This is a genomic window from Streptomyces sp. BF23-19 (assembly GCF_041106355.1).
Classification (GTDB): Bacteria; Actinomycetota; Actinomycetes; order Streptomycetales; family Streptomycetaceae; genus Streptomyces; species Streptomyces virginiae_A.
The window spans coordinates 1-55,557 of sequence record NZ_JBGBPT010000062.1; the positions used below are offsets into that span (position 1 = coordinate 1).

The window sequence follows — 55,557 nt, forward strand, 5'->3', positions numbered from 1 at the left end:
GTGCCGCGCGGCCGCCCGCAGGGCCCGGTCGGGCGCGCGGGCGGCCGACGCCTCGCCGGGGGGATCGGGCACGGTCATCGGGTGCGGCCTCCAGGGGTGTGGTGCGGGCCCAGGCGGCGAACCGCCCGGGCCCGGGAGGACCTGATCCCTGATCAGTTACAGGTCGTGATGCTCAAGCTGCTGTCGCCGCAGAGCAGCAGGCTGGCGCGGCTGCCGCCACCGTGCGCGGCCTCGGTGGTCTCTTCCTTGGGGGTTTCCATCGACTGCAGGTCGAGAAGCGTCATGTCCGTTTCCTCTTCACTGTGGTGTTCCGATGGGACACGGCCCCCGCGAGGGGGACCGGCTCTGGGACCGCCGCGGCCGACCGCGGCGGAGGGAGGAACGGCAGGTGCGCGCGCCCACCGGGCGCGGCGCTGCCGAGGGCGAGGAGCGCACCGGCCGTGCCCGTGGACAGGTCCATGGACAGGCGCATCATCTGCTCGCCGGGGAAGGCCAGGAAGCCGCGGTACGGGACCGCGTGCCGGGCCAGGGCCTCCACCTGCCGGGCGATGTCCGCGGGGCCGGAGCCCGGACCCGGCGTGGTGGTCCGCGCCAGGTGGAGGATCATGCCGGCCGCGCCGCGGAACAGCCCGGGTTGGGCGTAGAAGGTCGCCTGGGCGGCGCGGACGATCTCCGGCCGGGCGCGTTCGAAGCGGTCGTCCCGCGCGTGCTCCAGCCAGTCGTCCAGCACCATGCCGATCCCTACGCTGCCAGCGCCGAGGTAGGGCATCGTGCGCCAGCCCTCGTCGACCTGCAGGGTGCCGAAGGCGCTGGTCACACAGCGGTCGAGATCTCGATGCAGGGACCGGCCGGCCCGGATCAGCCACTCCTGGTCGCGGGTGCGTTCGTAGAGCCGCAGATGGAGCAGCGCGGGACCGCTGTGCCCGTGGAGCAGCCCGGCCCGTTTCGGCCCGGACGTGGTCGCGGGATCGGCGAGGAGCTCGCCGCAGTGCAGGGCCGCGGCGTGCAGTGCGCCCTCGCCGGTGGCCGAGCCCAAGGAGTCCAGGGCCAGGCCGATGCCGGCGAGTCCGCCGTGCAGGTCGGGTCCGGCCGACTGCCAGGGCTGGCCGAGCAGTTGTTCGGCCAGGGCCAGTGCCCGGTCGCGGTGTCCGAGCCGTTCGAGGGTCCACGCGAGACCGGCGAGGCCGTCGTAGAAACCCAGCGGCATGCCGGAGGCCGGTTCCTTGGTCCGGGCCAGCAGCCATTCCTCGGCCTCGGGCCAGGGGTCGGCGCCGGTCTCGGCGAGCGCGTACAGCACACCGGCCGCGCCGTGGCCGAAGCCGGTTCCGCCGCCGGCGGTCGCGAACTGGGCCGGGTCCCCGGGGAAGAGGCGGTCCTCGCGGTCGAAGGTGGCGCTCGCCCGGATCGCCGCCGTCATCGAGGCACGGGCGGCCTCCCGGTCGTTCGGCTCGACGGGCAGGTAGCGGCGGGAGCGGGGTACGACCGGGCGACCGCCGGAACCCGCGCGGGAGGCGAGGCCGGAGCCGGCGTCGGGACCGGGGTCCGCGAGGATCTCCCGTACCGCCTCGTCGAGGAACGCACGGGGTACCGGGAACTGCTCGGCGGCGATGTCGGCCAGGTGCGCGGCCTTGGCCCGGTCCAGCACCAGCAGGCTGGTCAGCGGCAGGAACAGGGCGAGCCGCAGGCAGGCCAGGGCGTAGCGGTCGACGGCGAAACCGCGTCGGCCGGCCGGGGCGACGAACGCCGGGTTGGCGACGGTCTGGCGGAGCCCCTCGTCCACGTGCGCGGCGGCCTCGAAGTCGAGCAGCGCGACCGACATCCCACCGGTCGCCTCGTCCTCCGCGACCATGATGTTGAACAGGTGCAGGTCGTTGAAGACGATGCCGCGGGCGTGCACCGCCGCCACGGCCGCCGTCACCCGCCGATGGACCTCCAGCGCCCACCGGGTGTACTCCGCGAGCTCCGCTGGATCGGGGTCCGCCTCGATCAACGGGTGCCGGCGGGCGAAGTAGGTGTTGAGGGGCTTGCCCTCGAGGTACCGCATCACCAGGAAGTGGTGGTCGCCCACGGTGAAGGTGCCGTGGACCGCGGGCACACAGTCCAACCCGGCCAGTTGCTCCAGGGCCCTGCGTTCACGGTGCAGTCGGGTGACGGCGTCCGCCCCGTCGGCCGCGAGCCCCGCGAAGGGGCGCGCCTCCTTGAGGACGACCGGCTCGCCGGTGCGCACGTCACGGCCTGCGTAGACACCGCCGCCGTTGGAGAAGTGCAGGGCCCGTTCGACCGTGTACGGAAGGCCTTCGAGGGTGACGGCTGCGCGTCGGGCCAGGTGGGGCGCGAGGAACGCGGGCGGCTCGACCCACTCGGGCGGCTGGAACACCGGACCCCGCGGGTCCGGCACGAGCCGGCCGTCCGGGGTCTCGATCGCCGGGACGAGTTCACCGCGGTCGTCGTAGCAGTGCCGCAGGGTGAAACTCCCGTAACGCAGGTGCACGGGACCGTCGTTCCAGCGCAGATCGCTCAGGATGTACGGGCCGGGCTCCCCGGCCAGCAGCGCGTCGAGCTCCTCGGCGATCCGCCGGCACTGCTCCTCGTCCGCCGGGTACACGGTGAGGAACTTGCCGCTCGCCGCGCGGTCGGCGTACTTCGCGTTGCGCAGGTGCAGCAGGTACCGGCTCGGCACGAACTTGAACGCGATCCGGCGCTCCACGCAGTACGCGCGGACCCGTTCGAGGACGGACTCGGCGTTGTCCAGGCACGCCGAGACGTGGATCTTCCAGCCCTGGGAGGGAAGCCGGGCATCGACCGGCCGCAGCGCCAGCCAGTCCCCGCTGCGGTGCGTCTGCCACCCCGCCGGTACGGGGGCGAGCGCGGCCGGGTAGCTCTCCTCGGCCCGCCGGTACGGCGCGTCGTAGAACCAGCGGTCGGCGTCGCAGAAGGCGGCGTACCCCTTGTTCACTCCTGCTCCCTCGGTCGGTGACGTGCTCACGCTGTCACGCGGTCCGAGGGCCGCGACAGTCGCGGCTGTCACCGATGGGGTGTGCAGTACGCACGAGTCAACAAGGGGCCGAAGGGGGTCGGCGGGTCAGGTCGTCAGTCCTTGCTCGCCGACTGCCAGCTCATGTTCCAGCCGTACTCGATGTCCGCCGCCTGCTGCTTGAAGATGCCGGGCGCCGGCAGGAGGTACTTCGCCTCGCGCCGGACGATCAGCTCCCCGCCCACGTTCTCGATCAGGGCGATCGCGGCCACCGGCGAGGGGACGGTGCACTCGTCCAGGCGCACCTCGATCGGCGGACCGACGGGCGGATGAAGGGTGGCGACCCCTTGCAGGCCCGCGAAGCTGGTGGCCCCGGCGTAGATGACGACGAAGACCAGGACGCGCTTGATCTCGGCCGCGTGATCGAGGTTGATCATGAGGTTCTCGCCGGCCTCGCTCGCACCGGTCCGGTCGTCGTGGTCCAGCTGGATGTACGGCGGCTGGTGGAAGGAGCCGAACTGGTTGTCGATGGGGTGGACGATCCCCTTCGTTCCGTTCCGCAGCTCCCACAGGCAGGAGAGGTCGAGGTCGACGTCCTCCAGTCGGACCGCGTCGTTCCCCTTGCGCATCCACCCGCGCGGCGGCGCGGCGACGCTCCAGGTCAGATTGACGCGCATGCCCCCGGAGGTGGCCCCCTGCTTGGTCAGCGACACCGCGGGGGCCGCCTTCGTCAAGGTGATCTTCGACAGCCGTACCGGGCGCGCAGGCACGGGTGCGGTCACCTCCGGCCGCACGGGCGCCGGAACGGGCGCAGGCGGGGTCGGGGATGGGGCTGGATCGTCCACCGTGATCCCGAAGTCCGTGGCGAGCCCGGCCAGCCCGGAGGCGTACCCCTGGCCCACCGCCCGGAACTTCCACGCGCCGGCCCGCCGGTACAGCTCCCCGAGCACGAACGCGGTCTCCGACGTGGCATCCGTGGCGTCGAACCGTGCCGTCTCCTCACCGCTCCGCGCGTCCAGCACGCGTACGAAGAGGCCGGACACCTGACCGAACGTGCCGTCGGTGGAAGCCGCGACCACCACGGTCCCGATCTCCTCCTCCACCCCGGACAGCGTCACCCCGATCGTTTCGAGCACGCCCGCGCCGTCCTGGCGCCGCCCCTCGTGACGCACGGCACCACTGGGGTGCACGGGCTGGTTGTAGAACACGAAGTCGTCGTCCGACCGCACCTTGCCCGCTGCCGTCAGCAGCAGGGCCGACACGTCCACATCGGGCGTTCCGGGACCCCCTCGCCAACCCAGCTCCACCCGGACCGCGGCACTCGGCACCGGTACGTTGGCACCCTTCCGCATGGACATGCGGTTCCCCCTTCCGCTGCTTCACTCCGACTCCCGCAGCGTACGAGGATCCGGCCCGATCCCCGCCCCGAAGGCGGCGATTGCCTCCGCACCGCCTCGGGACCGCCTCCGGACCGGGGGAAGTCATGGGGTCCCGGCATGATGGGGCGGTGATCACCATTCATCTGAAGTACGAGATCGACGTCGACAAGCTCGCGGACTTCGAGGAGTACGGGCGCCGTTGGGTCCGGCTCGTCAACCGGTTCGGAGGTACCCACCACGGCTACTTCCTGCCCAGCGAGGGCGACAGCGACATCGCCTACGCCCTCTTCTCCTTCCCAGGCTTCGCCGCCTACGAGCAGTACCGCACGGACAGCATGTCCGATCCGGAGTGCCAGGCCGCCTTCGACCTGGCCCGCGAGACCCGCTGCATCAAGCGGTACGAGCGCCGCTTCCTGCGGCCGCTCGACGCCCCCGCCCTCTGACCCGTCCGGACCGGCGCCCGCCCATGACGGCAGGCGGGCACCGGTCCGGACCGAGCCGCGAGCTCACCTCACCCTTCGCGGTCCAGGACACGACGGGCCGCCTCGGCCTCCGCCGCGGGCGGTGACAACTCGTCGAGCGTGTCGAGCTCGTCGTCCGAGGCCAGCTCCCGCTCCCAGGCGGCCGCGAGCCGCTCCTGCTCCTCCTGCGGTCTGCTGGTGACGGCCTCCTGCTGCTGCGGTCCGAGAGCCGCGAGGAATCGCCCGACCACGTCCGTCGGCATGCCGTACTCCTTCTCGCCGTGGGGGAGGGCACCGGCCATCGCGATGCCGTGCCCGGCCCAGGATGGCGAACCGGGCCGGAGCGGGTGGTCCGACACGGCGGTCCGCCACCCGAATGCCCGCGCCCGGTACCGCCGGGCCGCGACCGGACCGGCGAGCGGTTCCGCGTCACGAGGGCGTGGAACCCCGCGCGCCGCACGCCACCGATCGCAGGACGCACCAGCTGCACCTCACGGAGCTCGGACGCGCGCGCTACGAGGACGCGCTCCCGGCCGTCCAGCGGCGCGAGGCCGAACTGGAGGTGGGTCTGACGCCCGAGCAGTGCGACGCGGCCTTCACCTGGATGTCGGCCCTGTCGACCGCCTGCCAGGAGACGGGGAGGAGCTGACCCGTCCCCGGTGGGACCCGGCGGGGGTCGTCGGGCGGCTCAGAGGGTGGATCCGGGCGCGGGCGTGGACGTCCAGCCCTGCCCGTGGAGTCGTTCGAACCCGTCCAGGAGGAGGTCCAGCGCGAACTCGAACTCGAACTGGTCGTCGCACCCCTGGCCGACGACCGTCCGCCGGTCGTGCGCCACCGCCCGGGCCAGCTCGGTGACGTGGGGGTACCGCCGGGCCATCGCCTCGTACGCGGCCGCCTGCGCCCCCTCGTCCTGCGGTGCGGTACCCGCCGGGTCCTCGAACAGCTCCTCGGTGAAGCCCAGTGCCCGGCTGCCGAGGGCGTGCATCACGTGGTGGGTGAGGTCGGTCGAGAAGCCGCCGGCCAGGAACGTGCCGATCACCGAGTCCAGGTACGCGAGCACGGCCGGCGTCGGGCTGGTGCGCGACCGGATCACCTGAGCCGCCCAGCTGTGCGCGAGGAGGGCGCTCCGCGCCCCGAGGATCCGCGTGCGTACCGCGCTCTTCCAGTCGGATCCGGGGGCCTGGCCCGCGATGCCCGCGACGACCACCTCCACCATGCCGTCCAGGAGTTCTTCCTTGTTGGCCACGTGCTTGTAGAGCGCCATCGGTACGACGCCCAGCTCCTGGGCGAGTCTGCGCATGCTCAGCGCCTCGATCCCGGCGCCGTCGGCGAAGGCCACGGCGGCGCGCAGCACCCGGTCCCGGCTCAGGGGGGTCCGGCGCGGTTCCTGCGGTTCCTGCGGCTGCTGGGGCATGGGGGCTTCTCCCTCGATCCGTTCCCGGAGTGGGTGGTGCGGGTGGCGTCCGTCGCGCCTTGACGAGTGTACGGCGTACACCTAGGGTGAGCGTCAACTGTCAGGTGTACGCCGTACACCCGTGAGGGAAGGGCTGTCCCGTATGAGCTCAACCAGGAGAACCGCGATCGTCGCGGGTGTGCTGTTCCTCGTCACCGAGATCGCCGCGATCGGCGGGCTCGCGCTCTACCGCCCCCTTCTGTCCGACGCCGGCTACGTCCTCGGGCCGGGCGCCGACACCCAGGTGTTCCTGGGGGCGTTGTGCGAGCTCGTCCTCGCGCTGGCGGTCACGGGCACGGGGGCCGTGCTGTACCCGGTCCTGCGCGGGCGCGGCGAGGGGGCGGCAGTCGGCTACGTCTGCGGGCGGCTGCTGGAGGCCGCCGTCATCCTCGTCGGGATCGTCAGCGTGCTGTCGGTGGTGACGCTGAGGACGCGGGCGCAGAGCGCGACGGGCGCCGACGGGGCCTCCCTGGTCACGGCCGGCCAGGCCCTGGTGGCCTTCCACGACTGGACGTTCCTGTTCGGGCCGAACTTCGTCCTCGGGGCCAACACGCTGGTACTGGCCGGCCTGATGTACACCTCACGGCTCGTACCGCGACCGCTCGCCGTCCTGGGGCTGGTCGGCGGGACGCTGATCTGTGCCTCGGCGACCGCCGTGCTGTTCGGGATCTACGAACAGGTCTCGGTGGCGGGGTCCCTCGCGGCGCTGCCCGTGTTCGCCTGGGAGGTGTCGTTGGCCGTGCGGCTGCTGGCCAGGGGCTTCGACGAGGGCGCGGGTGTGGGCGCCGGTGCGGGCTCCGGCTCGGCCGTGGGTGACAGGACCGCCGGGGCCGCGGCGGCCGTCGTGTGACGGTTCTCGTCGCCCCTCGCCGACTCTCAGGACATCCGGTCCACGTTCCACATCGGCAGGCCCCGGAAGAACTCCACGGCCTCCGCGCGCCAGTACGGTTCCCAGGACGCGGCCTCGGCGGCGGCCGCCTCCGCGTGCCGCCGGATCTCCGCCTTGAGCAGCCGGTCCACGTCGGCGGCGCGGGCGATTTCCCGGATCCGGCCCAGCGTTTCGTCCGGGCAGCCGGGATCACCGAGCGCGGCTTCGACGAGGGCGGCGTCGGCCCCGGTCGCGGCGGCCAGCACCGCGCGCACGGCGTAGGTGCGACGGCCCGAGCGGATGTCCGCCCCAGTGGACTTCATCTCGGCCGCCGGGTCGGCGCCGGACGGGCCGAAGAGGTCGAGGAAGTCGTCGCGCATCTGCTCGGAGATGCCCACCGACCGGGAGTAGCGGTGCAGGCGCTCGCGGTGCGGCGCCGGATCCTGACCCGCGGCCAGCAGCCCCATCGTCAGCGGCGCGAGGATCGAGTACCGCGCGCTCTTGAAGTCGGTGACGGTGTGCAGGAATTCCTCGTCGGGCAGGGTGTGGGAGTCCCGCTCCAGGTCGGCGATCTGCCCGGCCACGGTCTCCGCCGCGGTGCGCGTGTGCACGCCGAGCAGCGCCTGACGGAGCTCGGCGGGAACCTCGGCCTCCAGCAGCACCTGGGTGGACAGGAACGCGGCGAGGTCCCCGGCGAGTATCGCGAGCCCGAGGGCGGTGGCGTCCTGGCCGGGGAACTCCCCGCGGTAGGCGTAGTACGTCGAGGGACCGCCGCGGCGCAGGGGCGCGTCGTCGATGATGTCGTCGTGGACGAGCCCGTGTGTCTGGAGCAGTTCGATGCTCAGCGCGGCCTCGGCCAGCCCCGGTGTCTCGTCGGTGGTGACCAGCCGGGCCGCCTCGTACAGCAGCACGACCCGCAGTCGCTTGCCGCCGCGCATGGAGAACTCCCGCAGGAGTTCCAGGCAGCGGGGGACGTACCGGCTGGGCACCGGGACGTCGAAACGTTCACCGAGGCTGTCGAAGTACCGCTCGAACCGGGCGTCGAAGCGGATCCGGTGACCGGCGACGCGTTCCAGGGTGGCGGCGGTGACGTTGGCATGCATGAAGATCAGTATCGACGACCGGCCACCCCCGTGGGTCGGCCGCCGACGCCGGACGGCGCTCGACAACGCCACGGACCGTTCAGCTGACCGGGGCCGCCGCGGAGAGACAGGCCCGCAGGTCGGTTTCGCCGGCGTTCCCACCCGTGCACATGATCGCCACCCGTTGCCCCGCGAGGTCCTCGCGCGCCGCGAGGAGCGCGGCCAGCGATGCGGCGGCTGCCCCCTCGGCCACCGTACGGGCGTCACGCATGAGCAACCACTGAGCCCGCCGGATCTCCTCGTCGTCGACCAGCAGGAAGTCCGCGAGGTGCGCGCGGAGCAGACGCTGCGTCAGTTCGAAGCCCGACCCGGTGGCCAGTCCTTCCGCCGTCGTGGTGTTCGGACGCTCTACGCAGCGGCCCGAGCGCCACGAGTCGTGCGCGGCCGGCGAGTGGCGGGACTGCACCGCGATGACCCGGCAGCGCGGGCTGATCGCCGCCGCCACCAGGCAAGCGGGGGCGGCGCCGCTGCCACCGCCGACCGGCACGATGATCGCGTCGAGGTCCGGTTCCTGCTCGAAGACCTCCAGGTACGCGGTGGCCACGCCCGCGATCAGACCCGGTTCGTTCGCCGCGCCGACCAGGCGCATCCCGCGCCGGGGCGCGAGCTGCTCGGCGTGGCGGCGGGCCTCGTCGAAGTCCGCGCCGTACGCGACCAGTTCGGCGCCGAGACGGCGCACGGCCTCGGCCTTCAGGGGATGGGGGTTCTCCGGCATGACGATGGTGCACGGGACGCCGAAGAGCGCCGCGGCATGGGCGAGGGACTGCGCGTGGTTGCCCGTGGAGTACGAGAGGACACCGCGGGCGCGCTCGTCCGGGTCCATGGCGGCCAGCAGGGCGATGCCTCCGCGGACCTTGAAGGCGCCGGTCGGCTGCAGGTTCTCGTGCTTGACCAGCACCCGGACATCGGCGCCGACGCAGGCGTCGAGGGCCGGGTAGGAGAGCAAGGGGGTCGGGGACAGGTGCGCGCTCTGCAGACGACGCGCGCGAAGGACGTCGGAGATCGTCGGACTGTGCATGCCCTCATGCTGCGCAGGAGCCGATCCATAGGACAAATGCTAGTTTCCGATGAATCCATCGATATCATCGATGGATGTTCGACGAGAACCGACTCCGGGTGTTCGCCGCCATCGCCCGCGAGGGTTCGGTGACGGCTGCCGCCGCCGCCCTCCACTACGCGCAGCCGTCGGTCAGTCACCACCTCGCCAGGCTCGAAGCCGAAGCCGGGGTGCCGCTGGTGCAGCGGGCAGGCCGTGGCATCCGACTGACCGAGGCCGGCCGGCTGCTCGCCGACCGCGCGGAGGAGATCCTCGGCCGTATCGATTCGGCCCGGACCGAACTCGCCGCCCATGCCGGGCTGAGCGCCGGACGGGTGCGCCTCGCGGCGTTCCCCTCCGCGCTCGCCACGGTCGTACCGACCGTGGCCGCCGCCTTCGGCGTCGCCCACCCGGACATCGACCTGGCACTGACCGAGGCGGAACCCCCCGAAGCCCTGGCGGCGCTGCGACGCGGCGAGGCCGATGTCGCCTTCACCTTCCACCACGGCGACGGCCCACTCGGCGACCGCGAGGGCCACACCGTGACGTCGATCCTGCACGAGCCGCTCTACATCGTCAGCAGGGCCGGCGCATCCTGGCCCGGCCCGCCCGCCGACCTCGACACCTACCGCGGCCAACGCTGGATCGCCGGCTGCGAGCGGTGCCGCGCGCACCTCTTGTCGGCGTGCGGGAAACACGGCTTCACTCCTGAGATCGCCTTCGAGACCGACGACTACGTCGCGGCCCAGGCACTCGTCGCCGCCGGCCTCGGCGTCACCACGCTGCCCGGCCTCGCCCTGCGCGCACACCGCCACCCCGATGTGCGGATCGACCGCCTACCGGACGACCACCGCTTCGTGGACGCCGTCGTCTACGGAGCCCCACCGCTCGCGGCCCCGGTCGACGCCTTCCTGCGGGTCCTCGCGGAAACCGCCGTCGACACCGTCCCGTGGCCCTGAAGCCTGACCCGCCCCTTGAAAGATGGTCTCGTGGCACACCTTCCGACGGACGTACGGGCCGCTCTTCGATTCTTCCGTCGATGCCGCCGCACCGAGCCGCGGCACCGGGAAGCTCGCGCTCACCGCATACGGCCGCCGCCCGGGGCGCTGGGGTGGTGATCGAGGGAGCCCGCAGCCTCAGGATTCGCACAGACGTACGGCGAGGGCGGCGATGTCGTCGTCGAGGCGGCCCCTGCTGTAGTCGAGCAGGTCGCGGTGCAGAGCCGTGAGCAGCTCGTCGGGCGGCGTCGGGGGTTGTCGACCCATCCAGTCCGCCAACGGAAAGAACTCTCCGTCGCGTGCGCGGGCCTCGGCGATCCCGTCGGTGTAGAGAAGCAGCAGGTCGTCGGGGGCGAAATCGAAGGTGTCGACGCTGTAGTGGTCGCCGATCAGCTCCGCGAGGCTGAGCAGGGGTGAGGGGGTGGTGGGTTCGAGGGCGCGGACCTTCCCGGCGTTCAGGAGCAGAGGTGGGGGGTGTCCGCAGTTGAGGATGTCGATACGTCTGCCCCCGTGCGGGATCTCGACGAGCAGCGCGGTGGCGAAGCGCTCCAACGGCCCCTCGGGCGGGAAGGCGCCGTTGTACCGCATGCTGCTGGCATCCATGCGGCGTGCGATGGCGACCATGTCGGTCTCGTCGTAGGCGGCCTCCCGGAAGGCGTTGACGATCGCCGCGGCGGCCCCCACCGCGGGCAGGCCCTTGCCCCGGACGTCACCGATGAGCAGCCTGATTCCGAACGGGGTGTCGACCACCTCGTAGAAGTCCCCGCCGATCCGGGCCTCCGCCGCGGCCGCGAGATAGAGCGACTCGATCTCGACCCGGCCGAAGCGGCGCGGCATGGGGCTGAGCACCACCTGCTGTGCGGCGTCGGCGACGAGCCGTACCTGGAAGAGGGTGCGCTCGCGCTGGAGCCGGACATGGCTTCCGTACGCCGCGGCCACGGTGACCGCGATGATCCCCGCGGCCGTCCACCACGTCCCCAGGTCGGGGAAGACCATGCCGAGGCCGATCATCAGAAGGAGGCAGACCGTCCCGAGCAGGACAGTGGGGAGCACCGGCCACATGGCGGCGGCGAGGGCCGGCGCTGCGGGCAGGAGGCGACTGAAGGCCATCTCCGGGGGAGTGGCGTAGGCCAGGCTTCCGATGACGACGGTCAGGATGACCGGCGACAGCCGCACAAGTCTTCCCGGGCCGGGGCGCCGGCGGAGCCGCGGCCGTCCAGACTCGATCACACTTCATAGGATATCTACGTAATGAGGGCATAGCGCTCTGGCGACCGGAGTCGGCCGCCGGCCCCGGACCTTGGGGCCCCGTCGACAGGCCCTTCGGGATCGGGTGGCCGACAGCCGTCACGGCGAGCCCCGCACACGGTCCGACCAGGGAGAACGCGGGACTTCCGACCGCACCGGAGGCATCACGGCCCGCACCGTCCCGGGCCGGACCTCCTTGCGGACCGGCACTGTCCGCAACGGGGTGACGCCCGGCCACCGGCACCCGCCGGTGGCCCTCCGCACGGTCGCTATCTCGCCACCCTCACCGGCCCGGACCGAACCGGCGCCCCCGGACGCCACCGATGCGGCCTTCCGGACCTGATGTGGCCGTCACCCCGACCCGATCGGCCTCGGCCCGGCCCGACGACCGGTGCCGCTCAGCCCGCCACCGGCGATATTCGGACGCCGTTCCGTGTTGCTCCAGTGGGCTGACGCAGGGCCTGCGAAGTGCCACGATGATCCGTGCTTCGACAGTGCGCCGGACGGGACGCGGTGAGCGCGGTGACAGCGTGTCCCGGAGGCAGCCCTACCCCACGAAAGGGCGGACACCCATGCGCGTCACCCCCCTCGTAGCGTCCTTAGCCGGCGACCAGTGTTCGACCTCGGACGATCCCATACAGCTGTATTACAGCCGCAAGACCCAGGAGATCCTGCACAAGTACGGCCCGGGCCCCCGTGTCCACTTCCACGTGGGGCTGTACCCGGACGGCCCGCCGGACAGCACCGTCCCCCAGAGCGTGGTGAAGCAGCGCCTGTTCGACGCGCAGGAGCGGATAGTCGAGCACTCGGCCCGAGCGTGGGGCGCGCACGAGGCGCCTCCGCGGCGGCTGTTGGACATCGGCTGCGGCCTGGGCGGCACCTCGCTCTACTGGGCGCAGGAGCACGGAGCTTCGGTCACCAGCCTCACCGTCGCATCCGAACACATCCCGATCGTCCGGCACTTCGCCCTGCAGGCCGGGGTCGGGGGGCGGGTGAACCCCGTACTGGCGGATGTGCACGACCTCGACGAGACCCGCGCGTACGACGCCGTCTACGCCAACGAGAGCAGCGGCTACACCGACCGGACCCGGCTCTTCGAGGTCGTCGCCAAGGCGCTGGAGCCCGGCGGATGGTTCGGGATCCAGGAACACTTCGTGGGCCGCTCCACATGGCGCGAGTTCATCGACGGCTATTACAGAACGCGACTGGGACTCAGAGGGGAATACCTGGCCGCGGCCGAGGCGGTCGGGTTCGAACTCGTGCACGAGGAGGACGTGACGGACTCGGTGGCGGAGTTCTGGGTGCAGTCCATGGCGTGGAACACCGCCGAACTCGACCGGCTCCGCGCGGGGGCCGACGCACAACCCGGCGCGTGGTCCGGCGAGCGGCTCGAACAGTCGACGCTCGCCCACAGCAGGTTCTTCCGGCTCTGGCGTGACCACGCGGTGCAGACGCGGTTGCTGCAGTTCCGGATCGGGGGCCGCCGATGACGGTGTCACCCGTACCCGTACCCGTACCCGCATCCGTACCCACCCCCGCGTCGCCACCGCCACCGGCGCCCGCGCCGCGTCCCTCGCGCCTCGGTGCGCGCCTGCCGTCCTTCTACTGCCCCCTGGAGCGCGACCTCGTCCATCCCCGGGCGAAGCAGGTGGAGACCCGGGCGGTCGAGTGGCTGGACGCCTTCGGCGTCTACCCCGATCCGGTCGAGCGCGCCTGGGGACTGGCCACCCACAGCGCCGACTTCTCCTGCCGCATCATCCCCGACGGGAGCGTCGACGCCCTCCAGCTCTTCACCGAGTGGAACTACTGGGCCAACGCCGTCGACGACTGGCAGGATTCGGGCTCCGACGAGGTCGGGACGGGCGCCGTCGTCGAACACGGCGTACGCCTGCTGCGCACCATCGAGGACCCGGGGGCGTCCGTGCTGCCCGACGGACCGATGACCCGCGCGCTGCTGGACCTGGTCCACCGTACCCATGCCCTGCTCACGCCCTACGAGCTGCGCAGGTTCGTCGAGGGGACGCGCGACTGGCTGCTCGGAGCGGCCTGGCGGGCCGCCCAGGCCGAGGCGGGGGTCATGCCCGGGCTGAACGACTTCGTCGCCATGGGGCCGTTGGCGAACGGTACGCGCTTCTCGCTGACCTGGTCCGACGTCGCGCGCGGGGACCGACTGCCGGCGGAGGTGCTCTGCTCCCGCGCCCTGACGGCACTGACGGACGCGGCGGGATTCGTCGTCAGCGCGGACAACGACCTGTTCTCCTACGACAAGGACGATCACCTGGAGCCGCGGGAGGTGAACCTCGTCAACGTCCTCGCCCACCAGGAGAACTGCTCGCCCGCCGCGGCCGTGCCGCTCGCGGTGGCCCTGCGTGACCGGGTGATGGTCCTCTTCGTGACGCTCCGGGCGCGGCTGGAGGCCGACGCGGACGCGGAACTGCGCCGACACCTGGCGGCGTTGGGCCACTACGTGGCCGGCTCCATCGCCTGGCAGAGCCGCGCGCCGCGGTACGCGAGCCCACGCAACCGGCACGAACTGCCCCTCGCCGAAGCCCGGTTCGCGATCCGGTACGCCGATGTTCCCAGCCGCACCGGAACCGAGCCGCCGGACGCGCCAGCCCTCGCCTCCTGGTGGCGGCACGTACGCGACTGAGCAAGGCCGAGGCCCCGGCCGGTGCGGCCGGGGCCTGGGTACGGAGGGCCGTCAGCCGATGCCGAGCAGCCGCCGCCACCAGCTCACCCCGCGGCGCCGGCGACCGGGGACCACGGGCGCCGCCGTCGGCTGCGGCGGGACGAACACGTGCTCGGGGTGCTCGGGGTGCCCGGCCGGCTGCTCGACCAGGGGCTGCGCGTTCGGCACGGAGCGCGGGGCGAACCGTACGGGCAGGGACAGCAGATGGCGCGACATGAGGGTGCCGCGCCACTGCAGTTCGCTCGCGTCGACCGCCAGCTGGAGGTCGGGCAGCCGGTCCAGCAGGACCTCGATGCCGGTGTCCGCGATGGCGCGACCGATGTCCTGGCCCGGGCACTCGTGCGGACCGCTGCTGAACGCCAGGTGGGAACGGTTGCCGTGGACGGACGCCTCGGGGTCCGGTCGGATCTGCGGGTCGGCGTTGCCCGCGGCCAACCCGAGCAGGATCATGTCGCCGGCCTTCACCTGCCGGCCGCCGAGCAGGGTGTCACCGGTGGCCCAGCGCCCGATGATCGTGTTGATCGGCGGGTCGTCCCACAGGACCTGTTCCAGGGCGTCGGGCAGCGTCATGTGGCCTCCGGAGAGGCTGGCCCGGAAGCGCGGGTCGGTCAGTACGGTCCGCAGCGTGTTGGCGATCAGGTTGGCGGTGGTCTCGTAGGCGGCGATCAGGACGACGCGCAGGTGCATCAGCACCTCGGTGTCGCTCAGGTTCGCGGGGTGCTCGATCAGCCAGGAGGCCAGGTCGCGCACGGGACTGGCCTTGCGCTCCACGACCAGCTGCTCCAGCGTGGCGGTGACGTAACGGTCGCTCTGGAGGGCCGTCTCGGTCCCCTGGAGCATGTCGCGCGCCGCGTTGACCAGCAGGGGGCCGTGCTCGTCGGGCGCCCCGATGAGCTGGGTCATGACCAGCATGGGCAGCTGGTCGGAGAAGGCCGACACCAGGTCGGCGTACCCCTCACCCGCGATCTGGTCGACGAGCTGGTTGGCGAAGCGGGTCACGTAGCGGCGGATGCCGCGCTTGTCGAAGCGTGCCAGGGATTCCACCACGGCCGCGCGCAGCCGCTCGTGCACGGGACCGTCGGTGAAGTTGCACACCGGCACCCAGGAGACCATCGGGCCGAGCGGGGTGTCCGCCGGCACCCGGCCCTCCCGCATGTCGCGCCAGCCGCGCGGGTCGCGGGCGAAGCGTGAGGACGTGCGCGCCACGTCCAGGTTCTCCCGGTGGCCGAGGACCAGCCAGGCCGGGAGGTCGCCGCTCACCAGTACGGGGGCCACCGGCCCGTGTTCGGCGCGCAGCTTCTCGTACAGCGCGAGGGGGTCGGCCTGGGCCTCCGCTCCGTGGAGCCGGTAGAGACCGCCCGAGGTCGCCGCCGCCGCGTGGGCGGGGCACTCGGGCGGTGGGGTGGGGGTGGTGCTCACATTGCCTCCTGGGTGGCTGCCTGGGAGTGCAGGTAGCGCATGAGGGTCAGCAGGACATCGCGGGACGAGTCCCGCCGTCTGGCGTCGCAGACGAGGATCGGGACGGTGGGCGGCAGATCGAGGGCCTGGCGCAGTTCCTCCAGCGGATGCTCGGGTGCGCCGGGGAAGGAGTTGACGGCCACGACGAAGGGGACGCCCCGCTCCTCCAGCCGTCCGATGACATCGAAGCTGATCTCCAGGCGCCGGGTGTCGAGGAGGACGACCGCTCCGAGCGCGCCCTCGAAGAGCCCGCGCCACAGGAACCAGAAACGCTCCTGGCCAGGTGTGCCGAACAGGTAGAGGACGAGCTCGTCGTTGATGCTGATGCGGCCGAAGTCCATGGCGACGGTGGTGGTGATCTTGCGGTCCACGCCCCAGGTGTCGTCGATGCCGACGCCGGCCCTGGTCATCGTCTCCTCGGTCGTCAGCGGCTTGATCTCGCTGACCGCACCGACCATCGTCGTCTTGCCCACGCCGAACCCGCCGACGATGACGATCTTCACGGCGGCCGCGGCCGTCTGCGGAAGTATGTCCGCCGGGCCTGGCCCGGCGGGCGGCTCAGAGCTTCTGAAGTCCATCGATCACTGCCTCGATCAGAGCAAGGTCGGGTAGCTGCGCGGCGGGAACGGGCGGGCGGACGTACACGCGCTGAGCGGCCATCAGGTCCCCGACCAGCACGGTGACGACGCTCACGGGCAGGCCCGCGTACGCGGCGATCTCGGCCACCGACAGCGGTGACTGGCACATCCGTAGGATGGCCGCCTGCTCGGGCTGCATCTCGGGCCGGCCGGACCCTTTGGCCACGACTAAGGTCACGAGGTCCAGATGGACGGCGGTGGAGGGTCCACTGCGTCCGCCGGTGATGACGTAGAGCCGTTCGGGGCTGCTGTCCTCCCAGCTTGTGGGTGGCTCATTCACGCGGGCTGCCCGTCATGTCGGGGCGGGCTGCTCAGGTGGTCCCCCATTCGGGTCACCAGGTTGCGCATCTGCGCGCCCATCAGGCCCGCGTCCACGCCCTCGTCGGCGAGGACCGCGAGGTAGGAGCCGTCGCCGGCGGCCATCAGGTAGAAGAACCCGCCGTCCATCTCGATCACGACCAGGCGCATCCGGCCCTCCGAGCGGGGCAGTTCCGCGGCCACCGCTCCGGCCAGGCTCTGCAGGCCCGCGCAGGCCGCCGCCAGGCGGTCGGCCGTGTCGGTCTCCGCCCCGTACTGCGCCACGCACAGCCCGTCCGCCGACAGTACGATCACGTGCCGCGTCTGCGGCACTCCGGCGGCCAGGTCCTTGAGCATCCAGTCCATGCTGCTGATTCGCTGGGTCATCACTGCTTACGCCCCCTTGGTCGCTGAACCCGACGTGCCTTCGGTACCCGGAGCATCGTGGCCGGGCGTGCCGGACAGTCCGCTGTGGAACGCCTCCAGCCACATTCCGGGGCCGCCGTCGTCGGCGGACCGGGGCTCCGGGGCCGGGCGGGCCTCGGAGGTGGCCACCCGGTCCTTCCGTCGTCGCTGCGGCAGGCCGGTTGCCGTGCGTGCGGCCACCTCCGGCTGCCCGGCACTGACGGGCGCCGGCCTGGGGGCCGGAGCCGGGGCCGGAGCCGGCCGGGGTACGCCCATGCCCGCCGACGTGTGGTCGAAGGGGTGCTCGCGCGGGGTGGCGGCCACCGCCCTGGGCCCCGAGGAGGAGCCGATGCCGTGGGCGAGACCGGTCGCGGAGGAGGCCGTGGTGATCAGGTGCTGCGGCACGATCACCACGGCGCGGACGCCGCCGTACGCGGACGAGCGCAGGGACACCTGGAACCCGTACGCCTGCGCCAGCCGGCCGACCACCGCCAGACCCAGGCGCGGTGTCTCGCCCAGGTCGTTGAGGTCGATCCCGGACTGTGCCTGCGCGAGCATCTTCTCCGCCCGGCTGCGGGCCTCCTCGCTCATGCTCAGGCCGCCGTCCTCGATCTCCACGGCGATGCCCGACTGCACCTCGACGGCGGTGAGGTGGACCCGGGTGTGCGGCGGCGAGTACCGGGTGGCGTTGTCCAGCAGCTCCGCCAGGGTGTGGATCAGCGGTTCCACGATCGGACCGACGACGGCGACCTCGGAGACGGAGTGGAGCTCGACGCGCTGGTAGTCGATGATCCTCGACATCGCGCCGCGCATCACGCTGTACAGGGTGACGGCCCTGCTCCACTGGCGGCCGGGGCGCGCGCCGCCGAGGACCGAGATGGAATCGGCGAGCCGGCCGATCAGGGCGGTGCCGTGGTCGAGCCGCAGAAGGTCGCCGAACACGTCCGGGTTGCTGCCGTGCCGGTCCTCCATCTCGCGCATCTCGTGGGCCTGTTGGTGGACGATCGCCTGCACGCGCCGGGCTACGTTCACGAAGGCGCGCTGTGCCGAGTCGCGAAGGCTCTCCTCGTTGTCGACCGCGTCGATGACGTGGGCCAGCACCGCCTGGAGAGCGGCCCTGAAGCGTGGGGTCAGGGCCTCGTCGTCGCCCCAGCGGTTGCCGCGGCCGCCGCGGCCGCCCAGGGCGGTCAGCACCTCCTCGGCCAGCTCGCCCTTGCGTAGGCGCTCGATGGCCTCGGGCAGTACGGACTCGGACAGCCGGGCCGCCTCGACCTCCTGCCGGGCCAGGGCGTGCTGGAGCGCCGCGACCTGGGCGCGCCCGGCGGTGAGCGCGCGGCCGCGCCGTCTCGCTTCGACGAAGACCGCTGCGGTGCACACGGCGCCGACGGCGATCAGGGCGGTGCCGAGCGGTGCCGAGGAGGAAGCGAGCGCCCCTACCAGGCAGGCGACGGCCACGACCGCGATCGCGGGCAGCATCCGGCTTGCTCTTCCCTCCAGGTGGGGACTTTCGGGGGGAGTACCTCTTTGCTCCATCGGCGTCCTCGAACTATCGAAAAGGGGGGCCTTCTGACCGGTGGGCGGGAGCATAACTACGCTCAACTTCCCTCATGCCGGCTTTCGTTGGAGTTCATCGGACCGGAGGAACTGTTATGCGCCATCGATGACGTCGGATTTCGGCGAGAAAAGGGGCCCGCGCACGTTCCGCGCCGGCAAAACAGGCGGTCAGCGGCCTGCCGACCCCGATTTCCGGGCGGAAATGCGCGGGCACGATCCGATCGGTTCCGGCCGCACCCCTTTGTTCACCGGTGGCGTCGCGGACGGATATGCGCTAAGGGGTGTCCTGTCGACCGGACCCCGCGAGCCCGGCGTGATAGGCGAGAGGCACCCTAGGGGGTCCGGCCGGCTGCTCCGAGGCCGGTGAGCAGCACGTCGAGGGCGAGTTCGGTCGCCTCCTCCAGCGGCGTGTCCTCCAGGAGGGAGCCGACGGCCAGGGCCGCGAGGCCGTGCACCACGGAGAAGGCGACCTGGGCGAGCCGGGCCGGGTCGCCCGCCCGTACGACGCCCTCCCGCTGGGCGAGGGCGATCAGTTCGGCGGCGATCTCCAGGCTCTGGTGGCCCAGTTCGCGCAGTTCGGCGCTGGACCGGTCGGCATGCTTGGCCGTGAACATCAGGCTCAGCAGCGGGGCGTGCGCGACGGCGAAATCGATGTACGCGCGGCCCATGCCGGCGAGCCGGGTGGTGACGGGTCCGGAGTCGCCCACGGCGGCCCGGAGGCGTGCGTTGAGGCGGGTGAAACCGCCCACGGCGAGCGCGTCCAGCAGCGCCTGGCGGTCGCGGAAGTGGCGGCCCGGCGCCGCGTGGCTGACACCGAGGTCCCGCGCGAGGGCGCGGAGGGAGAGGCTGTCCGCCCCCGAGGTCGCGAGCACGTCCTCCGCGCGTGCGAGCAGGGCCTCCCTGAGATTGCCGTGGTGATAGGGCGCATCGGCGTCGGCCAAGGCGATCTCCTCCTCTGATGTTGTCATTGACAACAATGTTTGCTCTGCCTACATTCAAGTATCGACCATCAACCGGAGTCCCGGAACGGAGCGCCGACCCATGTCTATGACATACCGCGGAACCACAGCCCTGATCACCGGGGCGAGTGCAGGCCTCGGTGTCGAGTTCGCCCGGCAGTGGGCGCAGGGCGGAGCGGACGTCGTCCTCGTCGCTCGGCGCGTCGACCGGCTGAAGGAGCTGGCGGCGGACCTGGAGCGCGACCACGGGGTCAAGGCCCGCCCGATCGCCGCGGACCTCGCCCGGCCCGGTGCCGCGGCAGCGCTGCGCGCGGAGCTCGACGCACTCGGCGTACCGGTGCACACCCTGGTCAACAACGCGGGCTTCGGCGCCCACGGCCCCTTCGCCGACGAGGACCCCACCCGGATCAGCGAGATGATCCAACTCAACGTGCTCGCGGTCACGGAGCTGACCCGGGAGTTCCTGCCCGCCCTGACGGCCGACGGCCGGGGCGCCCTCGTCACCGTGGCCAGCGCGGCCGCCTACCAGCCGACCCCGGCGATGGCGGTCTACGGCGCCACCAAGGCCTTCGTCCTGAACTTCACCGAGGCCGTCGCGTACGAGACGCGCGCCTCGTCCCTGCGGGTGCTCGCCGTCTCGCCGGGGCCGGTCCGCACCGAGTTCTTCGACGTCGTCGGCAGCCGGGACGCCGCCGTGGGCCGGATGGCCACGCCGGAGCAGGTCGTCACCGCGACGCGGCGGGCACTGGAACGCGGCAGGACCCCGGCCAGCATCGTGGTCGGCCTCACCAACCGGCTCAACGCCACGGCGTCCGCCCTGGTTCCCCGCCGCCTCGCCCTGGCCGTGGCAGGGCGCGCCCTCAAGGCGTGACCGGGCGCGGAACCGGATCGAGGCGGGCCCCGACGACGTCCGGACGCGCCTCCCGAAGCACCGAAGGGCGGGCCGTCACAGGGGTGACGACCCGCCCTTCGGGCCAGGGTGGACAGGCCTACCGGGCGGCGCGGCAGTGCGGCGGCTCGGTGGTGCGGCACGCGTCGGGTCGATCCGGCTCTCCACCCCGGGCGGGTGGCACGCCCGACCTGCAACGACGGCGGTGGCGCGGCTGCAAGCCGGGATGCGCCTGCTGCTCGTGAACATCTCGTTGCCGGATCACGCTCCCGCCACCCGCTCCGTCGATACTGACCGGGCGATCACGGAGCGGCGGGGGCAGCGGTGGAGTGGACGATCTGGGCCGGGTTCGCGGCAGGCCTGCTGATCTCGACGGTGACCGCTCCGGTCGGTGTGTCCGGGGCGGTCTTCCTCCTGCCGGTCCAGCTCAGCGTCCTCGGCGTGCCGAGTCCCGCGGTCACGCCGACGAACCTGCTGTTCAACGTGGTGGCCGGGCCAGGCGCACTGTGGCGCTACCGCCGCGGTGGCGCTCTGCGCGGCGGACTGGCCCGGCGCCTCGTCGCCTGGACGCTGCCCGGCGTCATCGCGGGCGCCGCCATCCGCGTCTTCGCCCTCCCCGGCCCCGGCATCTTCCGCATCCTGGTTGCCGCCTTCCTGCTGCCGCTCGGCGCGTGGCTGTGCCTGCGCACCCTGCGCCCCGCTCGGCGGCGGCCGGACGCGGTCGAGCCGTCGGCGCGCGTGCTCGCCGCCCTGGCCCTGACGGTCGGAGTGATCGGCGGGATCTACGGGATCGGCGGTGGTTCCCTGCTCGGGCCCATCCTCGCCGCGCGCGGCATGCCCATGGCGCGCATCGCACCGGCCACCCTCGCCGCGACCTTCACCACCTCCGTCGCCGGGGCCGCCGCGTACGCGCTGCTGGCCCTGGCGAGCCCGGGGCCCGTCGCGCCCGACTGGTGGCTGGGCCTGGCCTGCGGCGCCGGAGGGTTGATCGGCGGCTATCTCGGCGCACGTCTCCAGCCGCACCTGCCCGAGACCTCGCTCCGGCTCCTGCTCGGCGCTCTCGCGGCCGCTCTCGGTGCGTTGTACGCCGCCCAGGCGCTGTCCTGACCCCGGGGCGGTCGGCCCAGTGGCCGCGCGGGGCGACAGGCGGTCGCCGAACCGACCCTCCAGCCGCGCCGACAACAGGAGGAGAAGACACTCCAGGCGCTCACCGAGGAGCGGGTGCGCATCGCGCGGGAACGGCACGATGTGGTCGAGTCCCGCGCGCGGCGGCCTCCCCACCCCACAATGGAGACCGGCGAGCGGGAGGGGAACGGGCATGGCGGACGAGCAGGCCTCGGTACGTGTGGAGCGGGACGGCCCCGTGTACACGGTGATCCTGAGCAGGCCGGAGGTACGCAACGCCGTGGACGGGCCGACGGCGGCACGACTGGCCGATGCGTTCCGGGAGTTCGAGTCGGACGAGGACGCGGCCGTCGCCGTGCTCTGGGGCGAGGGCGGCACGTTCTGCGCGGGCGCCGACCTCAAGGCCATCGGCACCGAACGCGGCAACCAGGTGCTCGCCTCCGGCGACGGACCCATGGGGCCGACCCGGATGCGGCTGAGCAAGCCGGTGATCGCGGCCGTCGCGGGGCACGCGGTGGCGGGCGGTCTGGAGCTCGCGCTCTGGTGCGACCTGCGGGTGGCGGAGGAGGACGCGGTGTTCGGCGTGTTCTGCCGCCGCTGGGGCGTCCCCCTGGTCGACGGCGGTACCGTGCGACTGCCCCGCCTGATCGGCGAGAGCCGGGCCATGGACCTGATCCTGACGGGCCGTCCGGTGTCGGCGACCGAAGCGCACGGGATCGGGCTGGCCAACCGCGTGGTCCCCACGGGCCGATCGAGGGCGGCCGCCGAGGAGCTGGCCCGCGAGATCGCCGGATTCCCCCAGGTCTGCCTGCGCCACGACCGGTTGTCCGTCCTGGAACAGCACGGACGGACCGAGGAGGACGCGCTGGCGGGGGAGTACCGGCACGGCCTGGTGCCCCTGACCGCGGGCGAAACGCAGGCCGGAGCGGACCGGTTCGCCGCAGGGTCGGGCCGGCACGGCGCCTTCGGACAGTAGCGGTTCGGGGTCGAGGAGCGGCGTGCCCGGCCGCCGCGTCCCTGGTCATGGCCGTCAGCCGCGCCGCCGGCCCTCGGCGAAGGCGCGGGCGGCGGCCAGGTCGTCCCCGTTCGGACGCCGCTTGTTGATGCCACCGAGCAGCTTGAACGGTGCCCACGTGTCGAACCCTCGGCAGGCGAAGGTGCCTTCGACCTCGAAGCCCTTGCCTTCGAGGAGCCGTACCGACGGACGGGTGAACGGCGCGAGAGGGAACTCCGGCAGACCGCTCGTGGCGAAGACGACGTGCGTACCAGCAAGGTCTTCATGAGCGTCTCCTTCGTTCGTCGCCTTCCGCAGCGGGGACCGGACAGGCCCGCCGGATGTGACAACCCGCGCGGTGACGCCGATCCGCGCGACGGGGAGCGCTGACTGCTGTGGTGCCCGCCACAACACGGCGCGGGAACCCGACCGATGGCCGCCTCGACTCCTGTCGTAGAGCGACGGGCCGGTCCCGCCGAGGCCGGCCGCAGCGATCGGAAGGAACCATCGGATGAACCGCAGGAACGTGCTCCGGGCCCAGGTCGCCGTCGGGGCCGCGGCCGCGTTGGGGGGTGCCGCCGGGGTGGCCGCGGCGGCACAGCCGAGCCCGGCCGGGAAGCCGGCCGGGCCGTTACGCGTGCACGTGGTCCTGTACGACGGTGTGGAGGAGCTCGACTTCGCCGCGCCCTACGAGGTCTTCTGCGCGGCCCGGTTCTTCACGGACCGGGAGGTGGACGTTCGTTACGTCTCCACTTCCGGGCCGGGGGTCGTGCGGGCCGCCTACGGCACGCGCGTGACCGTCGAGCACGGTTGGGATCCGCGAGCGGCGGACATCCTCCTCGTGCCCGGCGGCGGATACGCACGCCGCGACAGCCCCGGCGTATGGGCCGAGATCCGCAGCGGCGTCCTCCCGAAGCAACTGGCCGCGGCGGCACGTTCCGGCCTCACCGTCAGCGCCGTCTGTACGGGCACCATGCTGCTGGCGGCCGCCGGGTTGACCACGAACCGCCCCTGCACCACCCACCACAAGGCGCGGCCCGACCTCGAGAAGCAGGGCGGCCTCCTGAAGAACGGCCGTGTGGTGGACGACGGCGACCTGGTCACCGCCGGTGGCATCACCTCCGGGCTGGACCTCGCCCTGTGGCTCGTCCGCCGCGAACTCGGCGCCGAGGCCGCGACGGGCGTGGAGGCCATGCTCGAGTACGAGGCCCGCGGCACCGTATGGACGCCGCCCTGCGCCGGACGGCGATAGCCGGCGGTAGGTGCAGGTCAGCGATGCAGTCGCCGGGTCCAGTCCTCGGGTACCCGGCCGGCCGGGCCCGGGACCGGCTGGTCCGCCGGGTGGTCGCGCGGAGCGGTCAGTTCGGGGCCGGAGTCGTACAGGGCGTCCGTGTCGTAGTTCCAGAACCACTCCTCGCCCGGCTCGAAGCTCTGCACCAAGGGGTGGCCGGTGGACTTCCAGTGGGCGGTGGCGTGCTGGGCCGGCGAGGAGTCGCAGCAGCCGATGTGGCCGCACTGGGCGCAGCGCCGCAGGTGGAACCACCAACCGCCCAGCTCGTCGCACTCGACGCAGCCGGTGCCGGTGGGCGCGGCGCCCGGGTCGATTCCCTCGATGTCGCTCATGCGGGCTCCTCAGCGGTCTCGGTCTCGGTTTCCGTCCCTGTTTCGGCTTCGGCGTCGGGGGCCGGCGCGGTCAGGGGCAGCAGCACCTGGAACCGGGTGTCACCGGGGGCGGACTCGACCTGCAGGCTGCCGTGGTGCTTGTTGACCACGATCCGCCAGGAGATGTCGAGGCCGAGTCCGGTGCCCTCGCCGACCGGTTTGGTGGTGAAGAAGGGGTCGAAGATGCGGCTGCGGATGTCCGCCGGGATACCGGGCCCGGTGTCGCGGAACTCCACCAGCAGGCGGTCGCCCTCGCGCGCCGTCCGGACCGTCAACGTGCCCTCGCCACCGGTGCTCCCGATGGCGAACACGGCGTTGTCGATGAGGTTGGTCCACACCTGGTTGAGCTCCGCCGGGTAGGCGGGCACGTCCGGAACGGAGCGGTCGTACTCCTTGACGACCCGCACGCGGGAGCCGATCTTGCCGGACAGCATCAGCAGCGTGCTGTCGAGGAGTTCGTGGACGTCGACGACCCGGTACGGGGCGCGGTCGAGCTGCGAGTACTGCTTGGCCGCGTCCACGAGGTGGGAGATGCGGGTGGTGGAGTCGTCGATCTCATCCATCAAGAGCTCGGTCTCGACCGTGTAGTTGAGCCAGCCGATCGCCGACGGCAGGATCTCCTCGGCCACGGTCGCCGCGACCTGCTCCAGCCAGTCCGTGTCCAGGCCGGCCTGGACGAAGGTCGGCGCGAGCCGCCAGCCCTCCGCGATGCCGTGGTCGTCCAGCCAGTCGGCGAGTTCGTCCTCCCGGTCGGAGGCCTCCAGCGGACTGAGCGCGGTCGCCTTCGCGACGCGCTCGACGGTCCGCTCCTGGATCTCGATGAGGTCGGCGATCGTCTCGCGCGAGTACTGGCCCTGGGAGATGTGGGCCAGCTTGTGCCGCATCTTGCCGACCCGCTCCCGCAGGGTCGCCGTGGCCCGGACGGCCGCCGCCGCCGGGTTGTTGAGCTCGTGGGTGAGGCCGGCGGACAACGACCCCAGAGCCAGCAGCCGTTCGCGCTGCCCGATGGCGCGCTGGGTGTTCTTGGAGCCGAAGAACAGTCCCTCCAGCAGGTGCGCCGCCATCGGGAACCACTCCCGCATGATGTCCGCGAACGACTGCGCGGGCAGTACGAAGAACCGTGTCGGCTCGGTCACCCGCATCGAGTTGGTGTACGTCTGCGGCACCTGGTCACCCAGGTACGCCTGCATCGCCCCCGCGTACACGCCGCGCTGCGAGGTGCGGCTCACCTCGACGTCGTCGCCGCCGACCCGGCGGGACAGGACGACGGTGCCCTCGATCATCACGTAGAAGCAGGTGGCCGGGCTGCCCTCGGTGTACACCGGACCGACTTCGAACCGCTCCACCCGCCCCTCGCCGCACAGCCGCCCGAGCTGCTCGGGGGTGAGCTTCTCGAACAGGAACAGCGAGGAGATCTCCTGCGGGCTGCAGGGCATGACCTGTCCGCTCATGACTGCTCCAGGTACCGGTGGACGAGCATCACGGCCATGGCTCCCTCTCCGACGGCGGACGCGACGCGCTTCGCGGACTGGGCGCGTGCGTCGCCCGCCACGAACACGCCGGGAATGTTGGTCTCCAGGTGGTAGGGCGGCCGGTCCAGTCCCCACTCGGCCGGCGGGCGCCCGTCCGCCGTCAGGTCCGGACCGGCCAGGATGAAACCGTGCTCGTCGCGCAGCACCGTACCGTCCAGCCAGTCGGTCAGCGGGGCCGCGCCGATGAACACGAACATCCACTGCGCGTCGACGAGTTCGCTCGCTCCGCCGTCCGCGTCCCGCAGCGTCAGCTGCTCCAGGTGTCCCTCGCCGTGCGCCGCCTCGACGACCGTCCTGGTGCGTACGGTGATGTTCGGCGTCTCCTCGATCTGCTGGATCAGGTAGTACGACATCGACGCCGTCAGGGACTCCCCGCGCACCAGCAGCGTCACCGACTTGGCGCCGCGCGCCAGGTACATGGCCGCCTGCCCGGCCGAGTTGGCGCCGCCCACGATGTACACGTCCTGCCCCTGGCAGGAGGCCGCCTCGGTGAGCGAGGAGCCGTAGTACACCCCGCAGCCGGTCAGTTGGTCGCAGCCCGGCGCGCGGAGCTGCCGGTACGACACACCGGTCGCCAGGATGACGCTGTGGGCGGCGATCGCCGAGCCGTCCGAGAAGCGGACGACGCGCGCCGCGCCGTTCACCTCCAGCCCCGTGACCTCGCGCGCCGTCAGGATCTCGGCGCCGAACCGACCGGCCTGGCGGCGGGCCCGCTCCGTGAGCTGGGCACCGGACACGCCGTCCGGGAAGCCGAGGTAGTTCTCGATGCGGGAGCTCTGGCCGGCCTGTCCGCCGGTCGCCGACCGCTCGATCAGTACGGTACGCAGCCCCTCGGAGGCCCCGTACACCGCCGCGCCGAGCCCGGCCGGGCCGCCACCGATGACGACGAGGTCGTAGAAGTCGGCGGCCGGCGTCGTCGCGAGGCCCACGTGGGCGGCCAGTTCGGGCGCTTCCGGTTCGATCAGCGCGGTGCCCTCGGGCGTGATCACCAGCGGTAGCCGGCGGCCGTCGGCCCCGGCCGCCTCCAGCAGCCGCCGCCCCTCCGGCTCGTCGGAGGAGTACCAGCGGTACGGCACCTGGTTGCGGGCCAGGAACTCCCGCACGTCCGAGGAACGCGCCGACCAGCGGTGCCCCACCACCTTGGTGGCGGGGACCGGACGGTAGTCGCTGGTGCGCCAGGCCGTGAGCAGATCGTCCACGACCGGGTAGAGCTTCTCCTCCGGCGGGTCCCACGGCTTGAGCAGGTAGTGGTCGAGGTCGACGACGTTGATCGCGTCGATCGCCGCGTTGGTGTCGGCGTACGCGGTCAGCAGCACCCGCCGGGCGCCCGGGTACACGGCCAGGGCCTGTTCGAGGAACTCGATGCCGTTCATCTGCGGCATCCGGTAGTCGGCGAGGATCACCGCCACCAGGTCGCCGCGCAGCTTCAGCTCGCGCAGCGCGTCCAGCGCGGAGTCGCCGGACTCGGCGCGCACGATCCGGTACTCCGCGCCGTAGCGCCGCCGCAGATCACGGGCGATGGCCCGGGAGACCCCCGGGTCGTCGTCCACGGTCAGGATGACGGTCCGCGCTGTGTCGGCGGCCTGTGCCATACGTCGTCTCCACCCCGAGTGCTCTGGGCGGGCGGCCCGGCGAGCCGCTCGCGCCGGTTCCCGCCCATCGTAGGGGCGATCCTCCGGGACCGCCCCGGGACCAGGTGGGTCGTGCGCTCCTGGTACTCACCCGGTCGCTCCTGGTCAAGTGCCTGCGGGCCGGTTCCGGCCCGGCCGGCGGTGGGGGCGCGGGGTCAGGAACCCGTGCCCGCCCGGACCCAGCCCTCGCCGCCGAGGGGGAACTCGTAGCCGGGCCGGCCGTCGCGTCCGCTGGTGCGGAAGGGCCGGCCGTTGTGGTCGATCGCGAGGGTGCCGTGGCGGGAGCCGCTGGACCAGGACAGCTCCAGGTACCAGCTCACGTCGTGGGCGGAGGCGGCGGCCAGGATGTGGAACACCTCGGGCTGCGACTCGGTCACCGAGAACGGGAAGCCCCGCTGACCCTCCGTGGGGACGACGGCCGGTCGCGCGGAGTCGAGGGAGACGCCGAACGAGCGGGTCGGGACGCCCGCGCCGCAGCCCACGCCCGGGTAGCCCATGGCGTAGTCGTTCCAGGGGAGCGGCGCACGCTTGGCCACCGTGCGGACGGTCAGGCCGTCCAGGACCACCGTGTCCGTGCCGGAGCCCTGCAGGGTGAGGGTGACGTACTGCTCGCCGGCGGGTACCGCCCCGGCCGCCGCGACCCAGGCGGGCGCGTCGCGTTCCACGGGGGGTGGTCCCACCTGGGCCGGGGGCTTGTCGATCAGGTAGTGCTGGCCGCAGGGGGCCTCCCAGGTGTGCGGGCGGACGGTGACCTTCACCGGCGCACCGGCAGCGTCGCCGGCGCCGCCGCCGGTTCCGCTCGCGCCCCCGGTTCCGCCTCCGGTTCCGCCTGCGCCGCCGCTTCCGGGCGCGGGGGCGGCGGGGGTGGGGCCGGAGGGCGCGGCCACGGACGGCGACGGTGACGGCGACGTCGGTGCCGAGGATCCGGCGGGGCCCTGTGGGGACTTCTCCGCACCGGGGGTGCGGCCGGCGGCGACAGGGCTGTCCCGGACGTCGGCGCCCCGTCCCGGCCGGCCCCCGTCGAGCGTGAGCACCCAGGTCAGGGCGGTGACGGCGGCCACGACCGGCACGGCCACCGCGGCGAGCACGGCCCTGCGCGGGCGGGGCCGCCGGGTCGGCGCGGGCGGCCCCGCGGTCCCGGCCACCGTCGGGACCTCCGCGACCTCCGCGGGTGCCGCGTCGGCCTCCGCGGGTGCCGCGGCCGCCACTTCGATCGCCGCCGGGCCGCTCGTGTCCGCGCCCCTGCGCGGGCGGTTCGTGTCGGCCTCCACCCAACCCCGGTGCAGAGCCAGGAGTTCCTCGGGGGTGGCCTTGCAGAGGCGCGCGAGCCGTTCGACCGGTGCGTAGTCCGCCGGGACGACCTCGCCGCTGCAGTAACGGTGCAGTGTCGACGTACTCATGTGGAGCCGTGCGGCGAGCGTTCCGTAGCTGAGCCCGGACCGCTCCTTCAACTGCCGCAGCAGCCCGGCGAACTCGGGTCCAGCCGTGTCCTCCGGCACCGTTCCTCCCACCCCCTGGCCTGTCCCGCATCCCAGGAACAGGTTGTTTCCGCAGCTCAGAGCCTGTTTCGGTATCCCAGCATGCCGGATTGCCCAGCGGATGTGGCGGCTGGGACGGATCACCGCTCAGGCTGGGGTCATCCAAGCACACCGCTTCCGGCGGCCGGTCCGGACGGACCTCGACCGGCCCTGCGGTCACGCCCCTTGAGAGGTCGTCAGTCATGCACGCGTTCCACGGCACCCCGCTCGTCCGCACCTCCCGTCCGCACCCGTTCCGGCGCTTCGCGGGAGTGGCCGCGGCTTCGCTCGTCCTCCTCTCCCTCACCGCGTGTCAGGACGGTACGGGCTTCAAGGACGGGGGAGAGGCGGCCGCTTCGGACTCCGCCGGAGTGGCCACCGAGGGACCCGTCACGACCACCGCCCCCTCGACCGCCCCCTCGACCGCCCCGGCCTCCGCGCCGGCCTCCGCGCCGGCCCCCAAGAGCTCCGCCGCCCCGTCGGCCCCGTCGGGCGCGGGGGAGCGCGTCCTGTGCAACGGCTCGACCACGCGTGTCACCGCGCAGCCCGTCTCCAGGCCGCTCAACCACATGCTGATCACGGTGAAGAACACCGGGTCGAAGACCTGCGATCTGACGTACCACCCCGTCCTCCGCTTCGACGAGATGCAGTGGGTGCCGGCCGCGCGGCCCGAGACCCGGCCGCAGGCCGTGGTGTCCCTCGCGCCGGGCGAGTCGGGCTACGCGGGGGTCCTGCTGTCGGCGGCCGACGGGAGCGGCGAGGGCGGGACGACGGGACACCGGCTCACGATCGCCTTCCAGGGCCGTACGCCCCTCAGCGACGGCGGCGCGTCCGCGACCCCGGACCTCCCGGCCGCCGGTGTCGCCTACGACAGCTCGCTGAGCGTCACCTACTGGCAGCGCAGCAGCGCGGACGCGCTCGGCTCATGAGTCGGTGTCGACGATGCGGCCGTCGCGCAGTTCCACGACCCGGTCGGCGAGTTCGATCAGGTTCGGGTCGTGCGTGGCGACCAGGATGGTGACCGACTCGCTGCGCACCACCGCGCGCAGCAGTTCCATCACCGAGCGGCCGGTCTCCGAGTCGAGCTGGCCCGTGGGCTCGTCCGCGATGATCAGCTCGGGGTCGTTGGCCAGGGCGCGGGCCACCGCCACGCGCTGCTGCTGGCCGCCGGAGAGCTCGCCCGGGCGCTGCTCGGCGTGGTCGGCGAGCCCGACCAGAGCCAGCAGGGTACGGGCGCGCTCCTCGCGCACCTTGGCGGGGACGCGCCGCAGCCGCATCGGAACGCCGACGTTCTCGGCGGCCGTCAGGACGGGTATCAGGCCGAAGGACTGGAAGACGAAGCCGATGCGGTCGCGGCGCAGGGCGAGCAGGCCCGACTCGTCGAGGGCCGCCAGGTCGGTGCCGTCGAGGGTGATGCGGCCGCCGGTCGGGGTGTCGAGACCGCCGACGAGGTTGAGCAGGGTGGTCTTGCCGGAGCCCGACCGGCCCCTGAGGGCGGTGAGTTCGCCGCGGCGGACCTCGAAGGACACGCCGCGCAGGGCGTGGACGGCCTGCGGACCGCTGCCGAAGCTGTGGTGCACGTCGTCGACGACCACGATCGGCGAGTCGTCGCCCTCCCGCGGTGCCTTCGTCGCGACCGTGGTCGGTTCCTGGTGATGCCTCATCGCGTCTGTTCCCCCGTCGCGTTGTCCGCACGGGGCGCCCGGCCCCGCGTCCCGCACACGCTGCCGCTGCAGCTTTCCGATCGCATTTGCGCATCTGTCGCACCAATCACGCAAGCCCCTTCCCTCTCTCGCGCACATCTGACAGCATCGTCCGCTATCCGGTACCGAGGGTCCGGACGGGGGAGGAATTCAACACGTGCTCGGCTTCGTCGTGCGCCGACTGCGCGGGCGATGGCCGCTCGCCGTCGCCGTGCTGCTCACCGTACTGATCACCGCGACCACACTGACCGCGCTGACGGCATTCACCCGTGGCGTGGGCGAAGAAGGGCTCCGGCGGGCCCTGACCGGGGCAGAACAGTCCCGGACGACCGTCCTGATCACCAGCGGCCGGCCCGCCGACTCCCGCGCCAAGGACGACGCGTCCGTACGGGCCTTCGCGGACGAGGTGTTCGGGCGGCTCCCGGTGGCCTCCGAGAGCGTCGCCCGCAGCCGGTCGTACGGTCTGCCCGGTGCCGCCGCCTCCGGCCGAGACGCCGACCTGACCGTGCTCGCCGCTCTCGGCAAGGACCACGTACAGCTGCTCGCCGGTGCGTGGCCCGGGCCGGTCGCCGCACCCCAGGGCGCCGGCGCCCAGGCCGCCGCGACCCAGGTCGCCGTGCCGCGCGCGGCGCTCGTCCGACTCGGCCTCGCCGAGTCCGCGCTGCCCGCACCGGTCCGGCTGGACGACCGGTTCGGCGGACCTCCGTTGACCGTGCTGGTCACCGGCGTGTACCGGGCCGCCGAACCGGACGCCGCGTACTGGCGGCTCGACCCGCTCGGCGGCCGCGAGGTCCAGGCCGACACCTTCGCCATCTACGGCCCGCTCCTGGTGGACGACAGCGCCTTCACCACCGGCGGCCTCCTGCAGGACCACCGCCTCACGCTGCTCACCCCGGACCTGCGCACGGTCCGAGCCGACGAGGCCGAGGCCGTACGGACCGCCACCGACCCCGCGAGCGCCACCCTCGAACGCGTCGGCTCGCTGCGGACCGCCACCGAACTGCCCAAACTGCTGGCCGAGCTGAGCGCCGGCACGGTCGTCGCCCGCTCCACCCTGCTCATGGGCGCCCTCCAGCTCACCGTCCTGTCGACCGCCGCCCTGCTCCTCGTCGCGCACATCCTGACCGTCCGCCAGGAACCGGAACGGGTCCTGCTCACCGCGCGCGGCGCCTCCCGACGCCGGCTCGGCGCGCTCACCGCGACCGAGTCGCTGCTGCTCGCCCTGCCCGCGGCCGTCCTGGCGCCCCTGCTCACACCGCCCCTGCTGCGGCTGTTCGGCCGCTTCGGCCCCCTCGGGCGGGTCCACCTGGAGATCCCGGACACCTGGCTGGTCTGGCCGGTCGCCGGCGGCTGCGCCCTGGCCTGCGTCCTGCTGACGACCCTGCCCTCCGTCCTGCGCGGGGCCTCGGCCGCCGTACTGCGCCGCGTGGGCAGCCGCCAGGCCCTGGTGACGGGCGCCGCCCGCTCCGGCGTCGACCTGGCCGTCCTGGTCCTCGCCGTCCTCGGCTACCAGCAACTCGCGCGGTACGGCGGTACGGACGCCCCCGCATCCGGGGCCTCCGCCGGCGGCGCGCTCGGGGTCGACCCCGTCCTGGTCGCCGCTCCCGCCCTGGCCCTGTGCGGGGGCACGCTGCTGGTCCTGCGCCTGCTGCCGTTCGCGGCGCGGGCCGGGGGACGGCTGGCGGCCCGCGGCCGGAGCCTGGGCCCCGCCCTCTTCGGCTGGCAGCTCGCCCGACGGCCCGGCCGGGCCACCGGGCCCGTGCTGCTGCTCGTACTCGCCGTCGCCAGCGGGATCCTGGCGCTCGGCCAGCACGTCGGCTGGTCCGCGTCCCAGCGCGACCAGGCCGACTTCGCGACCGCCGGCGGCCTGCGGATCTCCGGCAGCAGCATGTCCCCGATGGGGCAGGGCGGACGCTACGCGGCCCTGCCCGGCGGCGACCGCCTCGTTCCGGTGGTCCGCCGCGAGCAGAAGCTGCCGGACGGCAACCCCGCCGACATCGTCGCACTGGACGCCGTCAAGACCGGTGAACGCGTCCCGCTCCGCCCGGACCTGCGCGGCGGCCACGGCATGAGCGAGCTGTTCACCCCGCTCGCCGCCGGTGGCCCGGGCGCCCCGGCCGCCCCCGCGAGCCCCGGCGTCGCCCTGCCCGGCTCCCCGCGCCGGATCGACCTCGACGTATCGGTCCGGACCTCCGCCATGAGCTGGTCCGCCGTGAGCCTGCTGCTGCGCGACCGGTTCGGGGCGACGTACGGGACGGCCTCGGTCACCCTGCCCGCCGCCGGCGACGCCACCCTCACGTTCTCCCTCGACGCGCTGACCGGCGCCCCGGTCGGCTCGGCGGCCACCCCGCTCACCCTGGCGGGGATACGCCTCTCGTACGCCGGGGACGGCGACCAACCGGGCGACGGCAGCGAACTGGCCGTGCACCGGATCGCCACCTCCGACACCGCGGACGGCGCCGCCACCGCCGTCACCGCACCCGCGGACGCCACCGGCTGGCGGACCTCCCTCCCGCAAGGGAAGAGCTCCCCGAGGACCCCCGAGCCGATCCCGGTCCCGGCCGGCTCCACGGACCTGCTGCGGCTGCGCTACTGGGGCGGCTTCAGCACCCTGCAGGGCATCACCACCGTGGTGTTCCCGACCCCCGCCGAGCCGACCCCCGTCGCCGTCCCCGCGGTCGCCACCACCCGCTACCTGCGGTCCCTGGGCGCCTCCGTGGGCGATACCGTCCCCGTGACGCTGGACGGCGCCGCGGTCCAGATGCGGATCACCGCCTCCGTGGACTCCCTCCCCGTGGTCGGCCGCTCGGCCCTCGCCGTCGACCTGCACGTGCTCGGCCGGTTCCTGCTGGAGTCAGTGGGCCAGCAGCCGGCCTCGCCCACCGAGTGGTGGCTGCCCGCCGAGTCGGCCGCCGACCCGGTCCCGGCCCGCGCGGCGACGCAACTGCGCGACGGTGCCCGGATCGAGCGCGTCCAACTGCGCGAGGAGATCACCGAGCGGCTGCTCGACGACCCGCTGAGCGCAGGCCCGCAGAGCGCCCTGGCCGCCCTCGCCGCCGCGTGCGCGGTCCTGGCGGCCATCGGCTTCGCGACCTCCACCGCCGCCGAACGACGGGTCCGAGGACGGGAGTTCTCGGTGCTGCTCGCCCTCGGGACCCCGCGCCGCTCGCTGGCTCTGGCGTCCGCCGCCGAGGGCGGGGTGCTGATCGCCATCGGGTCCGCGGTCGGAGCCGGGCTGGGTGTCGCCCTCGTCCATCTGATGGCGCCGCTGGTCGTGCTGACGCCCGCCGCCGGGCGGCCCTTCCCACCCGTGCGAGTGGACATGCCGTTCTGGCAGACCGTGCTCACGGTCGCCGCCATCGCAGCCGTTCCCCTGCTGTCGGCCGCGCTCAGCGGCCCCCGCGGCCGCGACATCGCCGCCCGGCTGCGTCCCGTGGAGGAGATGTGACCACCCCGCCGTCCACCGCCCGGTCTTCCGCCACCCGGCCGTCGTCCACCCTGCCCTCGTCCACGGCCCCGCGGCCCGCGCCCTGGGTCAGGACCCGGCTGCGGGCGGCGCCGCTGGCCACCCTGCTCGGTGCCGCGCTGGCCTTCGTCGCCGTGCTGCTGGCCGCCGCGCTGCCGCGCGCCCAGGACCGGGGCGCCGACCAGGCCCTGCGGTCCTTCCTGGAACGCAGCGCGGCCGGCAACACCAGCCTGCAGGTGACCGCGCCCTCCCCGGGCACCGGGCAGAGCGCCCAGGCCCTGGACGCCACGCTGGAGAAACTGCTCGGGCCGACCGGATCCACCTTCCGCGTGGACCCGGACAAGACGATCCACGGCGCGCGCACCACCAAGCGGCAGGAGCTGCTGAATCCGGAACTCTCCCGCCCCTCCGGCCTTCCGCCCAGCATGAACCTCCTGCACGTCCGCCAGGCGGAGGCCCATGTGAAGCTGGCGGAGGGGAAGTGGCCCAGCAGCTCACCCACGGCCCCCGCGCAGGCCGCCCCCGGGGAGACGGCGCCCCTGCAGGTCGTCCTCTCGCAGAAGGCCGCCGCGACCCTCGGCGCCCGCGTCGGATCCGTCCTGAAGATCGCGGCCCGGGTCGACGGCACACCGTCCGTCGAGGTCGTCGGTCTCTACGCGGTCCTCGACGAGACCGACGACTTCTGGACGGACAACCTGGGGTGCCTCGCCCGCGCGTGCGAGCACTTCTACAACGAGAGCCTCGCCTGGGACGTCGACGCCCTCGTCGGCACCGGGGACCTCGACCGGATGGCCAACTGGAGCCGCACCGCCGAGGACTTCTGGCAGCTGCCGGTGGACGTCGGCCGGCTGCGGGCCGACCGGCTCGACGCCACGAGGAAGGACATCGCCTCCTACATCGCCGGGCCCACCGCCGCCACCCTCGCCCGGGAGACGGGCCGCGCCCGGCTGCACACCACCTCCTGGCTGCCCGAGCGGCTCGAAGAGGCCCGCGCCCGGACCCAGGCCGCCGCGCCGCTCGCCGCGATCGGCCCCGCCGGGGTCGGCGGCGTCGCCTTCGTCGTCCTGTGCCTGGCCGGCGCGCTCGCGGCCGACCGCCGCGACGCCGAACTGCGCCTGCTGCTCGCACGTGGTGGCTCGCGCGCCGCCATCGTCGGCCGGCTCCTCGGCGAGGGCGCCGTCACCGTGTTCCCGGCGGCCGCGGCCGCCACCGCGCTCGCCGTCCTGCTGCTGCCCACCCCCCGGCTCGCGCCCGCGTTGCTCTCGGCCACGGCCGTGGCCCTGCTCGCTTTGCTGGCCTTCCCCGTACGGGCGGCCGTACTGCTGACCCCGGCCCGCCCGGCCGGGCGGTGGCGCAGGCCCGTGGCCGAACTGCTCGTCCTCATCGCCACCGTCGCAGCCGTGGTGGAGGTCCGCCGCCGCGGGGTCGCCCCGCCCGGCAGCGACCTCGACCCGCTGCTGATCGCGGCCCCGCTGCTGCTCGCCCTGTGCGGGGGACTGCTGCTGGCCCGGCTCCAGCCGGTGATCACCGGCTGCCTCGCCCGGGCGGCCGGCCGCAGCTCCGGACTGGTCGGCTTCCTCGGACTCGCCCGGGCCGCCCGCGGCTCGGGGGCCACCGGCCGCACCGGACCCTCCGTTCTGCCGATGATCGCGTTGCTCCTCGCCATCACCACCGGCGGATTCGGCGCCGCCGTGCTGCAGTCGGTGGACTCGTCCCGGCTGGGAGTGGCCAGGCTGACCGTCGGAGGCGACGCGGCGATCTCCGCGTACGGGAAGTCCCCACTCCCGGCGGGGCTCGCGAAGTCCGCGGGCGAGCTGCCGGGCGTACGGACGTCCGTCCCGCTGTGGATCGACCACGACTCCTCCCTGCACGGCACCACCGTGAGATCCAGTCAGGTCACCGTGGTCGTCGCCGACCCGGCCGCGTACGCGGAGCTGTCCCGGGTCCTCGGCTGCGGATCCTTCGACCCCGCCCTGCTGGCCACCGCCGGTGCGTCGGCCGCCGATGCCCCGGTGCCCGCGCTGTTCAGCGCGAGCCTGGCCGGCCAGGCCGTGCAGGGCGGCACGTACACGGTGCAGCCCGGCGACGGCGGGGAGCTGAAGGTACGGGTCGCGGGAACGATCGACTGCACCCCGGCCCATCCGGCACGGGACGCCGCGACCGTCGTCCTGCCGACGGGAGCCGCCACGGACCTCATGGGCGGCGCCGACCACCCGAACCGGTGGCTCGGCATCGGTGACGTCGACGGTGACCGGCTGCGCGCGCTCGTCCGCTCCAAGCTCCCGGCGCCGTCCGGAACTCCCGCCCCGGCCCCGGCTCCGATCCCCGGTTCCGGTTCCGCCGCGGGCCCGGCCCCGCTCGACGAGCCGTACCCCGTGAGCACCAGCGCCGAGGCCGTCACCGCCCTGGGCTCCGATCCACTGCAGCGCTCGGCACAACGCCTCTTCTGGGCCTCCATGGCCGGAGCGGCGGGCTTCGCCCTGCTGGCCGTGCTGCTGACGCTGATGCGGGCCGTCCCCGAACGCGCCGCGCTGCTGGCCCGGCTGCGCACCATGGGCCTGCGTCGCAGGCAGGGCGTGGCGCTGATCCTCGCCGAGACCCTGCCGCAGACCCTGGCCGCGACGCTCGGCGGGGCACTGGTGGCCGCCGCCGCGGTGGCCCTGCTGGGCCCGGCGATCGACCTGTCCACGCTGGTCGGCGCCCATGTGCCGAACGGAGTGCGGCTCACGGCCGGGCCCGTACTGACCCAGGCCCTGGGCCTGGCCGCCCTGGTCGCCGCGGCCGTGTTCGTGGAGGCGGCGACAACCGGGCGACGGCAGATCACCAACGAGTTGAGAGCGGGAGACCAGCGTTGAACACCGACCAGCCGACGTACGAGGAGCTGCGCCGCCGGGCGACGGCCGTCGCGGAGCCGCGCACCCCGGCGGCGGACGCCGCGATCGCTTGCGACCGCCTGGTCCGGATCTTCAGCCAGGATGGCATCGAGGTACAGGCCCTCCAAGGGCTGGAGCTGACGGTCGACCAAGGCGACCTGATGGCCCTGGTCGGAGCCTCCGGCAGCGGCAAGTCCACCCTCTTGAACATCCTGGCGGGCCTGGACGTCCCCACGGCCGGCAGCGCGGCGGTCGCCGGCTACGACCTGCTGGAACTGTCGGCGCGGGACCGGCTGCGCTACCGGCGCGAAGCGGTCGGCTTCGTCTTCCAGCAGACGGCCCGCAACCTGCTGCCGTTCCTGACGGCCGCCCAGAACGTCGCCCTGCCGATGCAGTTGAAGGGCGACAGCCCCCGCCGCGGCGCGAGCGCACGCCGCGCGACCAAGGTCGCGGAGATCCTGGAGGCCCTCGGGATCGGCGAACTGGCGCACCGGCGCCCGGCGGAACTCTCCGGCGGCCAGCAGCAGCGCGTGGCGATCGCCGTGGCGATGGCGAACGACCCCAAGGTGCTGCTCGCCGACGAACCCACAGGCGAACTGGACTCGGAGACGGCCGCGGCGGTCTTCGAGACCTTCCGGACGGTGAACAAGGAACTCGGCGTGACGGTGGTCATCGTGACGCACGACCCGATGGTGGCGGGCGAGGTCCGCCGGACCGTGGCGATCCGCGACGGCCGCACCAGCAGCGAGGTCCTGCGCCGGCTGGTCACCGACGAGCACGGCGAGGAATCCATCAGCGAACGCGAGTACGTCGTCCTCGACCGCTCCGGGCGCGTCCAGCTCCCGCCGAAGTTCCTGGAGGCCCTCGGCATGGAACACCGCGTGGCGGTCGACCTCGCCCCGGACCACATAGAACTGCGCCCGGACGGCGCCCACTGAAGAGGAGCGACGACGCGTCGCGTGGCCATGAGGGTGGACCGGACCACTCCGAGCTGCGCGCGCCCACGGTGGACGACGACCGGGCGGCGGTAGGGACGGTTCGTCGGATCGAGTACATCGGTCGCTCCTCTTGCTCGTTCGTCTGACCTCCCCAAGGTCCCACGACGTGTGACGCACCGTCATCACTCCCCGGAGCGGTCCCCGAACTCATACCTGGGAGCCACCCGCACCGGATCCGGCCCGCCGCACGGAGCGCAGCCGGTCGGCATCCGCGTGGTCGAGCGCGATCCGACCACACCTCCCGGCCCCGGCACGAGTACCCGGTCGATCGCTGTCGCGGTGTCCGGATCCATGGTTCCGTCTCGCCCTGGCGTCAGGTGATGATCTACGCGGTCGATGTGAGCGACGGCAGAAGCTCGACCGACCTTCAGGTCCAGCGGATCCTGTGCGGAACGGGCGTCGGGCGTCGCGGGTCACACACCGTCGGCGCGCAGCGATTCCACGGCCCTGGCCAGACTGGACGCGGCGTGTCCCGCGCGGATCTGGTCCTCGAAGAGCCGCAGCAGCGGCGCCAGCAGGTCCGTCTGCAGTCCCTGGGCCTCGGTCGCCGAGAGGATGTTGCGCAGTCCCACCGCGTTGATCTCCAGGTTGGAGGTGGTGGTCGTGTAGTCCTTCGCGTCGATCTCCTCCGCGAAGGCCGGCAGCGCGTCCGCGGCCGCGGTCAGCCAACGCACCAGCGGGCGGGTCAGTTCCGCCGCCCCGATCCCCTCCGTGCCGGCGAACGCCACCGCCTGGAAGAACCCGGCGAACATCCCGTACATGCCGCTCAGCAGAGCGGTGTCGTACACGGAGGACAGCTCGGGGGCCGGACCTACGAGGCTGCCCTCGCCGATCGTGTCGAGGACCGCACGGTAGCTCCGGTACGCCGCCTCGTCGCCGCTGTAGAGAACGAAGGCGGCGGAGGTGCCGATGGTCTGGGGCACCGCGTACACCGCGCCGTCCAGGTACGCGGCCCGCTGGTCCGTCGCCCAGGCGCCGAGGGCCCGAGCGGCCGACGGGGTGCCGGTGGTCAGGTTGACGATCGTACGCCCGGCCAGCACCCCCGCCGCCGGCCGCAGGAGCTCACCGACCGTGTCGTAGTCCAGTACCGCGACGACGACGAGCTCTCCCGCCGCCACGGCATCGGTGGGCGTGGCAGCGAGGGACGCCCCACGCTCCACCAGGCGGTCGGCCTTGCCCGCCGAGCGGTTCCAGACCGTGACCGGATGACCTTGCGTCAGAAAGGCCTCGGCCAGGGCCTGGCCGAGGTTGCCCAGGCCGATGACACCGACCGGGATCCTGTGGGTGGCGGTGGCGGTGGCGGTGGCGGTGGCGGTGGCGGTTGCGCTCATGACTGTTCTCTCCTCGGGTCGTTGCTGCTGTCGAACGGGACCCACCCTGCGGGTCCGCGCTGCCGGTTGCCTGTCGGTCCGCTGTCGGTCCGCTGCCGGTCCGCCGCCGACCGGCCGGTTAGGGTGATCGACATGCGCGTGGGGGTTCTGGGGCCGCTGATGATGTGGACGGGCGACGGCAGCGACGGCAGCGGCGTCGGCGAGCCCGTGGCCGTGACCGGGGCGCGGGTGCGCAGGCTGCTCGCCCGACTGCTGGTCGAACCGGGCCGCCCCGTCTCCGCCGACCGGCTGGTGGACGCGCTGTGGGGCGGCCCTGAAGCCGAGTTGCCGCTCCACCCGTACGCGAGCCTCCAAGGGCAGGTCTCGCGGTTGCGCGCCGCCCTCGAACGCGCGGCACCGGCGGACGGGCGCGGGCGACTGCTCCGTGACGCGAGCGGGTACCGGCTGGAGCCCGCGCCCGGGGAGTTGGACGCGCAGCGGTTCGCCGAGCTGGCCGCCGGCGCCCGCGCCCAGGGCCTCGCCCCGCGACCGCGTGCCGCATTGCTGGGCGAGGCCCTCTCCTTGTGGCGCGGCGAGGCCTACGCGGGCCACACCGACGACCCGGCCGTGCGGGCCGCGGCCGCCCGGCTGGAGGAGGAACGGCTCTCCGCACTCGAGGAGTTGCTCGGCCTGCGCGTGTCACTGGGTGAGCAGCACGCCGTACTCGGCGAGCTCGACCAGCTCGTCGCCGCCCATCCGCTGCGCGAGCGCCTGCGCGCGGTCCAGCTGCGCGCGCTGTACCGCGCCGGCCGGCAGACGCAGGCGCTGGAGAGCTACGAGGTCCTGCGCGGCCGCCTCGCCCAGGACCTCGGGCTGGACCCGGGCCGCGAGCTGACGGCGCTGCGGCAGGCGATCCTCCGCCAGGACGCCGACCTCGACCGTCCACCCCATGAAGAGAACGTGGGAACGACAGGCGATGCCCGGCCTTTGGACCCCGGCGGCGTGCCGCCGGCCGCCCCGCGCGCCACACCGCGCGCCGCGCACGTCCGAGCGGTCGGACAGCTTCCCGAGCCGCTCACCCGCCTCGTCGGCCGCGACGCCGACCTCGTCGCCGTCGGCGCCCTGTCGGCGCACTCCCGGCTGGTCACCGTCACCGGACCCGGCGGCGTCGGCAAGACCCGTCTGGCGGTCGCCCACGCCGACCAGGCGTCCACCCGCCACCCGGACGGCGCCTGGCTGGTCGAGCTCGCACCGCTCCCCGTGGGCGCTCCGGCCGACGCCGTGGCCACCGCGGTGTTGCGAACCCTGGGCGTACGCGGCCCCGAGGGAGACCCGACCGCGGGAGGGGAGGGTCAACGGCCCGACGCGCTGCGGCTGCTCGTGGCCGCCCTCCGGGAGCGCCGGATCCTGCTGCTGCTCGACAACTGCGAGCACCTGTCCGACGCCGTCGCCGACGTGCTGGAGGCGGTACTCCCGCAGGCACCCGGGCTTTCGGTACTGGTCACCGGCCAGGAACCGCTCGCCCTGGTGGGGGAGGCGGTGCATCCGTTGGCGCCCCTCGCACCCGCCGATGCCGTCGCCCTGTTCACGGCCCGCGCCGGGCTCCCGCCGGACCGCACGACCACGCCCGAGGACACGGCGGCCGTGGCGGCCCTGTGCGGACGGCTCGACGGGCTGCCGCTGGCCCTGGAACTGGCCGCCGCCCGGGCCCGGGCCCTGGGCGTGCACGGTCTCCTCGCCGGACTCGACGACCGGTTCACCCTCCTGTCACGGGGGCTGCGCGGGGTACCCCCGCGCCAGCGGACGCTGCGCGCGGTGATCGACTGGAGCTGGGCGCTGCTCGGCGGCGCGGAGGAGGCCGTACTCCGAAGGCTGTCCGTACACGGCGGTGACGCCTCCGCGGAGGCCGCGGGCGTCGTGTGCTCGGACGCGGCCTCGGACGTACCGGAACACCAGGTGCCGCTGCTGCTCGACCGTCTGGTGGAGCGCTCGCTCGTGGTCCTGGTCGACCGTCCGGAAGGCCGGCGCTACCGACTGCTGGATTCCGTCAAGGACTACGCACGGGAACGGCTGCGCGCGGCCGGCGAGGAGGCGGAGGTCCGTGCCCGGCACGGTGCGTACTACCGGGAGCTGGCGCTGCGCGCCGAACCGTTGCTGCGCGGCCCCCGCCAGCGGCTCTGGCTCGCCCGGCTGGACGCCGCCGAGGCGGAGCTGCACCCGGCGGTCGAGGAGGCCCTGGCGCACGGCCGGGTGGTACCCGCCCTGCGGGCGGCGCGCGCCCTGGCCCGGTACCGGCTGCTGCGCGGCGGACCCGCGGAGGGCGGCCGGCTGCTCGACGCCTGCCTCGCCGCGGAGCGCGACCACACCGCGCACCCCGACCACACCGCGCACCCCGACCACATCGCGCACCCCGACCACCCCGACCATCCCGCAGACCCGCCGGCGGGAGAGCGGATCGCCGCCACCGCGCTGGCCACGGCCTGGCGGGCCGGCCTGACCCTCTGGGAAGGCACGCCGCACGCCGCCGAAGGCCTGTTGCGGAGCGCGGCGGCCACCCTCGACGCGCGGGAGGTGGCGGAACACGACCCGCTGGGCCACGCACACGCCCTGAGCTTCCTGGCCTCCGCGCAGATGGGCGCGGGAGACGTGGCCACGGGCGAGGAACTCGCCGACCGGGCGTCGGCCGTCGCCGAGGGGATCGGTGACGCCTGGGGGACCGCCCTCGCCCTGAGCGTGCGCGCCCGGCACGCCCTCGCGCACGGCGACCTGGCCGCGGTCCGCCGCGACGCGGAGCGCGCGGCCCGCCTGTTCGGCGGACTGGGCGACCGCTGGGGCATGTTGCAGACGGTCTTCCCCCGTGCCGCGCTCCACGAGATCGCAGGAGAGTACCCGCAGGCGTCCCGGTTGCACGAGGAGGGGCTGGCCATCGCCGAGGAGCTGGGGCTGCGGACCGAGGCCGGCAAACGGCTGTGCGCCCTGGGCCGGTCGGCACTCCTGGCGGGTGCGTACGAGGAGAGCCGGCGACGGCACGCGGACGCCCTGCGGCTGGCCAGGGAACAGGGCCACCGGGCCGGGGAGGCCGACGCCCGGATCGGACTCGCCATGGTCGCCCGCCGCACCGGCGACCTCGCCGCCGCCGAGGAGCACATGCGGGCGGTGCTGGCATGGTTCCGGGACGCCGACTACGGGCCGGGTACGACGCTCGCCCTCGCCGAACTGGGCTTCACCGCCGAGCTACGGGGGGACCCGGACCGGGCCCGGGCCCTGCATCGTGAAGGGCTCGCGGCCGCACGAGCGCTGGGTGACGTACGTGCCGTGGCCCTCGCCCTGGAGGGCCTGGCGGGCACGGCAGCGGCCGCCGGAGAGCCCGAGCGGGCGGCACGGCTGCTCGGCGCCGCCGACGCGGCCCGCGCCTCGGTCGGGGCTCCGCTGCCGGCCGCCGAACGGCACGACGTGGACCGGACCTGGTCGACCTGCTTGTCGGCACTGGGCAGAAGGGCGGCCGAAGCGGCCTTCGCGCTCGGCGCCACGCACCCGCCCGAGGCCGAACCGGCCGCCGGCAACTGAGCGTTGCCGGGCTGTCGGCTCCCCGCGGAGGTCAGGCGCGGGGGCCGGTGGTGGACGGCCTGGTTTCGAGGACCCAGGTGTGGTGGCGGACGGTGTCGGGCTCGGCGCGGCCGGCGAGGATGTCGCAGAGCAGCGCCGCGCAAGCCCGCCCGTAGTCGGCCGGGCGCAGGTCGACCGCCGTGACAGGCGGGTTCGCGCCCCGGTTCGCGGTGCCGTCGACGCAGGAGGCGACCAGCAGGTCGGCGCCCACCGTGCGGCCGAGGTCGGCCGCGGCGCGCAGGGTTCCGGGAGCGGCTCCGTCGGGGGCGCAGAGCACGGCGTCGATCCCGGGGTCGGTCGCGAGCAGCCGTCGGGTGGCGGTCTCGGTGTCGGCCGCGGTCGCCGCGAACGGCACGGTGTGCAGGGTGACTTCGGTCCGGTGCGCGGCGCCCCAGCCGGCTGCCGTCTCGCGCAGGGCCTGGGCCCAGGCGGAGGTTCCCTCGGGGGCGAGCAGGGCGGGGCGGCGGGCCCCGCGGTCGCGCACGTGGTCGAGGAGGGCGGTGAGGGAGGCGGCGTTGTCGCAGACGACGGCGCCGGTGGGGGTGGGGGAGGGGCCGAGGTAGCGCTCGCCGGTGACGACGGGGACGCCCGCGTCGAGCAGCCCCGGTACGGCGCTGTCGCCGACCTCGGGGTCGATGACGAGGAGCCCGTCGACCCGCGAGGCGAGCGGGCCGGAGGCGGCGCCGGCCGGGGCGAGCAGGACCACGTCCAGGCCCTCCTCCTGGGCGCGCTGGACGGCGCCGAAGGCCAGGTTCATGTAGTAGTCCAGCCGGGTCGCGGTCTGCGGCAGGTGCAGGCCGACGGCTCCGGTGCTGGAGCGGCGCAGTCGCCGGGCGGCGCTGTTGGGGCGGTACCCGAGTTCCTCCGCGACCGCGCGGACCCGGTCCCGGGTGGCTTCCGCGACCCGGCCGGAGCCCTGGAGCGCGTCGGAGACGGTGCTCTTGGAGACGCCGGCGGCGCGGGCGACATCGAGCAGGGTCACGGCAGGTGGGGTCACGCCCGCATTCTAGACGCCCGGTCCGGCCTTGCCGGAACGTTCCGGCACGTCTACATTCATGTTCTGCCGGAACGTTCCGGCATCCCCGTATCCGGCCCGCCCGCCGCACCGTGGCACCCAGCACCGTGACACCCGCCCCTTGACCGATCCTTTCCGTATCCCGCATTCTGACTGAAATTTCAGTCAGATCTTCGAAAGCAGCCCGCCCGTGACCTCGTACGCGCTCCTCACCTCCTTCGGATCCCCGCTCGGCTCCCCGGGCCGCACCCAGCCCGGCGAGCGCGAACCGCTGCGCGTCGGCCTCGTCCAGATGCGCTGGTACGCCGACGCCACCGAGCACGACGACCGGCTCCGCGAGGGCGTGGCGCTGGCCGCCGCGCAGGGCGCCACGATCGTCTGCCTCCCCGAGCTCACCCGTAGCCCCTACTTCTGCAACACCGACGACCCCATGGCCGACGGCGCCGCCCGCTACCTGGAGGACGTGGAGACCGGCCCCACCGTCGCCCTCGCGGCAGAGCTGGCCACCGAGCTCGGCATCACCGTCCACGCCTCCCTCTACGAGCGCGCCGAGGACGGCGGCCTCGGCTACAACACCGCCGTCTGCGTGGACTCCGGTGGCAAGCTGATCGCCCGGACCCGTAAGAACCACATCCCCGCGTTCCCCGGCTACCGCGAGGACCTGTGCTTCCGCCCCGGCGACAGCGGCTTCCCGGTCGTCGCCCACCAGGGCGCCCGCCTCGGCTTCCCCACCTGCTGGGACGAGTGGTTCCCCGAGCTCGCCCGCGCCTACTCCCTGGCCGGCGCCGAGATCCTCGTCCACCCCACCGCCATCGGATCCGAGGTCGACCTGCCCGACTTCGACACCCGCCCGATGTGGGAGCACGCCATCACCGCCAACGGCCTGGCCAACGCGCTCTTCGCCATCGTGCCCAACCGCGTCGGCACCGAGGGCCGCTCCACCTTCTACGGCTCCTCCTTCATCTCCGACCCCTACGGCCGCGTCATGCTGCGCGCCCCGCGCGACCGCGAGGCCGTCCTCGTCGCCGACCTCGACCTCGACCAGCGCCGCGACTGGCTGGAGTTCGGCCTCATGCGCACCCGCCGCCCCGGGCTCTACGGCAGCCTCACCGAACGGCTGGACGCGGGAGCCTAGTGCTGTGGCCGGGAAGGTTTGCCGGGTCGCGGTGTCCGGTGCGGTGCATCGCAAGGCGGAGGGCCGCGGGCCGTACCGGACGTACTTCCGTGGTCCGACGACGCGGCGAGGTGCCGTACCGGGCGCCGTGACCCGGTGGACCTTCCCGGCCACAGCACTAGACACCCCCGAGGGTCCCTTCCCGTGTCGGGCAAGGGGCCTTGGGACTCGTCGGAGCGATCACCGGGGTGTCCAGACGTCAGGGCGCGGCTTCCTCGCCAGGACGAGGCGGCCATGCGCGCGGTGGGAGCCACCGACGAGGAGATCGCCCGTGAGATGGTCGACATGCGCGACCAGGCCAAGGAGATCACCCGGGCCGGCATGACCCCGGAGGAGGTCCCCGTCCTGGAGGCGCGGAACATCGCCAAGTACGGCTCCTGGCAGGCGGTTACCGACGCCTTCATCCGGACCGGTTACGCCGTGGACCGCGAACTCGGCCTCGAATGCCGACCCTGTCCCCCGTACCGCCGACGGTGCGAGAGGGTCACCGGGGTGCGACGGCTCCGGAGTCCGGTGTCTGCTGGAGTCCGGAGGCGTCGACCGCCTCGAAGTCCGACCCCTTGAAGGCCTTGAGTCCGTCGAGCTGGGCGTTGTCCCAACCGGCGTTCTCCTCGCCGGTGATGTACCAGGGCGACCCGTTGTCCGCGACGATGGCGCCGTACTTCTTGAGCGCGTCGGCCACGGCCTTGGCCTGCAAGGCCAGCCCCGAGGTGTCCACCGAGCTCTTGAGCCGCAGCCGCAGCCCCATCGGAGGCAGCGAGCTGTCCGCCGCCTCGCCCGCCTGGTGCCTCGCGGGCCAGACGTAGCTCTGGTCGGAGCGCGGCACGGTGATGCGGATCGCGTGGTCGATCCGCCCGCCGGCCGCCTCCTCGTAGCGCGCCAGGCCGGGGAGGATGGCGAGGCCGGCGGCATCGGCGGAGGTCCATCCCTCGGGCCGCAGGGCGTTGGACCGCAGGTCGAAGATCGCTCCCGAGCCCGCGTGCCAGGCGTTGCCGCCCTGCCGCTCGGCGTCGAAGAGCTCGTAGGACTTGCACAGGGCCTTGTCCCAGACGACGACGTGCCGGTCCCCGTCGCTCGCCGGACCGTTCTCGACCCTGGCGTCCGGCGGGATCCGGTAGCCGGACGTGTCGCTCTCCTCGGCGTAGTCCAGGGACACCTTCGATTCCGGCACGGTGGTCTGCGAGACGGTGATGGGAATACCGAAGGGCCGGCCTTCCACGAGCCCCGATCCGAAATCCGGGTGAAGGGGCTCGGTGGCACCGATCGAGGCGACGTACTGGTCGGACTTCGGGTGTACGGGCAGTCCGTCCACGGGAGCGTGCCAGAAACTGTCCGACGGCGCCGTGGGGCAGGCGGGTGCTTTCCCGCCTGCTTTCCCGCCGGGATCGGCGGCTCCGGACAGCAGGCAGGCGGCGGTCACGGTGACGACCGTGGCGATGGCTGGGATTCCCTTGCGCGGGCGCGATCTCGTGATGCGCTTCATTGGCATCGGTTGTCCTAAGTGCCGGTCGAACGACTCGATCTGCCCGAGCGGAATGCCGAGAATCCACCGTCTCGGCGGTTCGCGTCTCGGCGGTTCAGCCTTTTCGGTGGCTTCCGTCCATGTTAATGCCGGGGCCATCGAGGTGCCTGACCTCCGGAGCCGTCTCGTCGGCCGGTCGCCGGTCGCCGGTCGCCGGTCGTAGGCCGCCCGCCGCGGCGCTGGTGAGAGCTGCGTCACTGCCGCCACCGGTCGGCCAGGGGTGTGGAATGCGCCACTTGTGGGGGTCGGTGGCGAAGAGGTCGGCACGCTCGGCGGTCGTGCCGATCCCGTACAACCCGCACGTGGCCAGCACATACGCCGGTTCCGGCCTGTTATCCGGGCCAACCGCATAAATGTCTGAAAATGGGACAAAACTTAGCGTTTCTCCCACAACTCCCTTTGCGGTCATAAGTGACTTGATGGTGTGTCAGCCCCCAACGTGCGGGACATAATCGGCCCCGGTCGTCTCCGGAAGCACTGGAGCCATCGGGACACCGATCGACCTCCCAGGCGGATCGCCGCACCGGACCGACCCTCAAGGCGCTGTACATGTCCCTGGCCCGCCGCACCCGACTCGCGGCCCTGCTCGCCGCGTTCTCCGTCGGCACCGCCGGCGTGACGGCCTGGGCCTACGGACACGAAACCGAGCGCCCGCAGGTGGCCCCCGCGGCGGTGATCGCCGCGAGCGTGACCGAGGGCTCCGCCCTGCAGGTCGTCGCGCACCCCGACGACGACCTCTTCTTCATGAACCCCGACCTCAGCCGTTCCATATCCACCGGCATCAAGGTCACCACCGTCTACCTGACCTCCGGCGAGTCCGACGGCAGGAACGAGGCCCACAGTCCGCACCTCCAGGACGCCGCCGCCCCCGCCGACCGCGCCGCCTACGCCGAGGCCCGGCAGAACGGCATACGCGCCGCCTACGCGCAGATGGCCACCGGCGACCGCGCCAGCGCCTGGCAGCGCAAGGCCGTACCCACCGCCGGCGGCGGCAGCGCCGAGGTCGACGTCCTGGTCGCCCGTCCCGAGGTCAACCTCGTGTGGATGGAGCTGCGCGAGGCCCGCAGCATCTCCGGGGACAACCCCGAGAGCCTCCGTGGCCTGTGGGACGGCCGGACCCCCGCCCTGGGCGCCCAGCTGACCTCCGGGACGCCGGTCAAGGACTGGTTCTCCTACACCAAGGACCAGGCCGTGGCGGCCATAGCGGGCGTGTTCGAGGCGTACCGGCCGACGACGATACGGACGCAGGACCCGACCCCCGGGCGGGCGGACGGCGGCGGCGCCTTCCTCGACCACCAGGACCACATGTACGGCGCCCGCTTCGTGCAGGCCGCCGCCGAGCGCTATGCCCGGACCACGGACCGGCCGCACTTCTCGGTCCAGAACTACGTGAGCTACCCGAACAGCTCACTGCCGCCGACCCTCGACCCGCAGACGGCCGAGGAGAAGCTCGGCTACCTCAAGACCTACGCCTGGACCGACCACCAGGACTGGTGCGGCAGCCCCGCCGGCTGCGGCGACCGCAAGACCGCGACCCGGCCCACCGGCGCCGGCTGGAGCCAGACCATCCGCTACAGCCGCGGTGACGGCACCTCCTGGATGACCGAGGGCGTCTCCGGACGGCTGTGGGCCTTCGCCGCGCTCGACGGCCGCATGGCGTACTGGTCGCGCAGCGGCCCGCAGGCCCTCTGGCAGGGCCCCGAGTTCCTGCCCGGCGACGGCATCGACTCCGGGGCCGCGGCCGTCCGCCTCTGGGACGGCCGGATCGGCGTGTTCGCCACCCGCACCACCCTGGGCGCGACGCCCCAGGAGTACGGCCGGGAGATCGTCTACGCCGTCCAGGACACGGTCGACGGTGCATTCGGCCCGTGGCGGTCGCTGGGCACCCCGGACACCGTGGACAGGCCCGGCACCTCGGCGATCAGCGGCCCGTCCGTCGCCGTCGACGACGAGGGCCGGATGACGGTGTACGTCCGCGACTCCCGGCGGACGCTGCGCGCCCGGGCGCAGGAGACCCCGGGCGGCGACTTCGGGGCCTGGCAGGCCCTGGGCGGCTCCGGCCTCCAGGGCGATCCGGTCACCGCGACCGACGCGTCGGGGCGCCGCCACGTGTACGCGGCCACGGCCGGGTCCGTGCTGGCCTGGGTCCAGCCGGCGCCGGACGCCCCCTTCGGCGGCCCCGTGTCCACCGGGCTGCCCCAGACGACGGGCGCGCTCTCCGTGCGCCCGGAGGGCGACGGCGTCCGGCTGTTCTTCCGCCGGCCCGGCATCGGCACCGTCGCCACGAGCCTGGCCCGCGCGGGCGGGCCCGCGCCCGAGTTCTCCCCGGTCGCCGAGGCCGGCGGGCTCGGCGGGTACGGCGCCGTGGGCATAGCGGGCGACCTCCTCGCCGGCCGGGCGGGCGCGGGCACGGTCGGGGTCGTGGCCACCGACCCTCCGCAGCCCTGGCAGGAGTCCCAGATGCTGTACACCGGCGCCCCGGCCGGTGTGGCCGAAGGAGCCGGTACGGCCGTCGCCGCGGCGCTCGGCCTGGACGCCGATCTGCACGTGATCACGACGGCCCCCGCGGGAGGCGCCACGCCGCCCGGCAGCCGGACCCCCGCCCCGTGGCACCGCGCCGTCCAGCCCTGGACGCTCGCGCAGGCCAGCCGCCCCGGCTCGACCGTCGCCGGGGGACAACCCCCGCGCTGACCTGCGCCGCGGTCCCGGTCCGCCGGGTGGCAGCCCGGAGTGGGGCGGGTGAGGATGGCAGCCGACCACCTCGCGCAGCCGGCGCGGCCGCACTCGGACCAACGGGCGATCGGGGCTTCCATGACCCCTCCTCTCATCTCGTGCCGACGCATGTGCCCGGGGGCCGGAACGATGCGCGCCGTGGCCGCCCTCGCCGCCTGCACGGCCCTGGTGGCCGGCTGCGGCAACGAGACCGCGCCCGACTGGGCGTACCCGGAACTCGGCAAGACCCTCCGCTCGCTCTCCCGCGATCTCGACGAAGCCTGTGGACGGACGGAGACCCCCGAGAGCTGCGCGCAGGACCTCGACAGGCTCACGGCACCGACCGAGCGGGCTTTCGCCCAGGTCCTGGACCACAGGCTGCTCGATGTCGCAACCGTGGCGGCGATGAACGCACTGGACCGGGCCAGAGAGGTACGCGTCGCCGCCGCGCGGGAGGCCCGGTCGCGGCAGGATCCCCACCACCTCCCCCTCGCCCGCGCGGTGGCGGCCGAGAAGCGCGCGTACCAGAACCTGCTGGCCGAGCTGGAGCGCCTGCGCACCGCCCCACCGCCCGGTGACGGAACGGATCCGGTCTGACGGCTGCCGGGCGGGAGGGGGAGCGTGGCTACGGCCTCAGGGGCGGTGCGGTGAGCGCCCCACCGTCGAGTGCCACCAAGGTGAGGGCGACGATCGAGCCCGTCCAGGCCAGTGGCGCGACCGACGAGGGCCGGCCCGCCCGGTCCACCTTCTCGGGCAGCTCCCCGAGCGGGTTCCGCTTGGCGAGGACCCAGTCCAGGACCGGCCCGGCCTTCGCCGCGTTCCCCGTCGCCGCCCATGCGAGAGCGAAGAAGGAGGTGCTCGGGGTCCAGGCGTTCGCACCCCAGGGCGCCGTCGGATCGTTCCCGGGGGTGAGCCCCCCGTTGGGCAGGAGCAGCGCCCGGTAGGTGCTGTCCAGCGCCCGGGGCAGGTCGGCCGGGGCCGTGTTGAACGGGGGCGCCATGAAGGCCACAGCGCTGTCCCGGCCGTGCTGTCCGTCGACGGTGCGCTGATAGCCGAGCGGGGCGAACCTCCGGGAGATCCCGGCGGAGAGCCGCCCCGCGGCGCCGGACCAGCGGGCCGCGTCCTGCGGTCGGTCCAGCTCGCCGGCGAGGTCCGCGGCGGCGTTGAGCCCGGCGAGCAGGGGGGCTGCCGTGCCGATGTTCGTGGTGGTCGTCGTCACCTCCCAGTAGTCCGGGGAAGCCGGGGGCAGCCCGTCCGCCCCGAGGGAGGCCGTCGCGCGGTCGGCCGCCTTGCGGATCATCGGGTAGAGGGCGGTCAGCCGGGCGAGGCGGGTGGCGGGCGGCGCCGTCCGGTACCACTGCCAGGTGGCCCAGGGGACCCAGCCGTTGGCGTCGAGCTGCCACCGCCGGCTGTCGGGCGGCCCGGACCCGTCGAGTTCCGTCCGCGCCTCCCAGGTGCCGTCCTCGCGCTGCGTCGCGGCGCTGTAGCGCAGGATCCGGTAGGCCTCGGCGTCGTGGCCGGTGTGCGCGAACGCGGCGGAGGCGAAGCTGGAGTCGCGCGGCCAGGAGTACATCCAGCCGGGGGACCAGCCGGCCGCCATGGACCCGTTCGGTCGCAGCAGGGCGCGCATGGCCAGCAGGGCCCGCTCGGCCGCCGCGCGCCGGGTCGTCGAGCTGCCAGGCACCCGGCCGGCGGCCAGCCAGGCACGGCTCTCGGCGATCTGCAGCCGGGCCGTCGGATCTTCCGGGGCCACCACGACCGACGCCGTCCGCCCGGCGGGGAGGTAGCGCCACCGGCCGGACAGCAGCCGCAGTACGTGGCTCCGCTCGACGTACCGTGCGCCCCCGGCGAGGGCGGGTGGGACGCCCTCGGCGGCGGTGGTGTTGGAGAGGACCCCGACGGAGGGGGCGACGAGCATCGACAGCGGCGCGTAGCGGCCCTCGGCATCGCCGTGGCTCTGGTGTCCGAGGGGCCGGACGAAGAACGCCGGCCGCTCTTCCTCGGCCGGCCGGCCGGCCGAGCTCCCCGCGACGCACACCGGGAGGGCGACGCTCGCGAGGGCCGCCGTGACGGCCGCCCAGCGGACGAGCGGGGCAGCAGGCATCGCCACTCCTTCTGTCGGGCTTCCGTGCGCGCGGCCCCCGGAGCTCCCATCGTGGGCCTGCGGTGCGGCGCCCGCCACGACATGCCCGCCGGCCGGGTGACACGGAACGACGGACGGAGCAACGGACGGAGCAACGGAGCGCCGGCCGTGGATGGGGCGAACGCGCCCGTGGCACACGGCTGGAGGGCCGCGGGCCCGGTCCCGGCGGCGCTCCTCTCGGATGCCGGTGGGCGGCGGACCGTGCAGATTGGGTGGGACCGGAACCGGCCGGCGCATCAGCCGTCGCACGTCGCACGTCGGCCCGGCCGCGCTTCGCTACGAAGGGCTGGTGGATGAGCACAGCTTCGACCGAGGGGAATCGCCGGTTCGTCCGCAGGCTCCTGCCGGTCGCGGGCGGCTCCCTCGTGGCGGCGGCCGGCGCCCTGATCGCCGTCGGCTGCTTCCTCGGCCTCTACGTACGGCCCACCTCGGACGACTGGTGCGCCGCCTGGAAGTCCCGCGACATGGGCGTCCTCGGCATCACGCACGACTTCTACGCCACCCAGAACGGCCGGATCACCAACGCCTTCCTGAGCGGCATCATCTACGGCGACGGACTCGCCGGGGTGAAGATCCTGCCGACCGTCATCGCCGTCGTCCTCACCGTCGGCCTCGTGCTGCTCGGGATCCAGTTCCTGCGGTGCCTCGGCGTGAAACCTCCGGTGCTGCTCCTGCTCGCCGCCGCCCTGGCCGTCCAGGCCCTGATCTACTTCGGCGGCACCCGCAGCTATCAGGTCCTGTTGTGGGCGCCGGCCACGATCTCCCACACCATTCCGAGCGTCATCGGGATATGGGCGCTCCTGCTGGGCATCTGGACCGTCCGGCAGCCCCGGGCCGCCGTCCGCGCGGGCGGCTTCGCCGCGGCGTTCCTGATCGGGTTCGCGATCGGCACCCTGAGCGAGTCGTTCTCCCTCGTCAGCGGCCTTCTCGCGGCCTGCCTGGGACTGCTGGCCGTGCCCCGCCTGGGGTTGGCGCGGACCTGGCATCCGTTCACCTGGTGCCTGCTCTGGTGCTCCGGGGTCGTCTGCGGACTGGTCGTGCTCACCACGTCCCCCGGCGCCCGGTGGCGCCGCGCCCAGCAGCCGGCCAAGGAGTCCATGCTCTCCGCGGGCGAACTCCGAGGCACCTACGAGGACTGGCTGCGGATGTGGGACACCGTCACCGGCCAATGGGCCTACCTCGGAGCCGCCGCCGTCGGCCTCCTGCTGGGCCTGGGAGCCGGGCTCGCGGCGCGCGTGCCCGCCCCCGGGAAGCGGGAGTCGGACCGGGCCGTCCCGCGCCCGATGCTGGTCGCCCTCCTCCTGCTGCCGGTGCTCGTGGTGGTGCTGGGGTCGTTCGCGGTGGTCGTGGGGCTGCGCAGCGGCTACGGACCGACCGGATGGACGTACGCCCGGACCTGGACGAACTACCTCGTACCGATGGAACTGGCGCTGTGCGCCTACGGGGTCCTGCTGGGCGTGTGGGCCCGCCGGTTCCTGGCGCGCCGGGGCGTCGCCGTGGTCCTGCCCGCGGGCATCGTGGTCGCGGCCGGACTGACGCTGGCCTCGCTGGCCGTGCTCGTCCCGAGCGTCAAGCAGCTCACCACCGCCACGGTCACCCGCGCGGTGGCCTGGGACGCGCAGAACTCCCGCATCCGGACCGAGGCGGCGAGGGGTGCCACCGATCTCGGGTACCAGCCGATGTACATCGGGAGCCTGGCCGAGCCCTTCTTCACGTCCGACTACCGCCGGGACTGGGTCGCGGCCTGTGTCTCCAGCTGGTACGGCATCGAGCGGATCCACCGCCTCTGAGCACGGCCGTGCGGGTTCAGCCGTGCGGCCGGTGCGGCCGTGCCGGGCGGCGGCAGCCAACATGGCCGGGGTGCCCGCGCGGACGGTGCCCCTGCGTGATGCCGCCGGACTCACCCTGGCCGACGGCCTGCCCACCCTGCGGCCGCTCCCGGGCTTCGACACGGCCGCGATGGACGGCAGTGCCATCCGGCCACGTCCAGCCCGACGTGGCCGCGAGCGCCTGCCGAAGACGAGGGTCGAGGCGAATCCGGCCTCGGACACCGCGAGCACCGAACCGAGTTCCGCGGCGACGACGTCGTCCTCGGACCGACGCGCGACCGGTACGCCGTCCGGTACGCGCGCTCAGTACACGTCGCGACCGTACCGCTTGGCGGCGGACAGCTGCTTCAGGTACGCGGCGGCCTCGTCCGCGTCGAGTCCGCCGTGCGTCATGGCGACATCGCGCAGCGCCCGGTCCACATCCTTGGCCATCCTGCTCGCGTCGCCGCACACGTAGAAGTGGGCGCCGTCCTGCAGCCACGACCACAGCTGGGCACCGTGCTCGCGCATCCGGTCCTGGACGTAGACCTTGGTCCGCTGGTCGCGGGAGAACGCCAGGTCGAGCCGGCTGAGCGTGCCGTGCCGGTGGAGTTCCTCCAGCTCCTCGCGGTAGTAGAAGTCGGTGGCGCGGCGCTGCTCCCCGAAGAACAGCCAGTTCCGGCCTTGATGCCCGAGCGCCCGGCGGTGTTCGAGGAAGGCCATGAACGGTGCCACGCCCGTCCCCGGCCCGACCATGATCGCCGGGGTGTCCGCGTCCGCGGGCGGGCGGAAGTGCGCCGAGCTCTGCACGAACAGCGGTACGGGCGTGCCCGGTTCGGCGTCCGCGAGGAAGGTGGAGGCGACGCCCTTTCGGTGGTGGCCGCCCGGCCCCTCGTAGCGCAGGACCGAGACGGTCAGGCTGACCTCGCGCGGGTCGACGAGCGGGCTGGAGGAGATCGAGTAGAGGCGTGGTCCGAGGCGCCGCAGCCGCTCGGCCCACTCCTGGGCGCCGATCCGGACCGGGAACTCGGCCAGGACGTCGACGGGTTGACGCCCCCAGGTCCACCGGGCGAGGCCGTCCTTGTTGTCGGGGCGGGTCAGCCGCTTGAGCGTACGGTCGCCGGTGTGCTCGGTGATGAAGCGCAGCAGGTCGGGCGTGAGTCGGGTGATGTCCAGGTGCCGGTGGAGCGCCTCGGCGAACGGCATGGGGTCGCGGCCGGGTACGGCCACCTCCGTGTCCGGGGAGAGGCCGGTGACGGCCAGCCATTGCGTCACCAGGTCCGGGCAGTTGACCGGCTGCACCCCGAGCGCGTCGCCGGCCTCGTACGCCGGGCCGTCCTCACCCAGGTCGAACGTGAACCGGCGGACCTCCTTGGTGGCCCCGGGCAGGCTGAGCAGCCGGTTGCCGGAGAGCCGGGCGGTGTAGGGGGAGTTGCGGTCCGCCGCGGGCCGGGTCCGCTCGGCGCGCTCCGGAGCCGGGGCGGCCGCGAGGGCCTCGCGCACCTGCTCCAGCCACCGCCGCGCGGGCTCCTCGTAGTCGGGCTCGCAGTCCGTACGGGGCAGCAGGCGCCGGCCGCCGAGCTCTTCGAGGCGCTGGTCGAGCCGCCGACCGTGGCCGCAGAAGGCGTCGTAGGCGGAGTCGCCGAGGGCGAGCACCGCGTACCGGACGTCCTGGAGGCGGGGCGCGTCGGCGGCGGTGAGGGAATCCCAGAACACGGTTCCGTTGTCCGGTGCGTCGCCGTCGCCGAAGGTGCTGGTGACGACCAGCAGATCGGTGCCGGGTGTCAGAGCGGCTGTGGTGCGGTCCGCCATGCTGTGCACGCTCGCCGGGGCGCGGCTCCCGGCCAGAGCCGCTCCTACGGTGGCCGCGAGCTCCTCGGCGTTGCCCGTCTGCGAGGCCCACAGGATCACGGTCTGCCGGGTCGGCCGGTCCGGGGCGGCGGGAGCGGCGGCTGGCGCGGCGGCCGGCGCGGCCGGGGGAGCGGCAGCCAGAGCGGCGGCCGTACGCCAATACGTACCGGCGAGGACACCGTCGACCCAGAGCGCGTGCCCGGCCTCGAAGGGGGCGCCGGCGGGAAGCGAGGGGATGCCCGTGCCGGGTGGGGAGGTGGCGAGCCCGGCGAGGAATCCGGCGAGGTACTGGCGCTCCCGGTCGGAGAGGGCCGGCGGTGTGTGGTCGTCCACCCCGAACAGGGAGGCGAGGGCGGCGGTCGCGGGGGCCGCTGCGGGACGGGCCGGCGTGGCGGCGGCGGTGGCGGTGGCGGTACCGGCGCCGGGCGGGGTCGGTCCGGTGGTGAGGTCGCCGGGGCCGCCGGGGC

Annotated in this window: 44 protein-coding genes and 1 pseudogene; 20 read left to right on the forward strand and 25 right to left on the reverse strand. The window is 73.6% G+C overall.

Annotated elements, in window-relative coordinates:
* Nucleotides 1-152 precede the first annotated feature (152 nt).
* The 3 genes from AB8A24_RS29405 to AB8A24_RS29415 all read right to left on the reverse strand — a co-directional run bounded on the left by AB8A24_RS29405 (nucleotide 153) and on the right by AB8A24_RS29415 (nucleotide 4,332).
* The gene (locus tag AB8A24_RS29405; RefSeq protein ID WP_202198001.1) at nucleotides 153-284 is read right to left on the reverse strand and encodes a SapB/AmfS family lanthipeptide; all 132 of its coding nucleotides are present in this window, start codon (nucleotides 282-284) and stop codon (nucleotides 153-155) included.
* Nucleotides 281-2,956: a class III lanthionine synthetase LanKC gene (gene lanKC / locus AB8A24_RS29410; RefSeq protein WP_369478042.1), complete on the reverse strand. Its 2,676-nt coding sequence runs from the start codon at nucleotides 2,954-2,956 to the stop codon at nucleotides 281-283. The genes AB8A24_RS29405 and lanKC overlap by 4 nt, the downstream gene beginning before the upstream one ends.
* 134 nt (nucleotides 2,957-3,090) lie before the next feature.
* Nucleotides 3,091-4,332, reverse strand: coding sequence for a TerD family protein (locus AB8A24_RS29415; protein WP_328960276.1), 1,242 nt, complete (start codon nucleotides 4,330-4,332; stop codon nucleotides 3,091-3,093).
* 149 nt (nucleotides 4,333-4,481) lie between these two features.
* Here AB8A24_RS29415 and AB8A24_RS29420 point away from each other — a divergent pair, with 149 nt between their 5' ends.
* Nucleotides 4,482-4,796, forward strand: a complete 315-nt coding sequence (locus tag AB8A24_RS29420) for an NIPSNAP family protein (RefSeq protein WP_266480396.1) — start codon at nucleotides 4,482-4,484, stop codon at nucleotides 4,794-4,796.
* Nucleotides 4,797-4,864: 68 nt separating this feature from the next.
* On the opposite strand, the gene AB8A24_RS29425 is transcribed toward AB8A24_RS29420, so the two are convergent.
* Nucleotides 4,865-5,077, reverse strand: coding sequence for a hypothetical protein (locus AB8A24_RS29425; protein ID WP_266480393.1), 213 nt, complete (start codon nucleotides 5,075-5,077; stop codon nucleotides 4,865-4,867).
* Nucleotides 5,078-5,253: 176 nt separating this feature from the next.
* On the opposite strand from AB8A24_RS29425, the gene AB8A24_RS29430 reads away from it, so the two are divergent.
* Nucleotides 5,254-5,463, forward strand: a complete 210-nt coding sequence (locus AB8A24_RS29430; protein WP_328960275.1) for a hypothetical protein — start codon at nucleotides 5,254-5,256, stop codon at nucleotides 5,461-5,463.
* Between the two features lie 39 nt (nucleotides 5,464-5,502).
* Here AB8A24_RS29430 and AB8A24_RS29435 read toward each other — a convergent pair whose 3' ends face one another.
* Nucleotides 5,503-6,228 (reverse strand): TetR/AcrR family transcriptional regulator C-terminal domain-containing protein, encoded by a 726-nt coding sequence (locus tag AB8A24_RS29435; RefSeq protein ID WP_328960274.1) that lies wholly within the window; start codon nucleotides 6,226-6,228, stop codon nucleotides 5,503-5,505.
* 142 nt (nucleotides 6,229-6,370) lie between these two features.
* Here AB8A24_RS29435 and AB8A24_RS29440 point away from each other — a divergent pair, with 142 nt between their 5' ends.
* Nucleotides 6,371-7,117, forward strand: coding sequence for a DUF4386 domain-containing protein (locus AB8A24_RS29440; protein WP_328960273.1), 747 nt, complete (start codon nucleotides 6,371-6,373; stop codon nucleotides 7,115-7,117).
* Between the two features lie 26 nt (nucleotides 7,118-7,143).
* Here the strand turns inward: AB8A24_RS29440 and AB8A24_RS29445 are convergent, their stop codons facing one another.
* Nucleotides 7,144-8,238 carry a polyprenyl synthetase family protein gene (locus AB8A24_RS29445; RefSeq protein ID WP_328960272.1) on the reverse strand — a complete coding sequence of 365 codons (1,095 nt, stop codon included), beginning with the start codon at nucleotides 8,236-8,238 and terminating at the stop codon, nucleotides 7,144-7,146.
* 79 nt (nucleotides 8,239-8,317) lie between these two features.
* Nucleotides 8,318-9,295, reverse strand: a complete 978-nt coding sequence (locus AB8A24_RS29450; protein ID WP_369478043.1) for a threonine/serine dehydratase — start codon at nucleotides 9,293-9,295, stop codon at nucleotides 8,318-8,320.
* Between the two features lie 74 nt (nucleotides 9,296-9,369).
* Between AB8A24_RS29450 and AB8A24_RS29455 the strand changes: the two genes are divergently transcribed.
* Nucleotides 9,370-10,272: a LysR family transcriptional regulator gene (locus AB8A24_RS29455; protein ID WP_328960270.1), complete on the forward strand. Its 903-nt coding sequence runs from the start codon at nucleotides 9,370-9,372 to the stop codon at nucleotides 10,270-10,272.
* Between the two features lie 177 nt (nucleotides 10,273-10,449).
* Here AB8A24_RS29455 and AB8A24_RS29460 read toward each other — a convergent pair whose 3' ends face one another.
* Nucleotides 10,450-11,541 carry a PP2C family protein-serine/threonine phosphatase gene (locus tag AB8A24_RS29460; RefSeq protein ID WP_328960269.1) on the reverse strand — a complete coding sequence of 364 codons (1,092 nt, stop codon included), beginning with the start codon at nucleotides 11,539-11,541 and terminating at the stop codon, nucleotides 10,450-10,452.
* 590 nt (nucleotides 11,542-12,131) lie between these two features.
* Between AB8A24_RS29460 and AB8A24_RS29465 the strand changes: the two genes are divergently transcribed.
* Complete coding sequence (locus tag AB8A24_RS29465; protein ID WP_369478044.1) at nucleotides 12,132-13,049, forward strand: cyclopropane-fatty-acyl-phospholipid synthase family protein; 918 nt, start codon at nucleotides 12,132-12,134, stop codon at nucleotides 13,047-13,049.
* Nucleotides 13,046-14,209, forward strand: a complete 1,164-nt coding sequence (locus AB8A24_RS29470) for a hypothetical protein (RefSeq protein ID WP_369478045.1) — start codon at nucleotides 13,046-13,048, stop codon at nucleotides 14,207-14,209. The genes AB8A24_RS29465 and AB8A24_RS29470 overlap by 4 nt, the downstream gene beginning before the upstream one ends.
* 51 nt (nucleotides 14,210-14,260) lie before the next feature.
* Here AB8A24_RS29470 and AB8A24_RS29475 read toward each other — a convergent pair whose 3' ends face one another.
* From AB8A24_RS29475 to AB8A24_RS29500, 6 genes are all read right to left on the reverse strand, one after another.
* Complete coding sequence (locus tag AB8A24_RS29475) at nucleotides 14,261-15,667, reverse strand: cytochrome P450 (RefSeq protein ID WP_328960266.1); 1,407 nt, start codon at nucleotides 15,665-15,667, stop codon at nucleotides 14,261-14,263.
* Nucleotides 15,664-16,284, reverse strand: coding sequence for an ATP/GTP-binding protein (locus tag AB8A24_RS29480; RefSeq protein ID WP_328960265.1), 621 nt, complete (start codon nucleotides 16,282-16,284; stop codon nucleotides 15,664-15,666). The genes AB8A24_RS29475 and AB8A24_RS29480 overlap by 4 nt, the downstream gene beginning before the upstream one ends.
* Nucleotides 16,265-16,624, reverse strand: coding sequence for a DUF742 domain-containing protein (locus AB8A24_RS29485; RefSeq protein WP_266480358.1), 360 nt, complete (start codon nucleotides 16,622-16,624; stop codon nucleotides 16,265-16,267). The genes AB8A24_RS29480 and AB8A24_RS29485 overlap by 20 nt, the downstream gene beginning before the upstream one ends.
* Nucleotides 16,621-17,028: a roadblock/LC7 domain-containing protein gene (locus tag AB8A24_RS29490; protein WP_030713382.1), complete on the reverse strand. Its 408-nt coding sequence runs from the start codon at nucleotides 17,026-17,028 to the stop codon at nucleotides 16,621-16,623. The genes AB8A24_RS29485 and AB8A24_RS29490 overlap by 4 nt, the downstream gene beginning before the upstream one ends.
* Before the next feature lie 6 nt (nucleotides 17,029-17,034).
* Nucleotides 17,035-18,522: an ATP-binding protein gene (locus tag AB8A24_RS29495; protein ID WP_328960264.1), complete on the reverse strand. Its 1,488-nt coding sequence runs from the start codon at nucleotides 18,520-18,522 to the stop codon at nucleotides 17,035-17,037.
* Nucleotides 18,523-18,932: 410 nt separating this feature from the next.
* A complete protein-coding gene (locus tag AB8A24_RS29500; protein ID WP_328960263.1) occupies nucleotides 18,933-19,568 on the reverse strand; it encodes a WHG domain-containing protein in 636 nt (211 codons plus the stop codon).
* Between the two features lie 73 nt (nucleotides 19,569-19,641).
* Here AB8A24_RS29500 and AB8A24_RS29505 point away from each other — a divergent pair, with 73 nt between their 5' ends.
* The 3 genes from AB8A24_RS29505 to AB8A24_RS29515 all read left to right on the forward strand — a co-directional run bounded on the left by AB8A24_RS29505 (nucleotide 19,642) and on the right by AB8A24_RS29515 (nucleotide 22,549).
* Nucleotides 19,642-20,430 (forward strand): SDR family NAD(P)-dependent oxidoreductase, encoded by a 789-nt coding sequence (locus AB8A24_RS29505; protein ID WP_369478046.1) that lies wholly within the window; start codon nucleotides 19,642-19,644, stop codon nucleotides 20,428-20,430.
* 342 nt (nucleotides 20,431-20,772) lie between these two features.
* Complete coding sequence (locus tag AB8A24_RS29510) at nucleotides 20,773-21,555, forward strand: sulfite exporter TauE/SafE family protein (RefSeq protein WP_328960261.1); 783 nt, start codon at nucleotides 20,773-20,775, stop codon at nucleotides 21,553-21,555.
* 211 nt (nucleotides 21,556-21,766) lie between these two features.
* Nucleotides 21,767-22,549: a crotonase/enoyl-CoA hydratase family protein gene (locus AB8A24_RS29515; protein ID WP_328960260.1), complete on the forward strand. Its 783-nt coding sequence runs from the start codon at nucleotides 21,767-21,769 to the stop codon at nucleotides 22,547-22,549.
* A gap of 54 nt (nucleotides 22,550-22,603) precedes the next feature.
* Here the strand turns inward: AB8A24_RS29515 and AB8A24_RS29520 are convergent, their stop codons facing one another.
* On the reverse strand, nucleotides 22,604-22,981 hold the full coding sequence (locus tag AB8A24_RS29520) for a hypothetical protein (protein WP_328960259.1): 378 nt from the start codon (nucleotides 22,979-22,981) through the stop codon (nucleotides 22,604-22,606).
* Nucleotides 22,982-23,078: 97 nt separating this feature from the next.
* Here AB8A24_RS29520 and AB8A24_RS29525 point away from each other — a divergent pair, with 97 nt between their 5' ends.
* Entirely contained in the window at nucleotides 23,079-23,819 is a 741-nt protein-coding gene (locus AB8A24_RS29525) for a DJ-1/PfpI family protein (protein ID WP_328960258.1), read from the forward strand.
* A gap of 17 nt (nucleotides 23,820-23,836) precedes the next feature.
* Here AB8A24_RS29525 and AB8A24_RS29530 read toward each other — a convergent pair whose 3' ends face one another.
* From AB8A24_RS29530 to AB8A24_RS29545, 4 genes are all read right to left on the reverse strand, one after another.
* Complete coding sequence (locus tag AB8A24_RS29530; protein WP_328960257.1) at nucleotides 23,837-24,190, reverse strand: UBP-type zinc finger domain-containing protein; 354 nt, start codon at nucleotides 24,188-24,190, stop codon at nucleotides 23,837-23,839.
* On the reverse strand, nucleotides 24,187-25,680 hold the full coding sequence (locus tag AB8A24_RS29535; RefSeq protein ID WP_328960256.1) for an ATP-binding protein: 1,494 nt from the start codon (nucleotides 25,678-25,680) through the stop codon (nucleotides 24,187-24,189). The genes AB8A24_RS29530 and AB8A24_RS29535 overlap by 4 nt, the downstream gene beginning before the upstream one ends.
* Complete coding sequence (locus tag AB8A24_RS29540; RefSeq protein ID WP_328960255.1) at nucleotides 25,677-27,353, reverse strand: FAD-dependent oxidoreductase; 1,677 nt, start codon at nucleotides 27,351-27,353, stop codon at nucleotides 25,677-25,679. Before AB8A24_RS29540 ends, AB8A24_RS29535 begins: the two co-directional genes overlap by 4 nt.
* Nucleotides 27,354-27,547: 194 nt before the next feature.
* Entirely contained in the window at nucleotides 27,548-28,891 is a 1,344-nt protein-coding gene (locus AB8A24_RS29545; protein WP_369478047.1) for a helix-turn-helix domain-containing protein, read from the reverse strand.
* Nucleotides 28,892-29,112: 221 nt separating this feature from the next.
* On the opposite strand from AB8A24_RS29545, the gene AB8A24_RS29550 reads away from it, so the two are divergent.
* On the forward strand, nucleotides 29,113-29,838 hold the full coding sequence (locus AB8A24_RS29550; protein ID WP_369478048.1) for a DUF4232 domain-containing protein: 726 nt from the start codon (nucleotides 29,113-29,115) through the stop codon (nucleotides 29,836-29,838).
* Here AB8A24_RS29550 and AB8A24_RS29555 read toward each other — a convergent pair.
* Nucleotides 29,833-30,573: an ABC transporter ATP-binding protein gene (locus AB8A24_RS29555; protein WP_369478049.1), complete on the reverse strand. Its 741-nt coding sequence runs from the start codon at nucleotides 30,571-30,573 to the stop codon at nucleotides 29,833-29,835. The genes AB8A24_RS29550 and AB8A24_RS29555 overlap by 6 nt on opposite strands.
* A gap of 196 nt (nucleotides 30,574-30,769) precedes the next feature.
* On the opposite strand from AB8A24_RS29555, the gene AB8A24_RS29560 reads away from it, so the two are divergent.
* The 3 genes from AB8A24_RS29560 to AB8A24_RS29570 are packed head-to-tail and all read left to right on the forward strand — an operon-like array spanning nucleotide 30,770 to nucleotide 37,889.
* Nucleotides 30,770-34,060 carry an ABC transporter permease gene (locus AB8A24_RS29560; RefSeq protein WP_328960251.1) on the forward strand — a complete coding sequence of 1,097 codons (3,291 nt, stop codon included), beginning with the start codon at nucleotides 30,770-30,772 and terminating at the stop codon, nucleotides 34,058-34,060.
* Nucleotides 34,057-36,933, forward strand: coding sequence for a hypothetical protein (locus AB8A24_RS29565; protein WP_369478050.1), 2,877 nt, complete (start codon nucleotides 34,057-34,059; stop codon nucleotides 36,931-36,933). Before AB8A24_RS29560 ends, AB8A24_RS29565 begins: the two co-directional genes overlap by 4 nt.
* A gap of 26 nt (nucleotides 36,934-36,959) precedes the next feature.
* Complete coding sequence (locus AB8A24_RS29570) at nucleotides 36,960-37,889, forward strand: ABC transporter ATP-binding protein (RefSeq protein ID WP_328965774.1); 930 nt, start codon at nucleotides 36,960-36,962, stop codon at nucleotides 37,887-37,889.
* 473 nt (nucleotides 37,890-38,362) lie between these two features.
* Here the strand turns inward: AB8A24_RS29570 and AB8A24_RS29575 are convergent, their stop codons facing one another.
* Complete coding sequence (locus AB8A24_RS29575; RefSeq protein ID WP_369478051.1) at nucleotides 38,363-39,280, reverse strand: NAD(P)-dependent oxidoreductase; 918 nt, start codon at nucleotides 39,278-39,280, stop codon at nucleotides 38,363-38,365.
* Between the two features lie 132 nt (nucleotides 39,281-39,412).
* Between AB8A24_RS29575 and AB8A24_RS29580 the strand changes: the two genes are divergently transcribed.
* Nucleotides 39,413-42,826, forward strand: a complete 3,414-nt coding sequence (locus tag AB8A24_RS29580; RefSeq protein WP_369478052.1) for a BTAD domain-containing putative transcriptional regulator — start codon at nucleotides 39,413-39,415, stop codon at nucleotides 42,824-42,826.
* 31 nt (nucleotides 42,827-42,857) lie between these two features.
* Here AB8A24_RS29580 and AB8A24_RS29585 read toward each other — a convergent pair whose 3' ends face one another.
* A complete protein-coding gene (locus AB8A24_RS29585) occupies nucleotides 42,858-43,862 on the reverse strand; it encodes a LacI family DNA-binding transcriptional regulator (protein WP_328960247.1) in 1,005 nt (334 codons plus the stop codon).
* A 208-nt stretch (nucleotides 43,863-44,070) separates the two neighbouring features.
* Here AB8A24_RS29585 and AB8A24_RS29590 point away from each other — a divergent pair, with 208 nt between their 5' ends.
* Nucleotides 44,071-45,015 (forward strand): nitrilase-related carbon-nitrogen hydrolase, encoded by a 945-nt coding sequence (locus tag AB8A24_RS29590; protein ID WP_328960246.1) that lies wholly within the window; start codon nucleotides 44,071-44,073, stop codon nucleotides 45,013-45,015.
* 264 nt (nucleotides 45,016-45,279) lie between these two features.
* Nucleotides 45,280-45,618, forward strand: a pseudogene (locus AB8A24_RS29595) (hypothetical protein); the annotation flags it as partial.
* On the opposite strand, the gene AB8A24_RS29600 reads toward AB8A24_RS29595, so the two are convergent.
* On the reverse strand, nucleotides 45,539-46,537 hold the full coding sequence (locus AB8A24_RS29600; protein WP_369478053.1) for a hypothetical protein: 999 nt from the start codon (nucleotides 46,535-46,537) through the stop codon (nucleotides 45,539-45,541). The pseudogene AB8A24_RS29595 and the gene AB8A24_RS29600 overlap by 80 nt on opposite strands.
* 588 nt (nucleotides 46,538-47,125) lie before the next feature.
* Between AB8A24_RS29600 and AB8A24_RS29605 the strand changes: the two genes are divergently transcribed.
* Both AB8A24_RS29605 and AB8A24_RS29610 read left to right on the forward strand, forming a co-directional pair.
* A complete protein-coding gene (locus AB8A24_RS29605; protein ID WP_369478054.1) occupies nucleotides 47,126-49,267 on the forward strand; it encodes a PIG-L family deacetylase in 2,142 nt (713 codons plus the stop codon).
* Nucleotides 49,268-49,447: 180 nt separating this feature from the next.
* Nucleotides 49,448-49,885 (forward strand): hypothetical protein, encoded by a 438-nt coding sequence (locus tag AB8A24_RS29610; protein WP_328960243.1) that lies wholly within the window; start codon nucleotides 49,448-49,450, stop codon nucleotides 49,883-49,885.
* A 28-nt stretch (nucleotides 49,886-49,913) separates the two neighbouring features.
* Here AB8A24_RS29610 and AB8A24_RS29615 read toward each other — a convergent pair whose 3' ends face one another.
* Entirely contained in the window at nucleotides 49,914-51,392 is a 1,479-nt protein-coding gene (locus AB8A24_RS29615; RefSeq protein ID WP_369478055.1) for a hypothetical protein, read from the reverse strand.
* A gap of 332 nt (nucleotides 51,393-51,724) precedes the next feature.
* Here AB8A24_RS29615 and AB8A24_RS29620 point away from each other — a divergent pair, with 332 nt between their 5' ends.
* Nucleotides 51,725-53,221: a DUF6056 family protein gene (locus AB8A24_RS29620; RefSeq protein WP_369478056.1), complete on the forward strand. Its 1,497-nt coding sequence runs from the start codon at nucleotides 51,725-51,727 to the stop codon at nucleotides 53,219-53,221.
* A gap of 342 nt (nucleotides 53,222-53,563) precedes the next feature.
* Here AB8A24_RS29620 and AB8A24_RS29625 read toward each other — a convergent pair.
* Nucleotides 53,564-55,557 (reverse strand): sulfite reductase flavoprotein subunit alpha (locus AB8A24_RS29625; RefSeq protein WP_369478057.1); only part of this gene is annotated, 1,994 nt, incomplete at its 5' end.

What these genes read in the sequence shown, in the direction of transcription:
- AB8A24_RS29515 (WP_328960260.1), top strand. Translation starts at nt 21,767, where the DNA reads ATGGCGGACGAGCAGGCCTCGGTACGTGTGGAGCGGGACGGCCCCGTG.
- AB8A24_RS29490 (WP_030713382.1), bottom strand. Translation starts at nt 17,028, where the DNA reads ATGACCCAGCGAATCAGCAGCATGGACTGGATGCTCAAGGACCTGGCC.
- AB8A24_RS29425 (WP_266480393.1), bottom strand. Translation starts at nt 5,077, where the DNA reads ATGCCGACGGACGTGGTCGGGCGATTCCTCGCGGCTCTCGGACCGCAG.
- AB8A24_RS29440 (WP_328960273.1), top strand. Translation starts at nt 6,371, where the DNA reads ATGAGCTCAACCAGGAGAACCGCGATCGTCGCGGGTGTGCTGTTCCTC.
- AB8A24_RS29535 (WP_328960256.1), bottom strand. Translation starts at nt 25,680, where the DNA reads ATGAGCGGACAGGTCATGCCCTGCAGCCCGCAGGAGATCTCCTCGCTG.
- AB8A24_RS29415 (WP_328960276.1), bottom strand. Translation starts at nt 4,332, where the DNA reads ATGTCCATGCGGAAGGGTGCCAACGTACCGGTGCCGAGTGCCGCGGTC.
- AB8A24_RS29525 (WP_328960258.1), top strand. Translation starts at nt 23,079, where the DNA reads ATGAACCGCAGGAACGTGCTCCGGGCCCAGGTCGCCGTCGGGGCCGCG.
- AB8A24_RS29600 (WP_369478053.1), bottom strand. Translation starts at nt 46,537, where the DNA reads ATGAAGCGCATCACGAGATCGCGCCCGCGCAAGGGAATCCCAGCCATC.
- AB8A24_RS29505 (WP_369478046.1), top strand. Translation starts at nt 19,642, where the DNA reads ATGTCTATGACATACCGCGGAACCACAGCCCTGATCACCGGGGCGAGT.
- AB8A24_RS29580 (WP_369478052.1), top strand. Translation starts at nt 39,413, where the DNA reads ATGCGCGTGGGGGTTCTGGGGCCGCTGATGATGTGGACGGGCGACGGC.
- AB8A24_RS29550 (WP_369478048.1), top strand. Translation starts at nt 29,113, where the DNA reads ATGCACGCGTTCCACGGCACCCCGCTCGTCCGCACCTCCCGTCCGCAC.
- AB8A24_RS29435 (WP_328960274.1), bottom strand. Translation starts at nt 6,228, where the DNA reads ATGCCCCAGCAGCCGCAGGAACCGCAGGAACCGCGCCGGACCCCCCTG.
- AB8A24_RS29455 (WP_328960270.1), top strand. Translation starts at nt 9,370, where the DNA reads ATGTTCGACGAGAACCGACTCCGGGTGTTCGCCGCCATCGCCCGCGAG.
- AB8A24_RS29445 (WP_328960272.1), bottom strand. Translation starts at nt 8,238, where the DNA reads ATGCATGCCAACGTCACCGCCGCCACCCTGGAACGCGTCGCCGGTCAC.
- AB8A24_RS29405 (WP_202198001.1), bottom strand. Translation starts at nt 284, where the DNA reads ATGACGCTTCTCGACCTGCAGTCGATGGAAACCCCCAAGGAAGAGACC.
- AB8A24_RS29530 (WP_328960257.1), bottom strand. Translation starts at nt 24,190, where the DNA reads ATGAGCGACATCGAGGGAATCGACCCGGGCGCCGCGCCCACCGGCACC.
- AB8A24_RS29540 (WP_328960255.1), bottom strand. Translation starts at nt 27,353, where the DNA reads ATGGCACAGGCCGCCGACACAGCGCGGACCGTCATCCTGACCGTGGAC.
- AB8A24_RS29450 (WP_369478043.1), bottom strand. Translation starts at nt 9,295, where the DNA reads ATGCACAGTCCGACGATCTCCGACGTCCTTCGCGCGCGTCGTCTGCAG.
- AB8A24_RS29575 (WP_369478051.1), bottom strand. Translation starts at nt 39,280, where the DNA reads ATGAGCGCAACCGCCACCGCCACCGCCACCGCCACCGCCACCGCCACC.
- AB8A24_RS29480 (WP_328960265.1), bottom strand. Translation starts at nt 16,284, where the DNA reads ATGGACTTCAGAAGCTCTGAGCCGCCCGCCGGGCCAGGCCCGGCGGAC.
- AB8A24_RS29615 (WP_369478055.1), bottom strand. Translation starts at nt 51,392, where the DNA reads ATGCCTGCTGCCCCGCTCGTCCGCTGGGCGGCCGTCACGGCGGCCCTC.
- AB8A24_RS29495 (WP_328960264.1), bottom strand. Translation starts at nt 18,522, where the DNA reads ATGCTGCCCGCGATCGCGGTCGTGGCCGTCGCCTGCCTGGTAGGGGCG.
- AB8A24_RS29605 (WP_369478054.1), top strand. Translation starts at nt 47,126, where the DNA reads ATGTCCCTGGCCCGCCGCACCCGACTCGCGGCCCTGCTCGCCGCGTTC.
- AB8A24_RS29500 (WP_328960263.1), bottom strand. Translation starts at nt 19,568, where the DNA reads ATGACAACATCAGAGGAGGAGATCGCCTTGGCCGACGCCGATGCGCCC.
- AB8A24_RS29620 (WP_369478056.1), top strand. Translation starts at nt 51,725, where the DNA reads ATGAGCACAGCTTCGACCGAGGGGAATCGCCGGTTCGTCCGCAGGCTC.
- AB8A24_RS29465 (WP_369478044.1), top strand. Translation starts at nt 12,132, where the DNA reads ATGCGCGTCACCCCCCTCGTAGCGTCCTTAGCCGGCGACCAGTGTTCG.
- AB8A24_RS29555 (WP_369478049.1), bottom strand. Translation starts at nt 30,573, where the DNA reads ATGAGGCATCACCAGGAACCGACCACGGTCGCGACGAAGGCACCGCGG.
- AB8A24_RS29470 (WP_369478045.1), top strand. Translation starts at nt 13,046, where the DNA reads ATGACGGTGTCACCCGTACCCGTACCCGTACCCGCATCCGTACCCACC.